Origin of the sequence: Georgenia satyanarayanai, assembly GCF_009193135.1 — a bacterium.
Classification (GTDB): Bacteria; Actinomycetota; Actinomycetes; order Actinomycetales; family Actinomycetaceae; genus Oceanitalea; species Oceanitalea satyanarayanai.
This window is the reverse complement of record NZ_VUKC01000022.1, coordinates 1-42,225: the sequence shown is the minus strand read 5'-3', so window position 1 is coordinate 42,225 and position 42,225 is coordinate 1. Positions and strand designations below refer to the sequence as shown.

Genomic DNA, 42,225 nt, shown 5'->3' with positions numbered 1-42,225 from the left:
CGCCTGCACGGCGAGATCGGCCTCCTCCCACCCGCCGAGCTCGAAGCAACCTACTACCGTCAGATCAACGCCCCGGTGAAGGCCGAAGCGTCAGTTCCGAGCCTCCACTAAACCCGGCACGAGACAGTGGCGTGGTAACCCGTGGGGAAGATGTCGGCGAGCATCACGTAATCGGTCTGGCGCTCCTCGGCGTCCTCGCCCAGCCGCAGACAGTTGAAGTCACCCCAGGGCACACGCAGCAGCTCGGCCTGTCCCCCGCCGTAGGGGCCCATGTCCGCGAACCCGTACGCAGCGCCGGCCATGCTCGGCTACGGCTGTGCGGTCAGGCAGTAGTTCGTCAGCTGGCGCTCGCAGTTCTTGCAGTGCCCGCAGGCAATGTTGAACGGGAGCACGACCCAGTCGCCGACCTGGACCTTGCCCACGCCGTCGCCGACCTCGACCACCTGGCCCAGGTTCTCGTGCCCGAACCAGCGGCCCGGCTCGAAGTCCGTCCGGCCCTCGTACATGTGTAGATCCGAGCCGCAGATGTTCGCCGACGTGACCCTCACCAGGACGTCGGTCGGCCGCTCGATCCGCGCGTCCGGCACGTCCAGGACGCTGACCTTCCGGGGCCCCTCATAGACCACTGCCCTCATGTCTCCTCCTCGTCCTGGTGATCACACCGCTCCGGGCTCGGGTCGGTGCCTTCATTGGAGCACCAGCGAATGGGGCCCGATATCGGCAGAACGACCGATCCTTGCCCGAGATCTGGGAGCGGAGGGCCGCCGGGGGTGGCCTGAACGGCCTGTACGTGGGCGAGGTGGCTGGCCTGGGCTGGCGCGCACCGCTTTCCTGGTGTGGCCGACCAGGGGTAGCGACGGTGTGGTCGCCGAGCACCTCACCTCAACGGCCGAAGGGAATGCTGCCGCGATGACGGGAAGGCGCGTTCCTGTCGGGCCGAGACGGCCTGGACGGTGGTTCGCGGCTCCGGGGTCGCCCAAGGATCCAGTGGACCTCGTCCATGAGCGGGAGCGGGTAGCGGCCGAGCGGCACCGTTCGTCTCGGAGACACTCGTCGTGGTGGGGGGTGAGGCGGACGGACCTCCGCCCGGGCGACGCGACCGGGCTCATCTCGGCCGTCACCGCGGAGCGCTTCGCCCCGAGCGACCGCCCCGCCGCTGACAGCGGTCCTCCCGCCGGTCGGATCAGCCGACCGGCACCGGCTCCCTCACCAGTGCAAGCACCCGCGCGGCGGCCCGGTCGGCGCCGGAGATGAGCGGCGAGGGCACCCCGGGCGTCGCCCCGATCGCCGAGCCCGGCTGCACGTCACCGGCCGGGATGCCGATGACGACGACCCGGGGGTCGGGTCGGCCCGCGGCGTCGAGGAGGTGGAAGTCCTCGGGTGTCACGTCCAGGGTCCGCGTCGCGGCCACCGTGCCGTCGGGGCCGGTGCGCGCGTGGAGGCGGGCGCGGCCGGAGTCGAGGAGCGAGCGCAGCAGCGGGTCGTCGGTGACGTCGGCGTGGCCCTTGGACATGCGGGTCTCGACGACGGTCCGCACCCGGTGCTCGCGCCCGATCACCTGGGAGCGGGCGACGAAGCGCCCGCGCTCCACGGTGACGGAGAGCCCCTCGCCGAGAAGCTCGACGACGCCGGCCCGGACGAGCGCGAGCAGCTGCGCCGTGCGCTCCGGCGGCGGGCCGGACGCCAGCGCGAGGCCGAGCGCACCGAACCAGCCGTTGACGTCGCGGATGGCCGACGCCGGGTGGATCGCTCCGGCGCGCACGAGCCCGGCGACCTGCCCGCGCAGCAGGGCCATCGCCCGGTTGACCTCCGCGCGCGGGCTGGCGAGCGGCCGGGTGATCGACTCGTGCTCCGCCGCGACCCAGCGCTCGGTCCACGCCCGCCACGCCTCGGGTGACGGGAGGCGGACATCGGGCCGGTCGAGGCGGTCGACCTCGAGCCGGCGGGCCGGATCGACGACGACGTCCCGGACGAGGTCGTCCAGCTCGGTCACGTCCGCGGCCGCGATCCGGGCGAGCAGGACCGCCGGGAGCTCGCCGTCGTCGGCGGTGAGCGTGGGAACGGTGGCGGGGTGGTGGCGCAGGAGCGTGGTGAGGTGCGCGACGACGAGTTCGCGGGCGAGCTGGGGCCAGACGTCGCGGGTGAAGTCCTGGTCGGGGATCCTCGCGGCGGCCGCGAACCACTCGGGGGTGGCCAGCCGCGGCGCGTAACGCGGTGGGAGGCCGCCGTACCAGGACTTCGAGCGGTAGGGCAGCCCGCGGCGCGAGCCGACGAGCAGCCGCGGCTCCCGCCCCGAGGGCAGGTAGGTGAGGTCGAAGGGGGAGCCGGCGGGGACGAAGCGGCCTCCGCGGCCGGCGGTGAGGACCGCGACGACGTCGAAGAAGTTCGCCCCGAGCCCGGCGACGACGACGTCCTGCCCGCCCGGCACGGCGTCCCAGTCCCGCTCGGCGGGCATGCCCGGCTCGACGTAGACGAGCCCCTGGTCCTCGGCGGCGGCGACGCGCTCCTCGGTCTGCCGGGAGCGCCCGGCCTGGATCATCCCCTGGGCGAGGACGACGGCGGCTGCGGAGAACCCCCGCCCGTCCGCGAGCCGCACGACGCGCGTCCCCGCCGCCGCCGCTGCCGCCCCCTCTCCCTCTCCCGCTCGCCCTCCCGCCGAGAGCCGACTTGTCGCCGAGAGCTGACTTGTCGCCGAGAGCTGACTTGTCGCCGGGAGCTGACCTGTCGACGCCTCGATGTCGACGACGGTGCCCACGACCGCGGTCAGCTCCACGCCGCCACGGGCGAGGATCGCCTCGAGCTGCTCGCGGAAGTAGACGCCCTGCAGGCGTCGGGTCGGGTAGGACCACGGCTGGACGGCGGCGGCCTCCTCGGCGACCCAGTCCGGCCGGGGGCCAGCGCTCCAGCCGGCGGACGGCGGCGCCGTCGTGCGCGGGAGCCCGGCGACCACGTCGCGTGCCCATTCGACGAGGTTCGGCCCGGGCGTCACCGGTCCGGACATCGGGGTGGAGTCGTCCGGGTAGATCGTCGTGTGTGCGCTGTAGGTGTTGTTGAGCAGCTGCGGGTTCTGGTCCGTGCGCCAGGTGGCGCCGGCGCCCACCTCGAAGCGGTCGACGACGACGACCCGCAGCGGCCGCTCCGACGTGCCCCGAGCCGTGAGCCGTTCGACGACGGACACCGCACGCGGGCCGCCACCGACGATGACGAGGTCGACGTCGGCGTCGTCGTCGTCGGTAAGTCGGCTGTCGTCGGTAAGTCGGCTGTCGGCGGGAAGTCGGCTGTCGGCGGGAAGTCGGCTGTCGGCGGGAAGTCGGCTGTCGGCGGTAAGTCGGCTGTCGGCGGGAAGTCGGCTGTCGGTGACAAGTCGGCTGTCGGCGGGGGAGGGGGTGTGGGACTGGGTCATGCGAGGGCGTCCTTGGCCAGAACGGGGCGGACCTGGGTCTGGCCGGCGTCGTGGAGGACCTCGACCGGCAGCCCGTAGACCTCACCGAGCAGCTCGGCGTCGTAGGCCTCGGGCGCGGGGCCGTCGGCCACGAGCCGGCCGCCGCTGAGGAGCACGACCTGCTGGCAGAAGGTCGCCGCGTGGTTGAGGTCGTGGATCGCGATGAGCGCCGCGACCCCCTCCTCGCGCGCCACCTGTCGCACGATCTGCAGTGTCTCCACCTGGTAGCGCAGGTCGAGGGCGGAGGTCGGCTCGTCGAGCAGCAGCACCCGCGGCCGCTGGGCCAGCGCCCGGGCGATGAGCACGCGCTGGGCCTGCCCGCCGGACATGTCCGAGAGCCGCCGCTCGGCGAGCTCGGCCAGCCCGAGCCGCGCGATCGAGTCCTCGACCACCGCCAGGTCCTCGGCCGAGGGCCGCATGCCCATGTGCGGGGTCCGGCCCAGCGTCACGGCCTCGCGGACGGTGAGCTCGAAGGGCACCTCGCTGGACTGCGGCACGTAGGCCACGACCTTGGCCCGCTCGCGTGGCTTCATCGCCAGCAGGTCGCGGTCCCCGAGCCGTACCGCGCCCTGCTTCGTCCGCAGCACGCCGGCGAGGATCTTCGTCAGCGTCGACTTGCCCGAGCCGTTGGGCCCGAGCAGCGCGCACAGCGTCCCCGCCGCGACGTCGAGGTCGATGCCGCGCAGCACCTGGTGCCTGCCGTAGGCGAACGCGACGTCGCGGATGCTCAGCGCGGCGGGTGGCGCCGCGGCCACGGCAGCCGAGGCCACCGTCGTCGCCCGGTCCTGGACTGCAGTCACTTCGAGGCCCTCCGCGTCATGATGAGGTAGATGAAGACGGGCGCGCCGAGCATCGCGACGACGATCCCCACGGGCACGACCGACGGCGCCACGACCGTGCGCCCGATCGTGTCCGCCGCGACGAGGAGCACGCCACCCGACAGCGCCGACATCGGCAGCAGGTACTGGTGGTTGGCGCCGATGATGAGCCGGGCGATGTGCGGCCCGACGAGCCCGACGAAGCCGATGACCCCGCACAGCGACACCGCGACGGACGCGAGCAGCACCGACACGAGGATGAGCCCGACCCGCACGACGGTGACGTTGACGCCGAGGGAGCGGGCGGCGTCGTCGCCGGCGAAGGCGATCGCGTTCATGTCCTTGGCGAACCACAGGAGCAGCGGGAGGAGCACGACGACGACGGCGCCCATCACCCGGACCTCGGTCCACGACGCGTCGTTGACCGAGCCGAGGGTCCAGCGCACGATCGCCTGGAGGGTGTTCTCGTTGGCGATGTACTGCAGGCCGGCGGTCAGCGCCTCGAAGAGCTGGGTGACGGCGATGCCGAGGAGCAGCAGCGTCGCCACCGCCATCTTCCGCGCGGAGGCGAGGCCGAGGACGAGCATCGTCACGACCCCCGCGCAGGCGAGCGCGGAGAGGATGACGAGCGGGTTGGACGAGGCCACCCCGCCGCCGCCGAGGAGGATCGCCAGCGACGCGCCGAAGGCCGCCGCCGGGGAGACCCCGAGGGTGAAGGGGCTGACGAGCGGGTTGCGCAGCAGGCCCTGCATGACGGCGCCGGCCACCGACAGTGCGGCGCCGGCGGCCAGGGCCAGCAGCGCGCGGGGCAGGCGCAGGTCGGCGACGATCGCGTAGGACTGGACGAACTCCGGCTCGATGGTCCCGCCGGCCACGCGCAGCCACAGGATGCGCATCGCGTCCGCGACGGTCACCCCGGAGGTGCCCACCGCCGTCGAGCCGGCGACGACGGCGACGGTCACCACCACCGACACGACGAGCACGAGCAGGCGGTGGTTGCCCAGCGCCCGCCGCAGGCCGCGGGGACCCGGGCCGGCGTCGGTAGGTCGGCTGTCGGCGGTAAGTCGGCTGTCGGCGGGAGGGCGGGCGGCGGTACGGGCGGTCACTGCCCGCCCCCGGCGGAGACGTAGGCGTCCTCGCCCGGGTAGTCGGAGACGCCCTGGAACTCGGTGGCCCAGCGCTCGAGGTAGCCGGCCGGGTCGAGGTCGGCCGTCGCCTCCGGGTGCAGCCAGGTGGCGAGGTAGGCGGTGGCGATCGCCTTGGCGAGCCCCGACGTCGCCCACCCGTTCGTCACGTAGACCTCACCGTCCTCGACGGCGCCGATCCCGGACCAGCCCGGCCGCGCGGGGATCCCGGTGACGATCTCGGCGACCGCGCCGGCGGGGTACGGCTCGGCCGAGGGCGGCATCTCGTGGACGACGACGGCCGGGTCCCGCTCGACGACGGCGGCCGGGTCGACGGTGATCTCGTGCTGGGCGTCGCCGCCGGTGATGTCGCCGAAGACGTTCGTGCCGCCGGCGCCGGTGATGACCTGGTCGAAGCCGGAGCCGGGCAGGGCGGTGATGTAGGGCTGGTCGGTCTCCCAGTACACCGGGACGGGCTCGAGGCCCGCGACGCTGTCCTCGACGGCGGTGACGATCTCGTCGTGGAAGTCGCGCACGGCCTGCGCGCCCTCCGGCTCGTCGAAGACCTCTCCGAGCAGGTCGATCGTCTCCGCGAAGACGTCGACGTCCCACGACGTGACGACGACGACCGGGATGTCGAATTCCTCGAGCCGCTCCGCCGCCTCCTGCCAGGCACCGTTGCGGGGGATGATCGCGACGTCCGGGTCGAGGGCGACGATCGCCTCGTAGTTGAGCTCGCCGATGCTCTCCCCGACGACGTCCTCCTCGGTGAGCCCGAGGTAGGGAGCGCGCTGCACGGTGCCGCGGTCGACGCCGACGACCCGGTCGCCCGCGCCGATCGCCTCGACGAACTCGTTGTTGTAGGACAGGGCGACGACGGCGCGCTCCACCGGGCCCTCGATCGTCACCTCGCGGTCCTGGTCGTCGACGACGGTGATCTCGCCGGTGCCGTCGGTCGCGCCGGTGGTGGCGGCGGGGTCGGCGGCGTCGCCGGAGCCGGCGACCTCGACCTGGCCGCAGGCCGCCAGCGTGAGGGCCGAGGCGAGGAGGGCGGCGGCGGTGCGGGTGGTGCGGGTCATCGGGTCTCTCCGGTGGTGTCGGTAGCTCGGCTGTCGTCGGTAACTCGGCTGTCGGCGACAGGTCGGCTGTCGGCGACAGGTCGGCTGTGGGCGACAGGTCGGCTGTGGGCGACAACTCGGCTGTCGGCGAGAAGTGGGCTGTCGGCGGGAGGGGTGGGGGTGCCGGCGGGGAGGTGGGGCTCGCCGAGGGTGAGCATGAGGCGGTTGGCCCAGGAGAAGAACGCGACCGAGGCGACGAGGTCGACGAGCTCCACGGGCTCGAGGCCGAGCGCGCGCAGCCGGTCGACGTGCGCGGCGGTGGCCCGCGACGGCGACGCGGCCAGGGCGGCGGAGAGGTCGATGACCGCGGCCCACCGCTCGTCCTGGCCGGCGCTCAGCGCCGACAGGTCGGACGGCGCCCAGCCGGGGCCGCGGGGGACGTCGGCGGCGAGGAGACGGTCGACGTCGTCGGGGCGCCTGCTCAGCTGCGCGGCCTTCCGGGCGTGGACCGAGGCGCAGAAGATGCAGTCGTTGACCTTGCTCGTCACCGCGGCGGCGAGCTCGCGCTCGGCCCGCGGCAGGCCCACCCGGGTGAGGAAGACGGCGTGGTCGATCTGCGTGCGGGCGGCGAGCACGGCGGTCTCGCGGGCGAGGAGACGGAAGTAGGCGCCGTCGCTCTTGCCGGCGAAGGCGGCGCGGTGCTCGTCGGTCAGCTGCGCCGCGGGGATCGGCTCCACCCAGGGCAGCCAGCCGAGGATCTCGCGGGTGTAGGCGCGGGGCACGGGCAGCCCGCCCGGCGCGAGGTCCGGGGCGTACTTGTCGCGGGCGGGCAGGTCCGCCGCCGGCGCCGCGGTGGCGGCGTCGTCGTGGCCGGCGAGCAGCCGTAGCCCGGTGACCAGGCGCGCCTCGTAGGCGGTGACGGCGACGACCTGGGACAGGAGGACGATGCCGTCCGCGTCGAGGCCGACGGCGGTGAGCGCGGCGACGTCGTCGGGGGTGACGACCGCGGGCGCGAGGGACAGGAGGTCCGCGTGACGCACGAGCGCGGCGACGGACTCGTCGGCGGTGGCGACGGTGAGGTCGACCGGGTCGTGGCGCCGGTGCTCCTGCGCGAGCACCGGCGCGCCGTGCTGCTCGGCGACGCGCGCAGCCAGCGCCCGGCGCAGCGCGGGGGACAGGCGGCCAGGGTCGGTGAAGAGGTGGTCGTGGGCGCGCTGGGTGTGCTCGACGGCCTCGGGCTTGGCCAGGCGGGCCGCGGCCGTGGCCGGGTCGAGCTCGGCGAGGGCGCCGACGAGGTCCTCGCGGGCGGTGGGCGGGCGGTGGGCGGTGGTGGTCACGGGTGCTCCTGGGTACGCGGCAGCGCCGCAGCATGTAGGGGTGCGCTCCCGCGCTCTCCTCCCGGCGGTGGCGTGCGCACGGCCGGGGGACGACGGGAGGTCAGCGCCGCAGCGGGCGACGCTCGTGGGCGGAGGCGGGCTCAGCGGCCCGCGGGATCAACGCCTCAGGCAGGACAACAACACATGCACGCCGCGGCGCGCCGACACATGGACACGGTGGTGCTCGGCGCGAGGTGCGGCCTGACACTCGTGTGCACGGTCATGGTGGTCCTCCCCAGCTCGCGGCGGGCGCCGCGATCGTTCGGGCACGGTGCGTGCCCCGACGTCGACGACGCTACGCCACGCCGGTTGAAGGTCCAACCACCTCCCGGGGCCCGTCCCAGCCCGTGGGACGGGCCCCGGTGTCACGTCCAGCCCAGCGCCCCCGAACGACGGACGGGGCCACTGCCGGCTGCGGCAGTGGCCCCGTCCCGGGTGGGCGTCGGGTCAGTCGACGTCCTCGTCGACCCAGTCGAAGGTCTTCGTCACGGCCTTCTTCCAGTTGCGGTACAGGCGCTCGCGCTCGGCCTCGTCCATCGACGGGGTCCAGCGCTTGTCCTCACCCCAGTTGTCGACGACGTCCTGCTCACCGTTCCAGAAGCCGACCGCGATGCCGGCGGCGTAGGCGGCGCCGAGCGCCGTCGTCTCGGTGACCTTCGGCCGCACGACGTCGACGCCGAGGATGTCGGCCTGGAACTGCATGAGCTGCTCGTTGGCGACCATGCCGCCGTCGACCTTGAGCTCCTTGAGGTCCACCCCGGAGTCGGCGTTCATCGCGTCGACGACCTCGCGGGACTGGTAGGCCGTCGCCTCGAGGACGGCCCGCGCGATGTGGCCCTTGTTGACGTACCGGGTGAGGCCGACGAGCGCGCCACGCGCGTCGGACCGCCAGTACGGCGCGAAGAGGCCGGAGAACGCCGGGACGAAGTACGCCCCGCCGTTGTCGTCCACCGTCGCGGCGAGCTCCTCGATCTCGGGAGCACTCTTGATGATCCCGAGGTTGTCGCGAAGCCACTGCACGAGGGAGCCGGTGACGGCGATCGAGCCCTCGAGGCAGTACACCTGCGGCTGGTCACCGATCTTGTAGCCGACCGTGGTGAGCAGCCCGTTCTCGCTGTGGACGAGCTCGGTCCCGGTGTTGAGGAGCAGGAAGTTGCCGGTGCCGTAGGTGTTCTTCGCGCTGCCGACCTCGAAGGCCGCCTGCCCGAAGGTCGCCGCCTGCTGGTCACCGAGGATGCCGGCGATCGGCACGCCGGGCACGAAGCCGCCCTCACGGCCCTCGCCGTAGACCTCGGAGGAGGAGCGGATCTCGGGGAGCATCGACAGGGGGATGCCCATGTCCGCCGCGATGTCCTCGTTCCAGGTGAGCGAGTCGATGTTCATGAGCATGGTGCGCGAGGCGTTGGTGACGTCGGTGACGTGGACGCCGCCGTTGGGCCCGCCGGTCATGTTCCACAGCACCCACGAGTCGGTGGTGCCGAAGAGCAGCTCGCCGGCCTCGGCCTTCTCCCGGGCGCCGTCGACGTTGTCGAGGATCCACTTGACCTTCGGCCCGGCGAAGTACGTGGCGAGGGGCAGGCCCACGGTCTTCTTGTACTTCTCCGGCCCCTCGTCACCGGCGAGCTCGTCGACGATCTTCTGGGTGCGGGTGTCCTGCCAGACGATCGCGTTGTAGACGGGCTTGCCCGTGCTCTTCTCCCACACGACGGTGGTCTCACGCTGGTTGGTGATGCCGACGGCGGCGAGGTTGCGGTGGGTGAGGTCGCCGCGGGACAGCGCCAGGCTCACGACCTCCCGGACGTTGCGCCAGATCTCGACGGGGTCGTGCTCCACCCAGCCGGCGCGCGGGAAGATCTGCTCGTGCTCCATCTGCCCGGTGGAGTGCACGGTGCCCGCGTGGTCGAAGACGATCGCGCGGGTGCTGGTCGTGCCCTGGTCGATGGCGAGGACGTAGTCAGCCATGTCGGGTCCTTTCGTTGAGCCGGGAGGGGGTCACAGGATGTTGGCGGCGGCGAGACCACCGAGGGCGCCGCCGATGAGGGGTCCGACGACCGGCACCCACGAGTAGCCCCAGTCGCTGGAGCCCTTCCCGCGGATCGGGAGGACCGCGTGGGCGATGCGGGGGCCGAGGTCGCGCGCCGGGTTGATGGCGTACCCGGTCGGGCCACCGAGGCTGGCACCGATGCCGACGACGAGCAGGGCCACGGCGAGCGGCCCGAGACCCGAGGGCGTGAAGCCGAAGGCGACGATGACGAAGACGAGCACGAAGGTCGCGATGACCTCGGTGACGACGTTCCAGCCGTAGCTGCGGATCTCCGGGCCGGTCGAGAAGACGCCGAGCTTGGCGGCCGCCGGCGCCTCCCGGTCGAAGTGCTTCTTGTAGGCCAGCCAGGCGAGGACGGCACCGATGAAGGCACCGAGCAGCTGGGCGGCGAAGTAGACGAGCGCGTTGCCGGCCGTGGCCTCGATGACCGGCAGGCCGAGCTCCTCGTTGCCGGGGAAGAAGTCCGAGCCGGAGGCCCACAGGCCGACCGTCACGGCGGGGTTGATGTGGGCGCCGGTGGAGTACGCGACGAACACGCCGGCGAAGACAGCCAGGCCCCAGCCGAAGTTGATGAGCAGCCACCCGCCGCCCTGGCCCTTGCTGTTCGGAAGGAGGTGGTTGGCGACGACGCCGCATCCCAGGAGGATGAGGGTCGCCGTGCCCAGCACCTCGGGCAGGAAGATCTCGGAGAAGTCCACGTTGTCCTCTCTTTCACATGGTGTACCTGGCGGCGCGGCGGTGCGACGTCAGGGGTCTGGGTGTCAGGCCAGGGGCACCATCGGCACGATGTCCTGGGCCTGCTGACGCGCGCGCTCCCCGGCGGCGTCGTCGGGTGCCTCCGCCGCGGCGCGCTCGGCCTCGCAGCGTGCGGTGTAGGCGTCCGTCTCCGCCCGCCGGCGCTCCTCGTCCCAACCGAGGATCGGGGCGATGACGTCGACGATCTCCGGCACGGCGGCGAGGCCGCTGTCGCGGACCTCGTAGACGAGCCGGGTCCGGCGCACCATGACGTCCTCGAGGTGCATGACGGCCTCACGCCGGGCCGCGTAGGCGACCTCGACGCGCAGGTACGCGGGGGCGTGCTCGAGGGGGCGGGCGAGGTCAGGCTGCTCCTCGACCATCGTGACGAGCTCCTCGAGCATGGACCCGTAGCGGTGCAGGAGGTGGTCGACCATGGCGCGGGACCAGCCGAACCGCGAGGCGTGGCGCTGGGCGCGCCGGCGCACGGCCCGCAGCCCGACGGCACCGAGCAGCGGGATCCGCTCGGTGATCGAGGGCAGGCGCCTCGCCTCCTCGCCGAGGGCGAAGTCGACGGCGTCCTTGGCCATGACCCGGTAGGTGGTGAGCTTGCCGCCGGCGATGACGGTGAGGCCCGGGGTGGGGGAGGCGACCGTGTGCTCGCGGGAGACCTTCGCCGAGGACGTGCCCTCCTTGGTCCCGGGCTGGAGCAGCGGCCGCAGGCCGGCGTACGTGCCGATGACGTCCTCCCGGGTGAGGGGCGTCTTGAGGACGGCGTTGGCGTGCTCGATGACGTAGTCGATGTCCGCCCTCGTCGCCACGGGGTGGCGCAGGTCGTGCTCGTAGGGGGTGTCGGTGGTCCCGATGATCCAGTAGCGCGACCACGGGATGATGAACAGGACGCTCTTCTCGGTCTGGAGGATCAGCCCGACGTCGCCGCGGACCCGCTCGCGCGGCACGACGATGTGGATGCCCTTGGACGCGAGCACGTGCAGGCCGCCGTCGGTGCCGGACAGCGACTCGGTCTCCTCGGTCCACACGCCGGTGGCGTTGATGACGTGACGGGCCTTGACGTCGAGGACCTCACCGGTCTCGAGGTCCTTGACCCGGGCGCCGGCCACCCGGCCCGAGGCGTCCTTGTGGAGGTCGACGACCTGGGTGCGGTTGGCCGCCAGCGCGCCGTAGGAGGCGGCGGTGCGCACGAGGGTGGTGACGAGGCGGGAGTCGTCGACGCTCGCGTCCCAGTACTGGACGGCGCCCACCGCGGCGTCGTGGCGGAGGTCGGGGAAGAGCTGCTCCATCCGGCCGCGGGAGCGGTGGCGGTGGAGCGGCATCGCCCGCTTGCCCGGCGCGAGCCCCGCGAGGGTGTCGTAGAGCGCGATGCCGGCGCCGACGTAGGCGCGCTCCCAGACCCGGTGCTCGAGCGGGTAGAGGAAGGGCACCCGCTTCACCAGGTGCGGGGCGAGGTGCTTGATGAGGAGGTCACGCTCGGTGAGCGCCTCGTGGACGAGGCTGAAGTCGAGCATCTGGAGGTAGCGCAGGCCGCCGTGGACGAGCTTGCTCGACCAGCTCGACGTGCCGGAGGACCAGTCCTGCGCCTCGACGATGCCCGTGCGCAGGCCGCGTGTGGCGGCGTCGAGGGCGATGCCCGCACCCGTCACCCCACCGCCGATGACGAGGACGTCCAGCGCCTCGTCCCCGCTCATCTCGGCGAGGGCCGAGAGCCGTGTGTCCGCGGTCAGGGTGCTCGATGCCACAGGGGTTCCCTTCGATGTGCGTCGGCGGTGCCCTGTCATGCTTCCCGCCACGGGTGAGCCCCGCAAGCGAGCGTCTGATCGGGTGTGCCGTACGTCACTCTAGGCCCACGGAGGGCGGGTCGAGGAGAGTTTTCGTGAGATGTCGAGTGGTGTGCTCACACCGGCGCGGGCACCGGGCGGTGGGGCCCGACGGTGAGCCGGCGCATCACCCACTCGAGCGGGCCTCGTCCCAGGAGACGGGTCCACAGCGTGCACACGACGAGCGTGACGACGACGAACCACGCGAGGACGGCGTTGGACTCCGGGTACCACACGACGTCGTTGCCGAGGATCGCGATCGCCACGATGTGGAGGGAGTAGGCGGTGAGCGCCATCGCCCCGGTGGCCGCCAGCGGCTGGAGCAGGACACGGGCCACCCGGGCGACGGGCGGCAGCGTGGTGACGGCGAGGAGGACGCCGAGGACGGCGAGGGTCACCCCGGCGTTGCCGAGGAGCTCGAGAGTGGCGTCGGAGTGCGGGTCGGAGCGGACGAGCTGGGCGGTGAGCTCCGAGTCCGGCACGACCGCCTGCTGCAGGTAGGCGCCGCCGCCGTAGCCGACGAGCGCGAGACCGACGCCGGTGAGCACGAGCAGCCCCTGGACGGGCAGGGAGCGCAGGTCCAGCCGGCCCACGCACAGGCCGAGGAGCATGTAGGCGATCCACACGAGCGCGGGGTAGTAGCCGGTGAGGACGAGGTCGAGGACGTAGTTGTCGCCGAGCTCCGCCTCGACCGGCGCGCTCCCGTCGGCGCCCGGGGACAGGAGCACCGCGAGCAGTGTCGGGCCGACGAGGGCCGCGACGGCCGCGAGGACCGCGACGACCCACGGCCGCAGCGCGATGAAGGGCGCGACGAGGAGGAAGGTCACCGCGTAGGACGGCAGGATGACGGCCACCGGGGTGCCCAGGACCTCGAGGAGCAGGCCGATGGCGAGGACGACGCCGGCACGCGTGGCGATCCGCAGCCAGCCGTGGCGGAGGGCCGGGCCGCGCGGCACCGTGCGCGCGCCGGTGAACAGGGCGATCGACACCCCCGCGAGGATCGCGAACATCGCCGACGGCCGCCCGTCCGCGACGACGAACCACGACGGCGAGTGCACGCCGTCGGGGCCGGTGTCGCCCAGGTGGGCGACGAACATCCCGATGACGGCCAGCCCGCGGGCGATGTCGACCCCGACGATCCGTTGGTTCACGCGCCCAGCGTAGGGCGCCCGCCCCCGACCCGACCTCACGTCCCGCCGAGAGCACACCTCCCGCCGACAGGCCCTCCTCCCGCCGACAGCGCCCCGCCGACAGCGGGAGTGCGCGCGGTCGCCGAGGTGGCGGCAACGACGGCGGCTTCCGGCTGGCCACCGGCCTGCTCGCCGGCACGGAGGTGAGCGAGGCGGTGCCGGTGGGCCGCGGCCTGTGGCCGGCCTGGCTGCGCGTGCTCGGAGGCGAGCGGCGTAACCCGCCGCTCGCGTCGCACGTCTCGGTCTTGGGTCGCCAGTCCGAGCACCCTCCGGAGGAGTGGAAGGGGCGACGCATCCGTGGGACCGAGGAGCATCCGGCGGCTTGACGAGAACGATTCTCATTCTTTAGTCTGTGACGCGCGCCTCCAGCCCGGCGCACCCCCGAACAAGGAGTACCTGCCCATGCACCGCACCTCCCGCCGCGCGCTTCCCGCGCTCGGCCTGCTCGCGACCCTCGCCCTGGCGGCGTGCGGGTCCGGTGACGCCGCTCCCGGCGGCGACGCGACGACCACACCGGCAGCGGACGCGGCGACGGAGGGCAATGAGCCCGTCGAGGTGGCCACCCTCGACCCCCGCGTCGTCCTCACCTACGACGGCGGCGTCATGACGCTGGACACCGGCTCGGGGGAGATCCTCGACGACGTCGAGATGGACGGCTTCCTGCGCCTCAACCCCGCGGGCGACGGCCGCCACGTCCTCGTCTCCACCACCGAGGGCTTCCACGCCTACGACACCGGGCTCGAGCCCCAGGGTCACGGCGACCACTACCACTACTACGCCTCGGCGCCGTCGCTCACCGACACCGTCCTCGCCGCCGACACCCCCGGTCACGTCGTCACCCACGACGGCGTCACCGCCCTGTTCGCCGACGGCACGGGCGAGGTGCAGCTCATCGACCCGCTCGAGCTCGTCGACGGTGCACCGCAGGCCGCGACGTGGACGGCGCCGGACGCCCACCACGGCGTTGCCGTCCCGCTGGCCGACGGCGCCATGCTCGTGAGCGTGGGGACCGAGGACGCGCGCACCGGCGCCGCCCTGCTCGACGCCGACGGCGAGGAGCTCGCGACCGGGGAGTGCCCGGGGCTGCACGGTGAGGCGGTCGCCGGGGGAGGCGCCGTCGTCGTCGGCTGCGAGGACGGGCCGCTCGTCCTGCGCGACGGCGAGTTCCACAAGGTGCCGGTCGAGGACGCGTACGCCCGGTCCGGCAACCTGGCGGGCTCGAGCGAGTCCGCCGTCGTCCTCGGGGACTACAAGGTGGACGAGGACGCCGAGCTCGAGCGCCCGGAGCGTGTCGCGCTCATCGACACGCGGGCCGACAGCGTGCGCCTCGTCGACCTCGGCGCGAGCTACACCTTCCGCTCCCTCGCCCGTGGCCCGTACGGCGAGGCCCTCGTCCTCACGACCGACGGCACGCTGCGGGCCATCGACCCGGACTCCGGTGAGCAGATGGGCCAGGTGACCGTCGTCCAGCCGTGGGAGGAGCCGACGGAGTGGCAGGAGCCGCGCCCGGCGGTCGTGTCCGTCGACGGCGTCGCCTACGTCACCGAGCCGGCGGCGAGTGCGCTCCACGCCGTCGACCTGTCGACGGGCGAGGTCGTGCGGACCTACGACCTCCCGCACGTCCCGAACGAGCTCTCCGTCGCCACCGGCTTCCCGCCGGCCGAGCCGTCGGCCCCGGCCGACGAGCACGGGCACGACGAGGAGGGTCACGACGAGCACGGTCACGACGAGCAGGGTCACGACGAGGAGGGTCACGACGAGCACGGTCACGACGAGCAGGGTCACGACGAGGAGGGTCACGACGACGAGGACGGTCACGGGCACTGACCACCTCGCCGAGGGCCGCCGGGGAGTGACCCGGCGGCCCGCCCCGGCCCGGGTACCGTGGGAGCCATGCGCATCGCACGGTTCACCACGGGGGACAGCCCCCGCTACGGCATCCTCGAGGACGGCTCCACCGACCTGGTGGTGCTCAAGGGGGACCCGCTGTTCATGCCGGTCGCCACGACCGGTGAGCGCGTCGCCCTCGACGACGTCCGCCTCCTCTCCCCGGTCATCCCGCGCTCCAAGGTCGTGGGCGTGGGCCGCAACTACGCCGAGCACGCGGCCGAGATGGGCAACGACGTCCCCGAGGAGCCGATCCTCTTCCTCAAGCCGAACACCTCGGTCACCGGCCCGGACGACCCGATCGTCGTCCCGGGCTACGCGGAGGAGGTGGACCACGAGGCCGAGCTCGCCGTCGTCGTCTCCCGCATGGCCAAGAACGTGAGCGCCGAGCAGGCCCTCGACTACGTCTTCGGGTACACGGTGGCCAACGACGTCACCGCCCGCGCCGCCCAGCGCGCGGACACGACGTGGACGCGCGGCAAGGCCTTCGACACCTCCTGCCCCACGGGCCCGTTCCTCGCGATGGACCTCGACGTCTCCGACGTCGCGGTGCGCGCGTGGGTGGACGGGGAGCTGCGGCAGGACGGGCGCACGTCCCAGATGGTGCGCGGGGTCCCCGAGCTCGTCGCCTACGTCTCGACGATCTTCACCCTGCTCCCCGGCGACATCATCCTCACCGGCACCCCCGCCGGGGTCGGGCCGGTGCGTCCGGGGCAGCGCGTCGAGGTCGAGGTCGAGGGCATCGGCCGCTTCGGCAACGTCGTCGTCAAGCGCTAGCCGCGAGGACCGCCGGCGGCGGAGGACGCGAAGACGTTGAGCCCCAGCGTGCGGGACAGGTACGCGGCCGCCAGCTGGCCCCGCACGCTGTTGCCCGCGCTGTCGAGCTGCGGTGAGTAGGCGCCCAGCGCACCCTTGCCCGGGGCGACCGCGACGATCCCGCCGCTGATCCCCGACTTCGCCGGCATGCCGATCCCGAAGAGCCAGTCGCCGGACTTCTCGTACATCCCGGTGACGGCGAGCACGGAGAGCACGTCGCGGCACACGTGCGGCGACACGGTGCGCTCCCCGGTCAGCGGGTTGACCCCACCGTTGGCGAGGGTGGCGCCCATGACGGCGAGGTCCCGCGCCGAGACGAGCAGCGCGCACTGCCGGGTGTAGACGTCGACGACGTCGAGGGGGTCCGTGGTAATCCGCCCGTAGCTCTCGAGGAGCTGGGCGATCGCGCGGGTGCGCTGGTTGACCGCGGACTCCGAGCGGTGGACGGCGTCGTCCATCTCCAGCCGCCGACCGGCGAAGGCGGACAGGCCGGTGCGGACGTGCTCCCACCTCTCGGCAGCCCCGTCCCCGGGCACGAGCGCCGTCGTCGCGAGCGCACCGGCGTTGACCATGGGGTTCTTCGGGTGGCCGTCGTTGAGCTCGAGGGTGACGACGGAGTCGAAGGGGTACCCGGTGTTGTCGACCCCGACGCGCTCGAGGACCTCGTCGTGCCCGTGGGCCTCGCAGACGAGGGCGTAGACGAACGCCTTGGAGATCGACTGGATGGTGAACTGGACGTCCGCGTCACCGGCGGCGTGCACGTCACCGCCGGTCGGCGCGACGGCCAGGCCGAAGAGGGCCGGGTCGGCCTCGGCGAGCTCGGGGATCGAGTCGATGACCTCGCCCTCGTCGCGGTCGCGGTAGCGCGCGTGAGCCTCGTCCACGCTCCGCTGGACCCTGTCCCCGGCCGGCAGTGACCCGGTCGAGACCTCCTGCGGCACACCCTCGATGTCAGCGTCCACGCCATCCTCCTCGTCGTCCCGGTGGATCGCGAGCCCGACCCGAGGCCCGAGCATCCTCCCATGCCCGCCGCGTGCCGGTGGTGCCATCATCGGGGGATGCCCTCCGACGACACCTGCGTGTTCTGCCGCATCGCCGACGGCGTGGAGCCGGCCGAGGTCGTTCTCACGACCGCCGAGGTCGTCGCCTTCCTCGATGTCCGGCCCGTGTTCAAGGGGCACGTCCTCGTCGTGCCGCGCGAGCACGTCGTCACGCTGCCCGAGCTGCCCGACGCGCTCCTCGCGCCGTACTACTCCGCGGTGCGGCAGGTGGTCACGGCGGTGCCGGAGGCCTTCGGGGCGCAGGGCACCTTCGTCGCCATGAACAACGTCGTCAGCCAGAGCGTGGCGCACCTGCACACGCACGTCGTGCCCCGGACGAAGGGTGACGGTTTGCGCGGCTTCTTCTGGCCGCGCGCCCGCTACGCCGCGGGCGAGCTCGAGGAGTACGGCGCGCGCCTGCGGGGAGCCCTCGACAGGGGCTGACGGCTTTGTGGCGGTCGTCACACCCGCCTGCTACGGTCGCAGCGAACCGTTCCTCCGCCGCGCGTTGTCCCGGTGGAGCCGGCGGCGGGGAGGAGGCGACGGTGCACCCACGGGCCGAGGTGCGCGCGGCGTCGCGCGGCCCGGGCACCGTGCGCTCCCGGGCGCGTGCCGTCGCCGCCCTGGGTGTCGCCCTCCTCGCCGGCGGTGCGTGCGGCTACCGTGCCGGCCCGGACGCCGAGGGGGCCGAGCACGTCCTCATCGCCAGCCACCAGCTTGCCGCGGGGACGACCTTCGACGAGGGCCTGCACGAGTTCGCCGACCTCGTCGCCGAGAAGTCCGACGGCCGGGTCCGGGTGGAGGTCTACCCGAGCGCCCAGCTGGGCAGCGAGACCGACCTCTTCGAGAACATGCGGCGCGGCCTGGTGGACGTCGCCGTCGTCTCGCCCGGGTTCATCGCCGAGTTCGTCCCCGAGATGAGCATCCTGTCGATGCCCTTCCTCGTCACGACGCGTGAGCAGCGCGACGCCATCATCGACAGCGAGGTGGCCGAGCGGCTCGAACGGCTCATGCGGGACCGGACGGGCAACGAGGTGCTCACCTACTTCGGCGGTGGGGTGCGACAGATGTTCTTCAACGCGCCGGTCGACGACCCGTCAGACCTCACCGACCGCCTCTTCCGCACCCAGCCGAGCCAGGTCCTGGCCGACTCCTTCGGCGCCCTGGGGATGCACGCCTCGAACGTGGCGTACGGCGAGCTCTATTCGGCGCTCCAGCAGGACGTCGTCTCCGGGGCGGACAACGAGGCGGTCTTCATCGTCGCGGAGAACTTCCAGGAGGCGGCGCCCTACCTCTACCTCACCGGGCACGAGGTGACGATCCGCCCGGCCGTCATCTCCGGGCACACGCTGGACCGCCTGCCCGAGGACCTCCGGCAGGTCGTGCTGGAGGCCGGCGAGGAGGCCGGGGAGTTCGCGCGAGAGCTCGAGGCGGAGACCGACGACGCCGCCCTCGAGGAGCTGCGCTCGGACCCGGACGTCACGGCCGTCGAGGCGGACACCGAGGTGCTCGCGGCGATGGTCGAGCCCGTCTGGGAGCGGTACGCGGCCCGGTGGGGGCTGGAGGACATGCTCGCGGAGATCCGCGCGACGGGGGAGGGCTGAGCAGATGACATCCGTGCTCGATCGACTCGACCGGGTGCTCGCGGCGGTCGCCGGGGCGCTGCTGGCGGCGCTCACCCTCGTCGTCACCTTCCAGGTCCTCGGCCGCTACGTGCCCTTCATCCCGCGTCCGCTGTGGACGGAGGAGATCGCCCGGCTGCTGCTCGCCTGGATGGTGTTCCTCGGCGCGGCGGTCGTCCTGCGGCGCAGCGACCACTTCGTCATCGACCTCATCCCGCGGCGTGTCGACGCGCGGGTGGGCCGCCTCCTCCAGCTGCTCGTGCTCGTCCTCGTCGCGGCCGTGTCGGTCGTGCTCGTCGTCGGCGGGGTGGTCATGGCCCAGGGCGGGCTCACCCGCGTCTCCACCGCCTCCGGCCTGCACCGGGCGTGGGGCTTCGCCGCCCTGCCCGTCGGCGGGCTGTTCATGGTCGTTTTCAGCGTCGAGCTGGCCGTCCGGGTGCTGCGGCGCCGTCCGTTACCCGCGCAGGCCGCGATGGGCGCCACCCCCGGGGCGCACCCCGCCCGCGGCGCCGGGGGACAGGACACCGGCCCGGACGAGGAGCGGGGGCGCTGATGGACGCCGGCCTCATCGCGATCATCCTCCTCGGACTGTTCGTCACGTTCATCGTCCTGCGCGTGCCCATCGCCTTCGCGCTCCTCCTCGCGTGCCTGCCCTTCTTCCTCGTCGACCCGCGGGCGGACCAGGCCCTGCTCGCCCAGCAGGTGTACTCCGGGATCGACTCCTTCGTGCTGCTCGCCGTGCCCTTCTTCATCCTCGCGGCGGCGATCATGAACGCGTCGCACGTGACCGACCGGCTCATCGTGCTCGCCCAGGCCCTCGTCGGGTGGATCCGGGGCGGCCTCGGCATGACGAACGTCGCGGCCTCGATGGGCTTCGGGGGCGTCTCCGGTTCGTCCAACGCCGACGTCGCCGGGCTCGGCTCGGTCCTCATCCCCCAGATGGAGCGGCGCGGGTACCCGGTCGGGTACGCCGTCGGGGTCACCGCCGCCTCGGCGGTCATCGGCTCGGTCATCCCGCCGAGCATCCAGATGGTCGTGTGGGGATCGCTCAGCGGCACCTCGATCGGCGCGCTGTTCCTCGCCGGGGTGGTCCCGGGCGTGCTCATCGGCGGCGGGATGATGGCCGTCGCCTACCTCGTGGCCCGCCGCCACGACTTCCCCCGCGAGGAGCGCCCGCCCCTGCGGGAGGTCCTCGCCGCGCTCCGGGACTCCCTCCTGGCGCTGGGCATCGTCGTCCTCGTGCTCGGCGGCATCCTCGGCGGCTTCGTCACGGCGACGGAGGCCGCGGTCATCGCGGTCCTGTACGCGCTGTTCCTCGGGATGGTCGTCTACCGGACGATCTCCTGGCGCGACCTGCCCGCCATCCTGCGGGAGAGCGCCCTGTTCGCCGTGCTGCCCCTGTTCGCGCTCGCCGCCGCGGGGGCCCTCGCCCACCTCATGGCCTACTACCGGATCCCGCTGGTGCTGCAGCGCGTCGTCGAGGGCGTCCCGGGGTGGGCGCTGCTGTGGGTCGTGGCGATCGTGTTCCTCGTCGTCGGCATCTTCCTCGACGCGCTGCCGGCGATGGCCATCATGATCCCGGTCCTCGCGCCCGCCGTGACGGCGGCGGGCCTCGACCCGGTCCACTACGGCATCGTCGCCGTGATGGCCCTGGCGATGGGGCTCATCACCCCGCCGTACGGGCTCTCGCTGCTGCTCGCCGCGCGGATCGGCAACATCCCCGTCCACCGCGCGGTGCCGGCCACCGTCCCCTTCGCCCTCGTCATCCTCGTGACGATCGGCCTCGTCATCCTCGTCCCGCAGGTGGCGCTCTGGCTGCCCTCGCTGACCGACTGACCGCGGCCGCGGGTGCCGACCCAGCGGGGCCCTCGGAGGGCGTGCCCCGCCGGCCCGCGGCAGCGTCCGTCAGTGCAGCGCGGCGTCCGGGGCGGTGCGGCGGTACTCGGTGAACCGGACCGTGAGGCCGGCGCGCGTGGGAGCGGCGCAGAAGAGGCCGGCGGTGACGACGGCGCCGGGGTCGAGGTGCGCCACGCGCACCAGCCGGAACGGCTCCTCGTCCGCGCGGGCGCGGACGGTCACCGCGTCCCCCGACCGGCTGGCTCGGACGGTGACGCACCGGCCGACCCACTCGGGCACCGGTGCGACCGACCAGTCCGAGACGCCGTGGGTGACGACGGCACCCACCTGAGCGACGCCGTCGGACACCTCGACGCCCGCCTTGACCCACTCCTCGGGTGAGACGCGGAGGAAGACGCCGGCCTGGTCGAACTGCTCAACGTAGTCGAGGACGAGGTCCACCTCGACCGCTCCCTGCGCGGGCAGCGGCTCGAGCAGCGCGTGCTCGGTGTCGTGGACGAAGCCGTAGGAGGTGTGGCGCCACGCGTCGCTGCCCTCGGCGGCGGTGACGCGCAGCTCGTCGTCGACGACGACGGCGGAGACGGGCGGGGTGGTCCAGCTGCCCTGGCTCAGGAGGGCGGAGAGGCTCATGTCGGCACCGTAGCGCCCGGCCGGGGTGCGAGCGGTCAGGCACCGATCTGTGGCCGCAGCTCCCGCTCGTAGTAGAAGGCCCGCGTGCCGGGACGCGCCTCGCCGCTCGCGAAGCCGTGGCGCTCGTAGAAGCGCTGCGCGTCGACGTCGGGCTCGTCGACGTTGATCTCGATGAGCGCCACGCCCTGCGCCAGGGCGTCGGCGAGGAGCCGCTCGACGATCGCCGTCCCGATGCCCTGCCCGCGCCGCTCGGGCACGACGTAGAGCTCGTCGAGGAGCAGCACCGGCCCGTCGTACCAGACGTTGGGCCGGGAGGTGAGCAGGGCGACGCCGACGGCGGGGTCCCCGGCGAGCAGCGCCGTCGTCCGCCCGGCGGGGAGCAGCTCCTCCAGGCGCGCGGTGAGGACCGCGGGGCCGGGGGAGTGGCTGTCGTACTCGACGTTGAAGTCGTGCAGGAGCTGCGCCACCACCGGCGCGTCGGGCAGCTGCGCCCAGCGGACGTCCATGGACACAGAGTACGGAGGAACCCGGCTCTCGGCGGGAGGGACGCTCGTCCCTCCCGCCGAGAGCCGACGTGTCACCGGCCGCCGGCGACGGCGGGCGCGGCGCCCAGGGCGGCGGCGGGGGGGCGCGGGAAGAGGTGCGCGAGGACGTCGGCGAGCGTCGCGACGGCACTCCCGCCCTCGGCGGTCCGGACCACGGCGAGGTGGTTGGACGTCTCCCGCATCCGCGTGAGCGCCGTGTGCAGCGGCGTGGACGCCTCGAGCTCGAAGACCGGTTTCGTCACCCCGGTGACCGGGGCGCCGTCCTCGAGCAGGAGCGTGTCGCGCACGTGGACCACACCGCTGGGGGCGGGGGCGCCGGGCGCGGACACGAGGATCCGCAGGCGGCCGCTGTCGCGGGCCAGGCGCCGGACGTCCCCGGCGGTCGCGTCCTCGGGGACGGTCGACGGCGCGGGGTGGCCTGCCACGAGGTCGGCCATGGTGAGGCGGCGCAGGTCCAGCGCCCCGGACAGCTGCGCCGAGTAGGCGACCTCGAGGGCTCCCACGCTCACCGAGTGCTCGACGAGGTGGCGTAGGTCCTCGGCGTTCTGCCCGGTGCCCACCGACTCGACCGGCTCGACGCCGACCTTGCGCAGGCACCAGTTCGCCGCGCTGTTGAGCGCGACGAGGACGGGCCGGGTCGGCACCATGAACGCGCGCATCGGCAGCGCGAGCATCGTCGCGGACCGCTCCGGGTGGGCGATGGCCCAGGACTTCGGCGCCATCTCACCGACGACGAGGTGGAGGAAGGTGACGATGACCAGCGCGAGGACGAAGCCGACGACGTCAGCCACCCAGTAGGGCGCGCCGAGGTCGCTGACCACCGGGGTGATCCAGTGGTGGACCGCCGGCTTGGTGATGGCGCCCAGCGCGAGCGCGCACACGGTGATGCCGAGCTGGGACCCGGCGAGGAGGACGGTGAGCTCGGTGGAGCTGCGCAGCGCCGCGCGGGCGGCGCGGCTGTCGGGGGCGGCGTCCTCCAGCCGGTGCCGCTTGGCGGCGAGGAGGGCGAACTCCACGGCGACGAAGAACGCGCTGAGCGCGATGATGACGACGGTCGCGGTCGCGACGACCCAGGGGTTGCTCATCGGTCGTTCTCCTCGTCGTCGTGCGCGGGCCGGTCGGCGAGGGTCACCCGCACGAGGGAGGGCACGTGCCGCTCGACGTCGAGGACCTCGACGTGGAGCTGCTTGTCCGGTGGTGGCTCGGGCAGGGCGAGGTGGGCCGGGTCCGGCGGGAGGTCGACGACGACGACGGTGCCCACCTCGGGCAGCGAGCCGTGGACCTCGATGGCCAGGCCGGCGACGGTCTCGTAGTCCCCGCGCGGCAGGTCGTGGTCGATGGCGCGCTCGACCTCGTCGATGTGGACGTCCCCGGCCATGGTCCAGGTGCCGTCCTCCTGCGGCATGAGCGCCGGTGCCTCGGGGTCGTCGTGCTCGTCGGTGATCTCCCCGACGATCTCCTCGGCGAGGTCCTCGAGGGTGAGGACACCGGTGAAGCTGCCGTACTCGTCGACGACGCAGGCCATCTGGTTGCGGCTGACCGACAGCTCGCGCAGCGCGTCGGGCAGCGCCATCGCCGTCGGCAGGACGAGGGCGGGGCGCTGGAGGTCCGCGGTGGTCGCGTCGTCGGGAACCGTCCCGTCGAGGAGGTCGACGAGGTGGACGATGCCCACGACGTCGTCGTCCTCGTCGAGGACGGGGTAGCGGGAGTGGCCGGCGGACATGACCGCGCGGACCTCGGCGACGGACTGGCCGGCGCGCAGGACGTCGACGCGGGCGCGGGGGATCATCGCGTGCTCGACGTCCTCGCGGGGGAAGTCGAGGATGCGGTCGAGCAGCACGCCGAGGTCGGCCGGCAGGTCCCCGCTGGCGCGGGAGTCGGCGACGATGTGCTCGAGGTCGCGAGCGGTGGCGGAGTACTCGACGTCGTGGACGGGCTCGATGCGCAGCACCCGCAGCAGGGCGTTGGACGCGGCGTCGAAGACCTTGATGAGCCAGCCGAAGGCGGCGAGGTAGATGTTCGTCGAGCGGGCCAGCCACAGGGCGACGGGCTCGGGCCTGGCGATGGCGAGGTTCTTGGGGAAGAGCTCGCCGAAGAGCATCTGGACGAAGGTCGAGAACAGCAGCGCGAGGACGGTGCCGACGGCGATGCCCACGCCCGTGGGGACGCCGACGCCGCCGAGCGCGTCGCCCAGGGCCTGGCCCACGAGCGGCTCGGCGACGTAGCCGACGAGCAGCGTGGTGACCGTGATCCCGAGCTGGGCGCCGGAGAGCATGAAGGACGTGCGCCGGGTGACCTTGAGGGCGCGGTCGGCGCTCGCGTCACCGGCCTCGGCGCGGGCCGCGAGCCGGGAGCGGTCCACCGCCATGTAGGAGAACTCCTGGGCCACGAAGTAGCCCGTGACGGCGGTGATGACGAGAATGACGAGGACCCCCGCGAGGAGGGAGAACACCCAGATCATCGGTTGCACCCCCCGCGGGCGGTGCTGATGGTCTGGGTGCTGGGACTACAGGATTCGTCCATGTTCCTTTGGGGGCAGGGGGCAGAGTAGGCGACATGCTATGTGAGCATGCGGCGGGAGGGGCAACGCCGGTGGCGGCTGTGACGTTCCCGGGCGGTGCCCGCGATGCTCAGGACAGCACGTCCTTGGTCGTGAAGCGGCCGTAGGCGAGGGCGCCGAAGACCGCGACGTAGCCGAGCTGGAGCAGGGCGTTGTCGGCGAAGGAGCCCCAGTCGATCGGCTGGCGCAGGAGGTCGGCGAAGCCGAGCCAGTGCTCGCTCAGCAGCCACGGGTGGAGCCAGGCGAGCTGGTCGAGGGAGCCGAGGACCTGGACGACGATGGCGAGCACGGCGGTGGCGGCCATCGCCCCGACCGGGACGACGGTCAGCGTGGAGATGAACAGGCCCACGGCGGCGAGCCCGAGCAGGGAGACGGTGACGTACAGGGCGACGAGCAGGGCGCGCACGAGCGCCTCCCACGCGCCGATCGTGTCCCCGGACAGGAGGGTCACCGGGCCGACCGGGAACAGCAGGGCCCCGACGACCGAGCCGGCGACGACGATGCTCAGCGTCGCGGCCAGGCAGAAGACGGCCGCGCCGGCGAACTTCACCACGAGCAGCCGCCCTCGCTGGACCGGCGCGAGGAGGAGGTAGCGCAGCGTGCCGAGGCTCGCCTCGCCGGCCACGGTGTCCCCGGCGACGACGCCCACGGTGAGCGGCAGGAACAGCGGGATCGTCACGACGAGCCCGGTGATCGAGACGAACAGCCCGTTCTGGGTGACGCGGTCGAGGAAGGGCGGCCCCTCCCCGGGGGCGGGCGGGTCGGAGGCGATGCGGACGACGACGGCGATGAGCACCGGGATCGCGGCGAGCGCGACGAGCATCGCCCAGGTGCGGCGGCGCCCGAGGACGAGGCGGAGCTCGGAGGCGAGGAGGGAGCGGCCGCTGGCCCGGGCGGGGGACTGCGGCTCGGCGGGTGCGGTGTCACTGGGCAACGTCGAAACCCTCCCCGGTCAGCGCGACGAAGCGGTCCTCGAGGGTGTCCCGCTCGAGCTCGAAGCCCCGCAGCCGGACCTCGGCCGCCACGAGGGCGGCGGCGAGCGTCTCGAGGAGCGGCGGCTCGGCCGGCAGCGCCGCCCGCACGACGGCGGCGCCGTCCGGTGCCGGGGCGGGAGCGCCGTCGTCGTCGCGCTCGACGACGAGCCCGAGCCGGGCTAGCTCCTCCCGGGCGCGGGCGGGGTCGGGCGTGAGGACGCGCAGGCGGCTGCGGCCCAGGCCGCGCAGCTCGTCGAGGCTGCCCTGGGCGACGAGCCGCCCGGTGCGCATGACGGCGACGTGGGTGCAGATCTGCTCGATCTCCGCGAGGAGGTGGCTGGAGACGACGACGGTGGTGCCTCCCTCGGCGAGCGAGCGGACCAGGCTGCGGACCTCGCGGGTGCCCTGCGGGTCCAGGCCGTTGGTCGGCTCGTCGAGCACGAGGAGGTCGCGCGGTCGGAGCAGTGCGGCGGCGATCCCCAGGCGCTGCTTCATCCCCAGCGAGTAGGCGCGCACCCGCTTGCCGCCGGCGTGGCTGAGGCCGACCCGCTCGAGCGCCTGCGCCACCCGGCGGGTGCGGGTGGCGGGAGCGGCGTGGCGGTCGGCGGCGTCCAGGCGCCGGAGGTTCGCCGCGCCGGAGAGGAACGGGTACGCGGCCGGTCCCTCGACGAGCGCGCCGACGCGGGGGAGCACCGTGCCGAGGGACTTCGGCATGTCGTGGCCGAGGACGCGGACGCTGCCGGCGCTCGCGGCGGCGAGGCCGAGGACGATCCGGATCGTCGTCGTCTTGCCCGAGCCGTTGGGGCCGAGGAACCCGAAGACGGCGCCGCGGGGCACGGCGAGATCGAGGTCGTCGACGGCGAGCTGGCGCCCGAACCGCTTGGTCAGGCCGTGGGTCTCGACCGCGAGCTCGGTCACCGGCCCGCGAGGTCCTGCAGGTGGGTCGGGGTGACGGCACCGACGAGCAGCCGGCCGTCGTCGGTGAGGAGGACGGACAGGAGTGCCGTGGACAGGAGGCGGCCGCCGTCGACGGGCTCGGTCAGCTCCTCGAGCAGCGGGTCGTCGGGCAGCTCGACGTCCGGCACGGCGAGGACGGTGGCCCAGCCCTCGCCGAGCACGTCACCGGGCGGGGTGGTGCCGGGCGTGTGGTGGTCCGGCGCGGCGTGCGTGCCGCCGTCGGCGGGCAGCTCGAGGACCTCCTCCTCGACGCTCGCGCCGGCGGGCGCCGCGAAGTCGAAGAGGTCGGCGTCCGGCTCCGAGAAGTCGATGTCGGTGTACTGCGCCTGCAGGGCCGGCTCGGCCTGGTCGCGAGCGGTGACGGTGACGCCGAGCGGGAAGCCGGTCTCGCCGTCGACGGCGATCGTCACGCCGCCCACGAGCGTCTCCTCCGCGCGGGGCGTGAGGGTGAGGGTGTAGGCGTCACGGCCGGCCACGCGCTCGTGCTGACCGACGGTCAGCTCGGTGCTCGGCTCGAGCGCCTCGACGGCGGTGGCCGCGAGCTCCTCGGGCACGGGGAGGGTGCCGGTGGGCTCGGGGTGCTCGCCCGCGGGGAGCTCGGGCAGGACGAGGTGGGTGGCGGCGTTGGTCTCGGAGTCGTAGAACCACACGTCCTCCTCGGTGACGACGACGTTGCGCTCGGCCAGCCCGTCGGTGTGCTGGAAGCGGGCGCCCTGCGCGCCGACGAAGACCCGGCCGGTGTTGTCCCCGGTGAGGAGCTCGAGCGCGGACAGGACCTCCTGGGCCGCCTCGCCGCCCTCGGGCGCCACCGCGCCGGCGGCGTCGCCCATCTCCGGGCCGCCCGGGCCGAGGTCGAGGTCACCGGGGACCGGCAGGCCGAGGTCGGCGCTCGTCTCGAAGCTGCCCGAGTAGGCGCGGACGTCCTGCGCGAGGAGCAGGGCGAGGACGTCCTGCGGCGACCTGTCCGGCAGGTCGACGGCGCCCGCCTGGGAGGTGACCGCCACCGTGCCGGCGACGAGGGCGACGACGGCGCCGGCCGGGAGCCAGCGTTGCCAGGTGCTGCGGGCCATGGGTCTCTCCTCGACTGGGTGCCTGCCTACGACGGTACGCCCGCCCACCGACACGGGCCAGGCCTGTGTGTGGAGGTCCCGTGAACCCCTCCTCCCGCGACAGCCGACTTGTCGCCGAGAGCCGGATCCCGCCGGGCGCGTGCGATCGGTCCGCCGGCGCGAGAGGGCATGCAACGTCGGTAAGTCGGCTGTCGGCGCAGGGAGGGGGAGGGCGCAGGGAGGGGGAGGGCGCAGGGAGGGGGGGCGCAGGGAGGGGGAGGGCGCAGGGCGGGGGAGGGGGAGGGAGGGGGACCCCGGACGGGGGGGGGGGGGGGGGGCCCCCCCCGGGGGGGCCCACAAGAAGCGGGCGGTGGGGGGGGGGGGGTGCCGCCCCCCCGCCCGCGGCCCCGCCCCGCGGGGGGCGGCGCGGCGCGCCCGGGCCACCCCGGACGGGCCGAGAGCTGGATCCCGCCCGGGGCGGGATCCAGCTCTCGGCGTGCGTTGCGGCGGTGGGTTACCCGCCGATGGTGCTGCGGGCGGCGGTGCGGAGGATGGCGCCGAGCTCACGGGCGGTGAGCACGTCCTCGGCGACCAGCGGGCGCAGGACGTCGCCGACGTGGCGGACGAAGGCGCCACGCGTGGCGTAGTCGCCGTCCTCGTCGATGAGGTCGTTGAGGCAGGCGGTGTCGGCCACGCCGGTGTCCACGCCGCCGATGACGACGGTCGCGCGGGTGTCGGTGCACTCGCCCGGCTCCGGCTCCTCCGCCTCGACCACGGTGAAGCTCACCGTGCCCTCGGCGGTGTTGCCGGCGACGTCGGTGGCCCGGTAGTCCACGGTGTGCTCACCGGGCTCGCTCACCTCGACGGGCGCCGAGTACGCGGCGAACGCGGCGCCGTCGAGGCTGTACTCGACGGTGTCGACACCGGAGCCGCCGTCCTCGTCCGCGGCGGTGATCGTCACGGTGGCGGTGCCGACGTAGGCGCCGTCCTCGTCCTGGTCGCCGGTGACGGCGGCGGTGACCTCGGGGGCGGTGGTGTCGGGCTCGGGCTCGGCGTCGGCCTCGACGACCGTGAAGGTCACCGAGCCCTCGCCGACGTTCCCGGCGAGGTCGCTCGCCCGGTAGGCGACCGTGTGCTCGCCCGGCTCGGAGACGGTGAGCGCCGCGTGGTAGTGCGTGAACTCCCCGCCGTCGAGGGAGTACTCGACCATGTCGAGTCCGGAGCCGCCGTCCTCGTCCGCGGCGGTGATCGTCACGGTGGCGGTGCCGACGTAGGCGCCGTCCTCGTCCTGCTCGCCGGTGACGGCGGCGGTGACCTCGGGGGCGGTGGTGTCGGGCTCGGGCTCGGCGTCGGCCTCGACGACCGTGAAGTCGACCGAGCCCTCGGCGGTGTTGCCGGCGACGTCGGTGGCCCGGTAGTCCACCGTGTGCGCTCCGGGCTCGCTCACCACGAGCGGCTCGGTGTAGGCGGTGAGCTCCCCGCCGTCGAGGGAGTACTCGACGGTGTCGAGGCCGGAGCCGCCGTCCTCGTCGGTGGCGGTGAGGGTGACGGTGGCGGTGCCGATGTAGGCGCCGTCCTCGTCCTGCTCGCCGGTGACGGCGGCGGTGACCTCGGGGGCGGTGGTGTCGGGCTCGGGCTCGGCGTCGGCCTCGACGACCGTGAAGTCGACCGTGCCCTCGGCGGTGTTGCCGGCGACGTCGGTGGCCCGGTAGTCCACGGTGTGCGCTCCGGGCTCGCTCACCACGAGCGGCTCGGTGTAGGCGGTGAGCTCCCCGCCGTCGAGGGAGTACTCGACGGTGTCGACGCCGGAGCCGCCGTCCTCGTCCGCGGCGGTGATCGTCACGGTGGCGGTGCCGACGTAGGCGCCGTCCTCGTCCTGGTCGCCGGTGACGGCGGCGGTGACCTCGGGGGCGGTGGTGTCGGGCTCGGGCTCGGCGTCGGCCTCGACGACCGTGAAGGTCACCGAGCCCTCGCCGACGTTCCCGGCGAGGTCGCTCGCCCGGTAGGCGACCGTGTGCTCGCCCGGCTCGGAGACGGTGAGCGCCGCGTGGTAGTGCGTGAACTCCCCGCCGTCGAGGGAGTACTCGACCATGTCGAGTCCGGAGCCGCCGTCCTCGTCCGCGGCGGTGATCGTCACGGTGGCGGTGCCGACGTACGCGCCGTCCTCGTCCTGCTCGCCGGTGACCTCGGCGGTGACGGTCGGTGCGGTCGTGTCCTCCGGGTCCGGCTCACCGCCGTCGCCGGTGACGACGAGCTCGCCCCACATGGGGCCGTGCCCGGGGATGGCGCAGAAGAAGCGGTAGGTGCCGGGCGTGAGGGTGACCTCGGCCTCGTAGTAGCCGCCGTTCGCGTCGAAGGGGTTGGCGACGAGGTTGAGGTCGACGTCGTGGTTGTAGCCCGGGGTCGAGGTGTCGAAGGTCAGGGTGTGGGGCATGCCGGTCGTGTTCCCGGTGGCCCGGCTGTTCTCGAAGATGATCGTCGCCGTGCCGGCGACCGCGGTCGTCGGTTCGGTGACGTACTCGGAGACGCTGTTGCCGGCGGTCCAGGTGAGCGTCTGGTCGGCGGCGCCGGCAGCCGTGGGGACGAGGGTGAGCCCGGTCAGTGCCGCGAGGAGCGCGACGACGACGCGGCGCAGGACCGCTGGGCGCTGCGTCCGGGGGCGGGGCGGGGAGGCGAGCTGGGACATGAGGTGGTGCACCTTCCGGTTGCTGGAGGCGGAGGTGGGCCGGTGCGGCGGGACGCGCCCGCCGCACCGGCCCGGGATGACCTAGGACAGGTCCCGCACGCGGACGTTGCGGTACTCCATGAGGTCGTTGTTGCCGTGGTTCTGCAGGCCGATGAACCCGCTGGCGAACTGGCGCAGGTCGGTGGGCGGGTCACCCGCGCGGGACGACTCCTGGCCCGGCGAGTTCTCCCACTCGTTGATGACCTCGCCGTTGCGCAGGATCGTGTACTGCTGGCCGACGACGCGGATCTCGTAGTCGTTCCACACGCCCTTGTCCGTCGCGCCGGCCTCCTCGAGGGTGTTCGGTGCGAAGTTGTACACCGACCCCGTCTTCTGGGGCTCACCGGAGGGACCGTCGTACAACTGGATCTCGTGGCCGCACATGATCGCCACCCAGGCCTCGGACTGGTTCTGCCCGCACTCCGGCTGCTCGGCGGCAGTCGGGTCGGGGAAGCGGACGAACACGCCACCGTTGGCGTACGTGCTGCCCTCCGACACGTCGCGGAACTGCAGCTTGAGGGAGAAGTCGGAGAACTCCTCGGCCTCGTACCACAGCATCCCCAGGCCGCCGCGGGTCAGGATCGACCCGCCTGGCAGCAGCTCGAAGTGCCCGCCCGGTGCCTGGCGCCAGTCCTCGAGGGACGCGGACGTCCCGTCGAAGAGCCAGCGGTAGCCGGTGTGTCCCGGACGCCCGACCTCGGAGCGGGTGGCCCCGCTGCTCAGCTGGGCGCCCTCGCGGCCGGTGATGACCCTGTCGTTCTTGAGCTGGCGCACCAGCTCGTTGACGTGGCGGATGAACGCGCCGTGGGTGTCCCACTCGCCCTCGTCGTTGATGAGGTCGGCGATGGTGCAGCCACCGAGGTCGTCGTTGGCGACGCCCGTGTCGACGTCACCGATCCACACCGTGTCCCGCGCGTCCGGGACGGCGCACTCGATGGCGACGGCGGTCTCCACCGTCTCCGTCGTGCCGTCCGCGTAGGTGACGGTGAGGGTGGCGGTGTACTCGTCGACCCGGTCGTAGGTGTGCTGCGGGTCGGCCTCGGTGGACGTCGTGCCGTCCCCGAAGTCCCAGTGCCACGAGACGCCGCCGGAGCGGGAGCCGGTGAACTGGACGGTCAGCGGGCTGCTCTGGACGCTCGCCGCGTGCGCGGTGGGCGCCGGGGTCGCCGGGCCACCGGTGTAGGCGATGCGGATGAGCTTCTGGTTCTCGTGCAGGGTGAAGAAGCCGCTGCCGTAGTCGAGCAGGTACAGCGCACCGTCCGGTCCGAAGTCGGCGTCCATCCAGCTCTGCAGCTGGTTGCCGCCGCCACCGGCGCGGATGATGTGGCGCAGGTCCTCGGCGAACGCCGGGGGTGCCTGCTCGTCCACGCCCTCCGGGTCGGCCGTGATGGCCACCCGGTTGTTGGAGTTGGACTGGTCACCGATGAGCCACTTGCCCTCCCAGTACTCCGGCCAGGCGATGTCGCTCTCCTGGTCCACCTGGGACAGGCGGTAGGTCGGGCCGGACATGACGGCCTGGCCACCACCGCGCAGGTAGGGCTGGGTGTAGGTGACCTCGTCCTCCTCGTAGCTGGGGACGCCGTCCTCGTCGCGCGGGAAGACCGGGCCGCCGCCACCGGGCGCGTACCAGATCATGTTGTCCCGGGCGTCGGGGATGTCGACGAGCCCGGTGTTGCGCGGGGAGGTGTTCTCCAGGTTGTCGCAGTCGTACCAGTCGGTGAGGACGCTGGCGTCCTCGTTGCTCCGGTCACGGTACGGCTGACGGTCGCCCATGCAGTAGGGCCAGCCCTGGTTGCCCGCCGAGGTGATGATCGTGGCGGTCTCGTACTTGGCCGGGCCGAGCTCCGGGCTGGGCCCGAAAGCGTCCGGGCCCACCCACGCGGCGGTTAGCCAGTCGGTGTCCGGGTCGATCTGGATGCGCGAGGGGTTGCGCACGCCCATGACGTAGATCTCCGGGCGCGCCTGGTCCCCGTTGCCCTCGTCCCCGGTGAAGAGGTTGCCCTCGGGGATCGTGTAGGTGCCGTCGGCCTCGGGGTGGATCCGCAGGATCTTGCCGTTGAGGTCGTTGGTGTTGCCCGACGTGCGGCGGGCGTCCTGGAACGAGACGCCCTTGTAGTCCAGGGTCCAGTTGTTCCCGGAGTAGCCGTCCGAGCCCTGGGAGGAGTTGGCGTCTCCCGTCGCGACGTACAGGTTGCCGTCGTCGTCGAAGCCCATGCCGCCGCCGGCGTGGCAGCAGCTGTGGATCTGGGTCTCCCACTCGAGCAGGTCCACCCGGGAGTCGAGGTCGATGCTCGGGCCCTCGGGGTCGTAGGTGAAGCGCGAGACGGTGCGCATGCCGATGCGGTCCTCGGTGTCGATGGACTCGTAGGGCATCCAGTAGACGTAGAGCCAGTTGTTCTCCGCGAAGTTCGGGTCCGGCTCGACGCCGAACAGGCCCTCCTCGGTCTTGACGAGCTCGCCACCGCCACCGCGGTTGCCGAAGACGTCGAGCACGGTGAGCAGGGTGACCTCACCGGACTCGGGGTCGTACTGGTGGATGCTGCCGCAGCCCAGGCCGACGTTCTCCTGGTCCCACGAGGCGATCGGGCCGGTGGGGCAGGCGCCGCGGCCGACGTAGAACACGGTGCCGTCGTCGGTGATCGTCAGGCCGTGCGGCTCACCGATCTGGTCGAGCGTCCCGGCCGTGTTCGTCGTCGTCAGACGCTCGATCTCGTAGTTGTCGCCGATGGTGGCCTGGCAGTCCCCGCGCACGAGGCCGGCGGACCACTGGATCGCGCCGAGCACGTGGCTGCGGAACGCGTCCTCGTCCCAGCTGCCGGGCGTGCCGCCCATGCCGGTGTAGAAGGAACGGCCGCCGTCGTAGTCACGGCACCAGGAGATGGGGTGGAACGGGCCGTTGGCGGTGTCGCCGGCGTCGTAGTCCCACTCCTGGACCTGGGCCACGGTGTGGACCTCTCCGATCGGGTTGGTGTCCCAGTTGAGCCACTTGTCCGAGCGGGTCCAGTTCAGCGGGAGGCCCTCGTTGGCCGGGTGCTGACGGTCGACGACGTTGACGGTCGCCTCGTTCACCGGGATCTCGACGACGGGTGGGTCGATCGACTCGTCGGTGAAGAGCAGGAGGTCGGCGAGCTGGGTCGCGGACTCACCCTTGTTCGCCGTGATGTCCAGCTGGAAGTACTGGAAGGCGGTGTCGTTGTCGAACTCGTAGGTCTTGCGCTGGAAGCGCTGGGGGAAGTCGTCGCTGCGGGCGTCGAGGTCTACCCACGTCTCGCCGTCGGTGGAGCCGCGCAGCGTCCACGTGGCCGGGTCGCGGCCGGCGAAGTCGTTGGCCGAGGTCATGACGTAGTTCGTCACGACGGCGGGCTCGACGAGCTCGAGCGAGATGGTCGCGGTCCGTGCGAAGGAGAGCCACTTCGTGCTCGGGTCGTCGTCGATGAGGTTGACGGCGCGCTCGTTGTTGGGCTGGTCACCGGTCGCCGAGACGGTGGCGACCTCCTCCGGCGTGGGACGGGCGCCCGCCGGGCGTGCGCCGAGCAGCCCGGTGAACCACTGGGACTCGGGCTGGGCGTTGACGGCGTCACGCACCCCGAGGAAGCCTCCGCCGTCGCCGACGAAGTCCTGCAGGGCGCTCTCCTGCGCGCCGTCGAGCTCGGTGCCGTCGGCGGAGAGGAAGACGACCCCGCGGTAGCCGTCGAGGTTCTCCTCGGTGAAGTCGGCCGGGTCCCCGGAGACGGTGACGTCGAAGTCGTTCTCGGCGCCGAGCTCCTGGATCGCGGCGGCGGCCTCGAGGACCGGGTCCTCCTGGGCCTCGGGGTCCCCGTGGAAGACGAGGACGTTGACGTCCGCGGCCGGCTGGGCGGCACGGTTCTTGGCGACGGCGGACGCGGCGGTCGCGCTGCCCGGCGCGGCGAGCGCGGGGCCGGCGGACATCGTGAGCATGAGCGCCGCGCTCACGCTGAGGACCCCGGTCTTCCGGAGTCGCTGTGCCCGTCCGGCGGTGGACGGGCGTGGATGGTTCGTGGTCAATTCTCCCCCTGTGTGACGAACGAGTGCGGCCGGGCAACGGTGCCGTGGCCGCCGGTGTCAGTGGTGACCGCTCCCTTCGTGGTCGTGGAACCAGTCGATGGACTCCTGGGCGCCGTCGGGCATGCTCCCGTCCGCGTTGCGGACGAGGAAGATGCCGGACATCCCGGCGTCGGAGTGGAACTGGACGTGGCAGTGGTACATCCACGCGCCGGGGCCGACGTCCTCACCGGCGATCACCTGGAAGCCGAAGGAGTCACCGCCGTTGAGGTCCCGGTTGTCGATGATCTGGCTCGAGTCCCGCGGGCCCTCGAGGTAGCCCGTGCGGGTGTTGGCCCACCGGTGTGCGTGCAGGTGGAAGGTGTGGAACATGTCGCCGTGGCCGATGCAGATGAACTCGACGGTCTCGCCGTGGTTGGCCTCGAACATCGGCGTGTCAGGCGCGATCTTGTTGTTGATGAGCATCCCGTTGAAGACCATCGTGAACTGACGGTCGGGCAGGATGTCGCCCTGCCGACGGACGATGAGCCCCCCGTAGAGGCCGGCGGCGACGCCGCCCGTGCCGTGCGGGGTGCCCATCGCGTGGTCGTGGTAGTGCCAGTAGCCGGCGGTGCCCGGGCGCGACCAGCGGCCCAGCGACTTCTCCCCGGTGGTGCGCCAGACGTACGTGCGTGTCTCGCCCGGGCCGTTGTAGGAGTTGTTGAACGGGGACCCGTCCGAGTTCACGTCGTACAGGACGCCATGAGGGTGGATGGAGACGTCGCGGTCGGTCGTGTTGACGAGCGTGATCTCCATCGTGTCGCCCTCGTACATCTCGAGGAGCGGCCCGGGGATCGTCGCCTTGCCGGGCTCCAGGCCGTAGCCGGTCTGCCCGCCCCCGAGGTCCTCGACGTACATCGTGATCTGGTGGACCGTGCCCGCGGTCGAGCGGGCGGTGGCGGTCGCGCCGGTGGCGGTGGCTGCCGTGCCACGGGTGGTGGGCGGGGGCGCAGCGGCACCCGCGGTGGACCCGAGGGCGGCGACCGACGCCGGGACGAACATCGCGGCAGCGGCCCCGGCGAGGACGCTGCGACGTGAGAGCGCACCGTCGGTGCGCGGAACGGACGTGTCTGTCATGTAGGAGGCTCCCGTCGTCTCGACAGACACCTCGGTTGTACGCACCTCGCCGGCAGGACCCCCCGACGACGACGCGTGCGCAGAGGAGCGAGCGCGTCGTTGCGACTACCGAGGCGTGAGGCATATCACCAAACGCCCTCGACCCTAGGCCGACTTCTGATGAAGGTCAAGCAAAAGACGACACACAAACTTCGGCCTTGCCAACTGTGTCCGGTTGTCGCGTCAACTTTTGATCATCAATCTTCCAAAGGGGCTTGCCAGTTCGGCGCGGAGACGATTGACTCCCTCCTGGGGGTTGCCCCGACAGCGATGTCGTCAAGTGGGCAGGAGTGACAGATGGAGTCACGAAAGTCGCGTTCGTCGCACGTGCCGGTGCCCGCACCGGTCGTGCTTCGCCCGGTCATGGGCACGAGCGTGGAGGTACCGGCGTCTCGCCGTGCGCAGCTCTGACGAGCTCGCGGTGCCACCCTCGCCATCCACCGCCTCCGTGCGCAGGCCGTCGACGTCGTCGTCGTCGCTGTGCCGGGGAATGTCACCGCACAAGGAGAAACCATGCGAAAGAGAATGACCACGGTCCTCATCGGGGGCCTGGCGCTCGCCGGGTTCGGGGCGATCGCGCCCGCGCAGGCCGCGCTGACCACCTTCTGCGACGGCGAGGCCGGCGGTGTCACCGTCCCCGGTGATCTCGTCGTCGGCGCGGGCGACGCCTGCTCGCTCGAGGACACGGTCATCAACGGCAACGTGCGGGTGGCCGCCGGTGCCGACCTCGTCGCCGACGGCCTCACGGTCAACGGCAACGTCACCGTCCAGGGCGAGGGCTACCTCGACCTCGTCAACTCGACCGTCACGGGCAACGTCGTCAACCGCGGCGCCTACGGCGTCTACCTCGACTACACGACGGCCAACGCCTACACGGCGAACGCCAACGTCAACCCCGACTCCTTCCTCTGGACCTACGAGGCCGACTTCTCCGGCCGGGTCCTCGCCACGGGCGGGTCGGTCCTCCTCGAGAGCACCGTCGTCAACCGCGCCGTCGAGGCGAGCGACACGCAGTACACCGACATCCTCGACTCCGTGGTCGGCGGTGCCCTCACGGTCACCGGCGCCGACTACGGCGCGCTCGTCTGTGGCAGCGAGGTCGATGGCCACGCGACCTTCGCGAGCAACGGCGAGGGCGTCCAGCTCGGTGCCGGCGGCGCGCTCGGTGAGTGCGACCTCGGCACGAGCGTGTGGGGCGGCAACGTCACGGTTGCCGGCACCTCCGGCCACGTCCAGGTCAGCGACAACATCATCCGCGGCAACCTCGACGGCACGGGCAACGAGTCCGTCGCGCAGAGCGACAACCGCATCCGCGGCGAGCTCCGCGGCCAGTTCGCCGAGCAGGCGCAGATGCGCATGCAGATGCAGCTCGAGGCACCCGCTGCCGAGTCCGGTGCCGAGCGCGAGGTGCTCGAGCAGCTGCGCAGCGAGCGCCTGTCCACGGCCGAGACCAGCGCCGAGAAGGCCGGTCCCGCCAACCTCTGAGGAACCCTGGTCCCGGGAGCCGGCCGTGCGCGTGCGCGGTCGGCTCCCGGGCCACGTCCGTGCCGGAGACCTGAACGGCGGTTCTCCGGCTCGGTGGCCCGCTAGCCTCGCACCGTGCGACACGCCCGGGCATGGGTGCCTGCCCTCCTCGCCGCGACGCTGTGGCTCGTCAGCGGCGCGGTCGAGTGGCTCAGCCGGCAGGAGTCGGGCTTCCTCCTCGACCTCCTCGACCTCCTCGACCTCCTCGACCTCCTCGCCCCCGAGACCGTGCCGATAGGCCAGCTCGCCGCGCCAGCGCCGTGGCCCCTGGTCCTCGCCGCGCTCTCGGCCCTTGCCGTCGCGGGCGCCTACGCCGCCGGGCTCGCCCTCGTCCGTGTCCGACGGCGGGAGGCGCCCGTCCCCACGGCGCTCGCCGCGTACTGGATGTGCGCCGTCCTCGCCGGTGCGGTGACGGCCGCGGTCCCGTTCGTCGCGGCGGTGGCCGGGGCGCTCGCGGAGGGCCGCATGCCGTCGGGTCTCGCGGGGACCTACCTCGTGACCGGCGCGCACTGGGGACTGCTGTGGGGCTGGCTGCCCGCGGTCCTCGCCCTGTCCCTCACCACCGACGACGACGGCGGCACTCTTCGCGCGCGGGCCCGCCCTACGGTGGCCGGCGCGCTCGTCCTGCTCGCCGCCGCGGCCGGGATTGCCGTGGCCGCCCCGGTGGCCGAGGCCGCGGGGGAGACGGCCCCACTCCCGCCCGTCACCACCGGCCCGGCGGCGGGTCGGGCCTAGCGGCCCGCGGCGTAGCCCTGCATGCCGCGCGCGTTCGCCGCGGCCCCGAGGATCCCGGTCGCGGGGTCGCGGGTGACGGCCGACAGCCGCCCGAGCGACCAGTCCCCGGCGCGCGTCACCCGGTGGCCGCGCCGCTCGAGCCCGGCGATGACGTCCTCGCCCAGCCGGTCCTCGACGACGGCGCTGCCCGGCGCCCAGGTGCGCGGCCAGAAGGAGTCGGGCATCGAGCGCGTGTGGAAGATCGGCGCGTCGATCGCCTGCTGCGGGCTGTAGCCGCCGACGATCGTGCGCACGAGGTAGAGCAGCTGCCACTGGTCCTGCTGGTCCCCGCCCGGTGACCCGAGCGCCGTCACCGCCTGACCGTCGCGCAGGACGAGGGTGGGGCTCAGCGTCGTCCGCGGCCTGCGCCCCGGCTCCAGCGACGACGACGCGCCCTCCTCCAGCCACATCATCTGCAACCGTGTGCCCAGGCAGAAGCCGAGCTCGGGGATCGTCGGGGAGGACTGCAACCACCCGCCCGACGGCGTCGCGGAGATCATGTTGCCCCAGCGGTCGACGACGTCGATGTGGCAGGTGTCCCCGCGTACCACGCCCGCGCGCGAGACCGTGGGCTCGCCGGTGCCGGCCGGCGCGGGGGTGTAGGACTCGCGCAGCGGGGCGGCGAAGGGGGCGCGCCCCGGCACCCGGCCGGGACGGACCTCGGCGCTCGCGGTGTCACCGATGAGGGCGCGCCGCTCGGCGGCGTACCCGGGGGAGAGGAGGTGCTCGAGTGCGGCGGCTGCCGCGTCGTCGTCGCCGTAGTAGGCGTCCCGGTCCGCGAGGGCGAGCTTGAGGACCTCGAGGAGGGTGTGGGCGCCGACGGCGGTGGACGGGTCGAGGTGCTCGTCGTCGAGCCCGTCGAGCACGGTGAGCATCTGGAGCAGCGCGGGGCCCTGCCCCCACGCGCCGGTCTTCGCCACGGTGTGGCCCCGGAACTCGGCGGTGGCCGGCGCCTCGTAGCCGGCGGAGAAGGCCGCGAAGTCCGCGGCCGTGAGGACGCCCGCGTAGGTCCCGCCGTCGGAGTGGCGGTGGGGCACGGCGGCGAAGGCCGCGGCCGCCTCGGCGACGAAGCCCTCGCGCCAGGCGCTGCGGGCCGCCTCGATGCGCGCGACGCGGCCCCCGGTGCCGGCGGCGACGAGCCGCTCGAGGGTGCGCGCGTAGGCCTCGTTGCGGATGAGCTCCCCCGGCTCCGGCACGCGCCCGCCGGGCAGCCACTGGGCCGCGGAGGTGGGCCAGTGCTCCGTGAGGAGGTCGCGGACCTGGGCGATGGTGCGGCAGACGGCGGGCAGCACCGGGTGACCGTGGCGGGCGTAGCCGATGGCGGGGGCGAGCACGTCGGCGAGGTCCCAGGTGCCGTGGTCACGCAGGAGGACGAGCCAGGCGTCGACGGCGCCGGGCACCGCCGCGGCGAGCGCACCCGCCCCCGGGACGAGGTCGAGCCCGAGGTCGTGGAAGTGCTCACGGGTGGCGGCGGCCGGCGCGGGGCCCTGGCCCATGAGGACGACCGGCTCTCCCGGGGCGTCGGCCGTGACGAAGATGGCCGGCATGTCGCCGCCCGGGCCGTTGAGGTGCGGCTCGACGACGTGGAGGACGAAGCCCGCGGCCGCGGCGGCGTCGAAGGCGTTGCCCCCGCGCTCGAGGACGGACTGGGCGGTGGCGGTGGCGATCCAGTGCGTCGACGCCGTCATCCCGAAGATGCCCTGGAGCGTGGGGCGCGTGGTGAAGTCCGGCGGTGGGGTGAACGCGGCTGGCATCGGCACAGGTTACAGAGAGGGCTCGGTACTCAGTGTTGCCAAGTACCGGTACCTAGCGTTACTGTGTATCGGTACCCAGTAGTGCTAGGTAGAGGAGAGTCCGTGGCCAGCCAGATGACGGAGATGCTCAAGGGGACGCTCGAGGGCATCGTGCTCGCGCTCCTCGCCGAGAGGGCGGCGTACGGGTACGAGATCACCGCCGGGCTGCGTGATCGGGGTTTCGCGGAGATCGCCGAGGGCACCGTGTACGCGCTGCTCATCCGGATCGAGCAGCGTGGCCTGGTGGACGTGGAGAAGGTGCCCTCCGAGAAGGGCCCGCCACGCAAGGTCTACTCGCTCAACGCGCAGGGACGGGAGCGGCTCGCCGAGTTCTGGCGGACGTGGGCGTTCCTCTCCGAGCGCATCGGACAGCTCCACGACAACGACGACGACGAAAGGGCATGACGATGGTGGGGAAGTGGATCGAGGCGATCACGGGGTCGCTCGAGCAGAAGAAGCAGTACCGGGCGGACATGGCGCGCATCGCCGCACTCCCCGAGCCGCACCGGACGGCCGCCCGGGCGATGCACCGGTACCTCATGAGCTGCAGCGGGGTCACCGACGGCGACACCCTCACGACGATGGTCACCGACCTTGCCGACCTGTGGGAGCGGGCGGCGATCGACGGTACGCCGGTGCGGGCCATCGTCGGTGACGACCCCGCGGACTTCACCGAGTCCTTCGCCCGGGCCTACGGCGGCAAGGAGTGGCAGGACAAGGAGCGCACCCGCCTGACGACGGCGATCGACGCCGCCGCCGGTGATGGTGGGGAGGTGAGGGACGAGTGAGCGCGACGGCCACGGCCGCACCCGCCGTCCGGGTGCGCGGCCTGCGAAAGTCCTTCGGTGAGCTCGACGTCCTCCGGGGCGTCGACCTCGACGTCGCCGCAGGCACCGTCCACGCGCTCCTCGGCTCGAACGGCGCGGGCAAGACGACGCTCGTGCGGATCCTCTCGACGCTGGTCCGAGCAGACGCCGGCACCGCGAGCGTGCTCGGCCACGACCTCGCCGCGGAGCCCGGCGAGGTGCGCGAGTCGATCAGCCTCACCGGCCAGTTCGCGGCCGTGGACGAGGTGCTCACCGGCCGGGAGAACCTCGTCCTCGTCGCGCGGCTGCGTCACCTGGCGGACCCGGCCGCCGTCGCCGACGACATGCTCGCCCGCTTCTCCCTCACCGGCGCCGGCGGGCGCAAGGCGGGGGAGTACTCCGGTGGGATGCGGCGCCGGCTCGACATCGCGATGAGCCTCGTCGGTGGCCCACCGGTCATCTTCCTCGACGAGCCGACCACCGGTCTGGACCCGCAGGGGCGGGTGGAGGTGTGGCGGACGGTCAAGCAGCTGGCTGACGGCGGCACCACCGTGCTCCTCACGACGCAGTACCTCGACGAGGCCGAGCAGCTCGCCGACCGCATCGCGATCCTCCACGAGGGCGTGATCATCCAGGACGGCACCCTCGCCGAGCTCAAGCGGCTGCTGCCCTCCGCGACCGTCGAGTACGTCGAGAAGCAGCCCACCCTCGAGGAGGTCTTCCTCGCCCTCGTCGGGGGACCCGACGACTCCACGCCCGCAGGGAAGGAGCTGTCATGACCGCCCACGTCCTCGCCGACACCGGCGCCCTCACCGGCCGCTCGCTGCGCCACGTCCTCCGCAGCCCCGACACGATCATCACGACGGCGGTCACCCCGATCGCGCTCATGCTGCTGTTCGTCTACGTGCTGGGCGGGGCGATCGACACGGGCGGAGGGGGCGCGTACGTCGACTACCTTCTTCCCGGCATCCTGCTCATCACCATCGCCTCGGGCATCGCCTACACGTCCTACCGGCTCTTCCTCGACATGCAGGGCGGCATCGTCGAGCGCTTCCGGTCGATGCCGATCGCCCGCTCCAGCGTGCTGTGGGCGCACGTGCTCACCTCGGTGGTCGCGAACCTCGCCTCGGTGGCGATCGTCATCGGCGTCGCCGTCCTCCTGGGCTTCCGGACCGGGGCGTCGGTGGCCGAGTGGCTCGCCGTCGTGGGGATCCTCGCGCTGTTCACCCTCGCGCTCACCTGGGTGGCGGTCATCGCCGGGCTCGCCGCGCGGACGGTCGACGGCGCGAGCGCCTTCAGCTACCCGCTCATCTTCCTGCCGTTCATCAGCTCGGCGTTCGTGCCGACGGACACGATGCCGGCCGCGGTCGCGTGGTTCGCCGAGCACCAGCCCGTGACGGCGATCGTCGACACGGTGCGAGCCCTCTTCGCCGGGGACGCGGTGGGCTCGGACATCGGGGTGGCCCTCGCCTGGCTCGTCGGCATCCTCGCCGCCGCGTACGCCGGCGCCGGCGCCATGTACCGGCGCAGGACCGGCTGACACACGCCGATCTCCGGTCTGCCCACCGCCCGTGCCGGGTGGTGGGCAGACCTGTCCCCTCGGGTTTCAGGTCTGTTCGTGCTTGGTGGTGATGAGCTGGCCGTGGCGGGTGTAGAAGGACCAGCGGCCGGTGGCGCGGACGATGGTGGTGCCGTGGGTGTGGACCCAGTCGTGGTGGTGCCAGCACAGCAGGATGCCGTGCTCCACGCTGGTGGGCCCGCCGTCGCGGTACCACTGCAGGGAGTGGTGGATCTCCCCGGCCCCGGGTGGCTGGTCGCAGTCGGGGTACTGGCAGTGCTGGTCACGGGCGACGATCGCGCGGACCA

General features: G+C 72.9%; 33 protein-coding genes and 2 pseudogenes. 12 read left to right on the top strand and 23 right to left on the bottom strand.

Going from position 1 to position 42,225, the window contains the following annotated elements; translation table 11 throughout:
- Positions 1-125 precede the first annotated feature (125 nt).
- The 10 genes and pseudogenes from GD632_RS16535 to GD632_RS15580 form a co-directional block, all read right to left on the bottom strand.
- Positions 126-635 (bottom strand): annotated as a pseudogene (locus GD632_RS16535) (alcohol dehydrogenase catalytic domain-containing protein); the annotation flags it as partial.
- Between the two features lie 548 nt (positions 636-1,183).
- Positions 1,184-3,403 (bottom strand): FAD/NAD(P)-binding protein, encoded by a 2,220-nt coding sequence (locus GD632_RS15620; protein WP_152193139.1) that lies wholly within the window; start codon positions 3,401-3,403, stop codon positions 1,184-1,186.
- The gene (locus tag GD632_RS15615; RefSeq protein ID WP_226924929.1) at positions 3,400-4,242 is read right to left on the bottom strand and encodes an ABC transporter ATP-binding protein; all 843 of its coding nucleotides are present in this window, start codon (positions 4,240-4,242) and stop codon (positions 3,400-3,402) included. Before GD632_RS15615 ends, GD632_RS15620 begins: the two co-directional genes overlap by 4 nt.
- Positions 4,239-5,366, bottom strand: coding sequence for a FecCD family ABC transporter permease (locus GD632_RS15610; RefSeq protein WP_226924928.1), 1,128 nt, complete (start codon positions 5,364-5,366; stop codon positions 4,239-4,241). The genes GD632_RS15615 and GD632_RS15610 overlap by 4 nt, the downstream gene beginning before the upstream one ends.
- Positions 5,363-6,463, bottom strand: coding sequence for an ABC transporter substrate-binding protein (locus GD632_RS15605; protein ID WP_152193138.1), 1,101 nt, complete (start codon positions 6,461-6,463; stop codon positions 5,363-5,365). The genes GD632_RS15610 and GD632_RS15605 overlap by 4 nt, the downstream gene beginning before the upstream one ends.
- Positions 6,460-7,779 carry a peroxidase-related enzyme gene (locus GD632_RS15600; RefSeq protein WP_152193137.1) on the bottom strand — a complete coding sequence of 440 codons (1,320 nt, stop codon included), beginning with the start codon at positions 7,777-7,779 and terminating at the stop codon, positions 6,460-6,462. Before GD632_RS15600 ends, GD632_RS15605 begins: the two co-directional genes overlap by 4 nt.
- A gap of 486 nt (positions 7,780-8,265) precedes the next feature.
- Positions 8,266-9,780 carry a glycerol kinase GlpK gene (gene glpK / locus GD632_RS15595; protein ID WP_152193136.1) on the bottom strand — a complete coding sequence of 505 codons (1,515 nt, stop codon included), beginning with the start codon at positions 9,778-9,780 and terminating at the stop codon, positions 8,266-8,268.
- Positions 9,781-9,810: 30 nt separating this feature from the next.
- Positions 9,811-10,560: an MIP/aquaporin family protein gene (locus GD632_RS15590; protein WP_152193135.1), complete on the bottom strand. Its 750-nt coding sequence runs from the start codon at positions 10,558-10,560 to the stop codon at positions 9,811-9,813.
- Between the two features lie 63 nt (positions 10,561-10,623).
- Positions 10,624-12,354, bottom strand: a complete 1,731-nt coding sequence (locus GD632_RS15585; RefSeq protein ID WP_405002548.1) for a glycerol-3-phosphate dehydrogenase/oxidase — start codon at positions 12,352-12,354, stop codon at positions 10,624-10,626.
- 155 nt (positions 12,355-12,509) lie between these two features.
- Positions 12,510-13,583, bottom strand: coding sequence for a DUF418 domain-containing protein (locus GD632_RS15580; RefSeq protein ID WP_193311521.1), 1,074 nt, complete (start codon positions 13,581-13,583; stop codon positions 12,510-12,512).
- A gap of 441 nt (positions 13,584-14,024) precedes the next feature.
- Here GD632_RS15580 and aztD point away from each other — a divergent pair, with 441 nt between their 5' ends.
- Together aztD and GD632_RS15570 are read left to right on the top strand one after the other, a co-directional pair.
- Entirely contained in the window at positions 14,025-15,449 is a 1,425-nt protein-coding gene (gene aztD / locus GD632_RS15575; protein ID WP_152193132.1) for a zinc metallochaperone AztD, read from the top strand.
- A 66-nt stretch (positions 15,450-15,515) separates the two neighbouring features.
- On the top strand, positions 15,516-16,286 hold the full coding sequence (locus GD632_RS15570) for a fumarylacetoacetate hydrolase family protein (RefSeq protein ID WP_152193131.1): 771 nt from the start codon (positions 15,516-15,518) through the stop codon (positions 16,284-16,286).
- Here the strand turns inward: GD632_RS15570 and glsA are convergent.
- On the bottom strand, positions 16,283-17,287 hold the full coding sequence (gene glsA / locus GD632_RS15565) for a glutaminase A (protein ID WP_226924927.1): 1,005 nt from the start codon (positions 17,285-17,287) through the stop codon (positions 16,283-16,285). The two genes, GD632_RS15570 and glsA, sit on opposite strands and share 4 nt — an antisense overlap.
- A gap of 96 nt (positions 17,288-17,383) precedes the next feature.
- Here glsA and GD632_RS15560 point away from each other — a divergent pair, with 96 nt between their 5' ends.
- The 4 genes from GD632_RS15560 to GD632_RS15545 all read left to right on the top strand — a co-directional run bounded on the left by GD632_RS15560 (position 17,384) and on the right by GD632_RS15545 (position 20,823).
- Positions 17,384-17,809, top strand: a complete 426-nt coding sequence (locus tag GD632_RS15560) for an HIT family protein (protein WP_152193129.1) — start codon at positions 17,384-17,386, stop codon at positions 17,807-17,809.
- Positions 17,810-17,910: 101 nt separating this feature from the next.
- Positions 17,911-18,969 (top strand): TRAP transporter substrate-binding protein, encoded by a 1,059-nt coding sequence (locus GD632_RS15555; protein WP_152193128.1) that lies wholly within the window; start codon positions 17,911-17,913, stop codon positions 18,967-18,969.
- A 13-nt stretch (positions 18,970-18,982) separates the two neighbouring features.
- Positions 18,983-19,540: a TRAP transporter small permease gene (locus tag GD632_RS15550; RefSeq protein ID WP_193311520.1), complete on the top strand. Its 558-nt coding sequence runs from the start codon at positions 18,983-18,985 to the stop codon at positions 19,538-19,540.
- Entirely contained in the window at positions 19,540-20,823 is a 1,284-nt protein-coding gene (locus GD632_RS15545) for a TRAP transporter large permease (protein ID WP_152193126.1), read from the top strand. The genes GD632_RS15550 and GD632_RS15545 overlap by 1 nt, the downstream gene beginning before the upstream one ends.
- A 69-nt stretch (positions 20,824-20,892) precedes the next feature.
- Here the strand turns inward: GD632_RS15545 and GD632_RS15540 are convergent, their stop codons facing one another.
- The 10 genes and pseudogenes from GD632_RS15540 to GD632_RS15495 all read right to left on the bottom strand — a co-directional run bounded on the left by GD632_RS15540 (position 20,893) and on the right by GD632_RS15495 (position 35,423).
- The gene (locus tag GD632_RS15540; protein ID WP_152193125.1) at positions 20,893-21,474 is read right to left on the bottom strand and encodes a DUF1349 domain-containing protein; all 582 of its coding nucleotides are present in this window, start codon (positions 21,472-21,474) and stop codon (positions 20,893-20,895) included.
- A 35-nt stretch (positions 21,475-21,509) separates the two neighbouring features.
- The gene (locus GD632_RS15535) at positions 21,510-21,980 is read right to left on the bottom strand and encodes a GNAT family N-acetyltransferase (RefSeq protein WP_152193124.1); all 471 of its coding nucleotides are present in this window, start codon (positions 21,978-21,980) and stop codon (positions 21,510-21,512) included.
- 71 nt (positions 21,981-22,051) lie between these two features.
- On the bottom strand, positions 22,052-23,104 hold the full coding sequence (locus GD632_RS15530) for a CNNM domain-containing protein (protein WP_152193123.1): 1,053 nt from the start codon (positions 23,102-23,104) through the stop codon (positions 22,052-22,054).
- Positions 23,101-24,480 carry a hemolysin family protein gene (locus tag GD632_RS15525; protein ID WP_152193122.1) on the bottom strand — a complete coding sequence of 460 codons (1,380 nt, stop codon included), beginning with the start codon at positions 24,478-24,480 and terminating at the stop codon, positions 23,101-23,103. The genes GD632_RS15530 and GD632_RS15525 overlap by 4 nt, the downstream gene beginning before the upstream one ends.
- 169 nt (positions 24,481-24,649) lie before the next feature.
- A complete protein-coding gene (locus GD632_RS15520; RefSeq protein ID WP_152193121.1) occupies positions 24,650-25,513 on the bottom strand; it encodes an ABC transporter permease in 864 nt (287 codons plus the stop codon).
- Entirely contained in the window at positions 25,503-26,471 is a 969-nt protein-coding gene (locus tag GD632_RS15515) for an ABC transporter ATP-binding protein (protein WP_152193120.1), read from the bottom strand. Before GD632_RS15515 ends, GD632_RS15520 begins: the two co-directional genes overlap by 11 nt.
- On the bottom strand, positions 26,468-27,580 hold the full coding sequence (locus GD632_RS15510; RefSeq protein ID WP_152193119.1) for a LolA family protein: 1,113 nt from the start codon (positions 27,578-27,580) through the stop codon (positions 26,468-26,470). Before GD632_RS15510 ends, GD632_RS15515 begins: the two co-directional genes overlap by 4 nt.
- Positions 27,581-28,265: 685 nt before the next feature.
- Positions 28,266-30,245: pseudogene (locus GD632_RS15505) on the bottom strand (OmpL47-type beta-barrel domain-containing protein); the annotation flags it as partial.
- Positions 30,246-30,326: 81 nt separating this feature from the next.
- Positions 30,327-34,223: a ThuA domain-containing protein gene (locus GD632_RS15500; protein WP_152193142.1), complete on the bottom strand. Its 3,897-nt coding sequence runs from the start codon at positions 34,221-34,223 to the stop codon at positions 30,327-30,329.
- A 144-nt stretch (positions 34,224-34,367) separates the two neighbouring features.
- Positions 34,368-35,423 (bottom strand): multicopper oxidase domain-containing protein, encoded by a 1,056-nt coding sequence (locus GD632_RS15495; RefSeq protein WP_152193117.1) that lies wholly within the window; start codon positions 35,421-35,423, stop codon positions 34,368-34,370.
- A 552-nt stretch (positions 35,424-35,975) separates the two neighbouring features.
- Between GD632_RS15495 and GD632_RS15490 the strand changes: the two genes are divergently transcribed.
- Both GD632_RS15490 and GD632_RS15485 read left to right on the top strand, forming a co-directional pair.
- Positions 35,976-36,947 carry a hypothetical protein gene (locus GD632_RS15490; RefSeq protein WP_152193116.1) on the top strand — a complete coding sequence of 324 codons (972 nt, stop codon included), beginning with the start codon at positions 35,976-35,978 and terminating at the stop codon, positions 36,945-36,947.
- A 114-nt stretch (positions 36,948-37,061) separates the two neighbouring features.
- Positions 37,062-37,721, top strand: a complete 660-nt coding sequence (locus tag GD632_RS15485; protein WP_152193115.1) for a hypothetical protein — start codon at positions 37,062-37,064, stop codon at positions 37,719-37,721.
- Here the strand turns inward: GD632_RS15485 and GD632_RS15480 are convergent.
- Positions 37,718-39,514: a gamma-glutamyltransferase family protein gene (locus GD632_RS15480; RefSeq protein ID WP_226924924.1), complete on the bottom strand. Its 1,797-nt coding sequence runs from the start codon at positions 39,512-39,514 to the stop codon at positions 37,718-37,720. The two genes, GD632_RS15485 and GD632_RS15480, sit on opposite strands and share 4 nt — an antisense overlap.
- 102 nt (positions 39,515-39,616) lie before the next feature.
- Here GD632_RS15480 and GD632_RS15475 point away from each other — a divergent pair, with 102 nt between their 5' ends.
- Genes GD632_RS15475 through GD632_RS15460 form a run of 4 tightly spaced genes read left to right on the top strand, consistent with a single transcriptional unit; the run spans position 39,617 to position 41,899 of the window.
- Entirely contained in the window at positions 39,617-39,958 is a 342-nt protein-coding gene (locus tag GD632_RS15475; RefSeq protein ID WP_152193114.1) for a PadR family transcriptional regulator, read from the top strand.
- Between the two features lie 2 nt (positions 39,959-39,960).
- On the top strand, positions 39,961-40,341 hold the full coding sequence (locus GD632_RS15470; RefSeq protein WP_152193140.1) for a DUF1048 domain-containing protein: 381 nt from the start codon (positions 39,961-39,963) through the stop codon (positions 40,339-40,341).
- Positions 40,338-41,138, top strand: a complete 801-nt coding sequence (locus tag GD632_RS15465) for an ABC transporter ATP-binding protein (protein WP_152193113.1) — start codon at positions 40,338-40,340, stop codon at positions 41,136-41,138. The genes GD632_RS15470 and GD632_RS15465 overlap by 4 nt, the downstream gene beginning before the upstream one ends.
- Complete coding sequence (locus GD632_RS15460) at positions 41,135-41,899, top strand: ABC transporter permease (RefSeq protein ID WP_152193112.1); 765 nt, start codon at positions 41,135-41,137, stop codon at positions 41,897-41,899. The genes GD632_RS15465 and GD632_RS15460 overlap by 4 nt, the downstream gene beginning before the upstream one ends.
- Positions 41,900-41,965: 66 nt before the next feature.
- On the opposite strand, the gene GD632_RS16115 is transcribed toward GD632_RS15460, so the two are convergent.
- A partial coding sequence (locus GD632_RS16115) for an HNH endonuclease signature motif containing protein (protein WP_193311519.1) occupies positions 41,966-42,225 on the bottom strand: 260 nt, incomplete at its 5' end.

Bases quoted from the DNA above. Each gene is read 5' to 3' on its own strand.
- GD632_RS15480 (WP_226924924.1), bottom strand. From the start codon at position 39,514: ATGCCAGCCGCGTTCACCCCACCGCCGGACTTCACCACGCGCCCCACG.
- GD632_RS15495 (WP_152193117.1), bottom strand. From the start codon at position 35,423: ATGACAGACACGTCCGTTCCGCGCACCGACGGTGCGCTCTCACGTCGC.
- GD632_RS15510 (WP_152193119.1), bottom strand. From the start codon at position 27,580: ATGGCCCGCAGCACCTGGCAACGCTGGCTCCCGGCCGGCGCCGTCGTC.
- GD632_RS15500 (WP_152193142.1), bottom strand. From the start codon at position 34,223: ATGCTCACGATGTCCGCCGGCCCCGCGCTCGCCGCGCCGGGCAGCGCG.
- GD632_RS15605 (WP_152193138.1), bottom strand. From the start codon at position 6,463: ATGACCCGCACCACCCGCACCGCCGCCGCCCTCCTCGCCTCGGCCCTC.
- GD632_RS15570 (WP_152193131.1), top strand. From the start codon at position 15,516: ATGCGCATCGCACGGTTCACCACGGGGGACAGCCCCCGCTACGGCATC.
- GD632_RS15530 (WP_152193123.1), bottom strand. From the start codon at position 23,104: ATGAGCAACCCCTGGGTCGTCGCGACCGCGACCGTCGTCATCATCGCG.
- aztD (WP_152193132.1), top strand. From the start codon at position 14,025: ATGCACCGCACCTCCCGCCGCGCGCTTCCCGCGCTCGGCCTGCTCGCG.
- GD632_RS15525 (WP_152193122.1), bottom strand. From the start codon at position 24,480: ATGATCTGGGTGTTCTCCCTCCTCGCGGGGGTCCTCGTCATTCTCGTC.
- GD632_RS15560 (WP_152193129.1), top strand. From the start codon at position 17,384: ATGCCCTCCGACGACACCTGCGTGTTCTGCCGCATCGCCGACGGCGTG.
- GD632_RS15490 (WP_152193116.1), top strand. From the start codon at position 35,976: ATGCGAAAGAGAATGACCACGGTCCTCATCGGGGGCCTGGCGCTCGCC.
- glpK (WP_152193136.1), bottom strand. From the start codon at position 9,780: ATGGCTGACTACGTCCTCGCCATCGACCAGGGCACGACCAGCACCCGC.
- GD632_RS15540 (WP_152193125.1), bottom strand. From the start codon at position 21,474: ATGAGCCTCTCCGCCCTCCTGAGCCAGGGCAGCTGGACCACCCCGCCC.
- GD632_RS15470 (WP_152193140.1), top strand. From the start codon at position 39,961: ATGGTGGGGAAGTGGATCGAGGCGATCACGGGGTCGCTCGAGCAGAAG.
- GD632_RS15535 (WP_152193124.1), bottom strand. From the start codon at position 21,980: ATGGACGTCCGCTGGGCGCAGCTGCCCGACGCGCCGGTGGTGGCGCAG.
- GD632_RS15460 (WP_152193112.1), top strand. From the start codon at position 41,135: ATGACCGCCCACGTCCTCGCCGACACCGGCGCCCTCACCGGCCGCTCG.
- GD632_RS15620 (WP_152193139.1), bottom strand. From the start codon at position 3,403: ATGACCCAGTCCCACACCCCCTCCCCCGCCGACAGCCGACTTGTCACC.
- GD632_RS15545 (WP_152193126.1), top strand. From the start codon at position 19,540: ATGGACGCCGGCCTCATCGCGATCATCCTCCTCGGACTGTTCGTCACG.